49 protein-coding genes (1 of these 49 running past the window's edge) are annotated in these 57671 nt (G+C 72.4%); 24 read left to right on the top strand and 25 right to left on the bottom strand.

Annotated features, from left to right (window positions below):
- The 3 genes in view from accD to EBO15_RS17160 are tightly spaced (at most 5 nt apart) and all read left to right on the top strand, a layout consistent with a single transcriptional unit that may run on beyond the window.
- Positions 1 to 168 carry the 3' end of an acetyl-CoA carboxylase, carboxyltransferase subunit beta gene (accD, locus tag EBO15_RS17170; RefSeq protein WP_122195400.1) on the top strand. 1665 nt of this gene lie to the left of the window's left edge, so the window shows 168 of its 1833 coding nt (coding positions 1666–1833); its start codon lies off the left edge, out of view; it ends in the stop codon at positions 166 to 168.
- On the top strand, positions 149 to 610 hold the full coding sequence (locus EBO15_RS17165) for an acetyl-CoA carboxylase biotin carboxyl carrier protein (protein ID WP_122195399.1): 462 nt from the start codon (positions 149 to 151) through the stop codon (positions 608 to 610). The genes accD and EBO15_RS17165 overlap by 20 nt, the downstream gene beginning before the upstream one ends.
- A 5-nt stretch (positions 611 to 615) precedes the next feature.
- Entirely contained in the window at positions 616 to 1971 is a 1356-nt protein-coding gene (locus EBO15_RS17160; RefSeq protein WP_122195398.1) for an acetyl-CoA carboxylase biotin carboxylase subunit, read from the top strand.
- Between the two features lie 139 nt (positions 1972 to 2110).
- On the opposite strand, the gene EBO15_RS17155 is transcribed toward EBO15_RS17160, so the two are convergent.
- Genes EBO15_RS17155 through EBO15_RS17145 form a run of 3 tightly spaced genes read right to left on the bottom strand, consistent with a single transcriptional unit; the run spans position 2111 to position 5408 of the window.
- Positions 2111 to 3142, bottom strand: coding sequence for a methyltransferase (locus EBO15_RS17155; RefSeq protein ID WP_122195397.1), 1032 nt, complete (start codon positions 3140 to 3142; stop codon positions 2111 to 2113).
- A 13-nt stretch (positions 3143 to 3155) separates the two neighbouring features.
- Complete coding sequence (locus tag EBO15_RS17150) at positions 3156 to 4364, bottom strand: acyl-CoA dehydrogenase family protein (RefSeq protein ID WP_122195396.1); 1209 nt, start codon at positions 4362 to 4364, stop codon at positions 3156 to 3158.
- A 12-nt stretch (positions 4365 to 4376) separates the two neighbouring features.
- The gene (locus EBO15_RS17145; RefSeq protein ID WP_122195433.1) at positions 4377 to 5408 is read right to left on the bottom strand and encodes a methyltransferase; all 1032 of its coding nucleotides are present in this window, start codon (positions 5406 to 5408) and stop codon (positions 4377 to 4379) included.
- 140 nt (positions 5409 to 5548) lie between these two features.
- Here EBO15_RS17145 and EBO15_RS17140 point away from each other — a divergent pair, with 140 nt between their 5' ends.
- The 3 genes from EBO15_RS17140 to rfbB all read left to right on the top strand — a co-directional run bounded on the left by EBO15_RS17140 (position 5549) and on the right by rfbB (position 9342).
- Positions 5549 to 7174: an FAD-dependent monooxygenase gene (locus tag EBO15_RS17140; RefSeq protein ID WP_122195395.1), complete on the top strand. Its 1626-nt coding sequence runs from the start codon at positions 5549 to 5551 to the stop codon at positions 7172 to 7174.
- Positions 7161 to 8255, top strand: coding sequence for a glucose-1-phosphate thymidylyltransferase (locus EBO15_RS17135; protein WP_325051913.1), 1095 nt, complete (start codon positions 7161 to 7163; stop codon positions 8253 to 8255). Before EBO15_RS17140 ends, EBO15_RS17135 begins: the two co-directional genes overlap by 14 nt.
- Before the next feature lie 85 nt (positions 8256 to 8340).
- Positions 8341 to 9342, top strand: coding sequence for a dTDP-glucose 4,6-dehydratase (rfbB, locus tag EBO15_RS17130; RefSeq protein ID WP_122195393.1), 1002 nt, complete (start codon positions 8341 to 8343; stop codon positions 9340 to 9342).
- Between the two features lie 23 nt (positions 9343 to 9365).
- Here rfbB and EBO15_RS17125 read toward each other — a convergent pair whose 3' ends face one another.
- The gene (locus EBO15_RS17125) at positions 9366 to 10571 is read right to left on the bottom strand and encodes an FAD-dependent monooxygenase (protein ID WP_122195392.1); all 1206 of its coding nucleotides are present in this window, start codon (positions 10569 to 10571) and stop codon (positions 9366 to 9368) included.
- A gap of 132 nt (positions 10572 to 10703) precedes the next feature.
- On the bottom strand, positions 10704 to 11315 hold the full coding sequence (locus EBO15_RS17120) for a LuxR C-terminal-related transcriptional regulator (protein WP_267898413.1): 612 nt from the start codon (positions 11313 to 11315) through the stop codon (positions 10704 to 10706).
- A 930-nt stretch (positions 11316 to 12245) separates the two neighbouring features.
- Here EBO15_RS17120 and EBO15_RS17115 point away from each other — a divergent pair.
- From EBO15_RS17115 to EBO15_RS17090, 6 genes are all read left to right on the top strand, one after another.
- On the top strand, positions 12246 to 13040 hold the full coding sequence (locus EBO15_RS17115; RefSeq protein ID WP_122195390.1) for an AfsR/SARP family transcriptional regulator: 795 nt from the start codon (positions 12246 to 12248) through the stop codon (positions 13038 to 13040).
- The gene (locus EBO15_RS17110; protein ID WP_199744600.1) at positions 13037 to 14404 is read left to right on the top strand and encodes an NAD(P)/FAD-dependent oxidoreductase; all 1368 of its coding nucleotides are present in this window, start codon (positions 13037 to 13039) and stop codon (positions 14402 to 14404) included. The genes EBO15_RS17115 and EBO15_RS17110 overlap by 4 nt, the downstream gene beginning before the upstream one ends.
- A gap of 15 nt (positions 14405 to 14419) precedes the next feature.
- Positions 14420 to 14677, top strand: a complete 258-nt coding sequence (locus EBO15_RS17105) for an acyl carrier protein (RefSeq protein WP_122195389.1) — start codon at positions 14420 to 14422, stop codon at positions 14675 to 14677.
- A 316-nt stretch (positions 14678 to 14993) separates the two neighbouring features.
- Positions 14994 to 16877 (top strand): KedN5 family methylcobalamin-dependent radical SAM C-methyltransferase, encoded by a 1884-nt coding sequence (locus tag EBO15_RS17100; RefSeq protein WP_122195388.1) that lies wholly within the window; start codon positions 14994 to 14996, stop codon positions 16875 to 16877.
- A gap of 83 nt (positions 16878 to 16960) precedes the next feature.
- Entirely contained in the window at positions 16961 to 17734 is a 774-nt protein-coding gene (locus EBO15_RS17095; protein WP_122195387.1) for a class I SAM-dependent methyltransferase, read from the top strand.
- Positions 17735 to 17750: 16 nt separating this feature from the next.
- On the top strand, positions 17751 to 18371 hold the full coding sequence (locus EBO15_RS17090; RefSeq protein ID WP_122195386.1) for a dTDP-4-dehydrorhamnose 3,5-epimerase family protein: 621 nt from the start codon (positions 17751 to 17753) through the stop codon (positions 18369 to 18371).
- 32 nt (positions 18372 to 18403) lie between these two features.
- On the opposite strand, the gene EBO15_RS17085 is transcribed toward EBO15_RS17090, so the two are convergent.
- Complete coding sequence (locus EBO15_RS17085; protein ID WP_122195385.1) at positions 18404 to 19393, bottom strand: aldo/keto reductase; 990 nt, start codon at positions 19391 to 19393, stop codon at positions 18404 to 18406.
- Positions 19394 to 19713: 320 nt separating this feature from the next.
- Complete coding sequence (locus EBO15_RS17080) at positions 19714 to 20322, bottom strand: TetR/AcrR family transcriptional regulator (RefSeq protein ID WP_122195384.1); 609 nt, start codon at positions 20320 to 20322, stop codon at positions 19714 to 19716.
- A gap of 128 nt (positions 20323 to 20450) precedes the next feature.
- Here EBO15_RS17080 and EBO15_RS17075 point away from each other — a divergent pair, with 128 nt between their 5' ends.
- From EBO15_RS17075 to EBO15_RS17060, 4 genes are read left to right on the top strand one after another with little or no spacing between them, the layout of a single operon-like run.
- Positions 20451 to 22190 carry an acyclic terpene utilization AtuA family protein gene (locus tag EBO15_RS17075; RefSeq protein ID WP_122195383.1) on the top strand — a complete coding sequence of 580 codons (1740 nt, stop codon included), beginning with the start codon at positions 20451 to 20453 and terminating at the stop codon, positions 22188 to 22190.
- A 56-nt stretch (positions 22191 to 22246) separates the two neighbouring features.
- Positions 22247 to 23782, top strand: a complete 1536-nt coding sequence (locus tag EBO15_RS17070; protein ID WP_122195431.1) for an acyl-CoA carboxylase subunit beta — start codon at positions 22247 to 22249, stop codon at positions 23780 to 23782.
- A gap of 2 nt (positions 23783 to 23784) precedes the next feature.
- The gene (locus tag EBO15_RS17065; protein ID WP_122195382.1) at positions 23785 to 25752 is read left to right on the top strand and encodes an acetyl/propionyl/methylcrotonyl-CoA carboxylase subunit alpha; all 1968 of its coding nucleotides are present in this window, start codon (positions 23785 to 23787) and stop codon (positions 25750 to 25752) included.
- A complete protein-coding gene (locus EBO15_RS17060) occupies positions 25749 to 26903 on the top strand; it encodes an acyl-CoA dehydrogenase family protein (RefSeq protein ID WP_122195381.1) in 1155 nt (384 codons plus the stop codon). Before EBO15_RS17065 ends, EBO15_RS17060 begins: the two co-directional genes overlap by 4 nt.
- Positions 26904 to 26908: 5 nt before the next feature.
- On the opposite strand, the gene EBO15_RS17055 is transcribed toward EBO15_RS17060, so the two are convergent.
- The 6 genes from EBO15_RS17055 to EBO15_RS17030 all read right to left on the bottom strand — a co-directional run bounded on the left by EBO15_RS17055 (position 26909) and on the right by EBO15_RS17030 (position 34832).
- Positions 26909 to 28927, bottom strand: coding sequence for a sensor histidine kinase (locus EBO15_RS17055; RefSeq protein WP_147481527.1), 2019 nt, complete (start codon positions 28925 to 28927; stop codon positions 26909 to 26911).
- 53 nt (positions 28928 to 28980) lie between these two features.
- A complete protein-coding gene (locus EBO15_RS17050) occupies positions 28981 to 29520 on the bottom strand; it encodes an AAA family ATPase (protein ID WP_233616253.1) in 540 nt (179 codons plus the stop codon).
- An 80-nt stretch (positions 29521 to 29600) separates the two neighbouring features.
- Positions 29601 to 30662 carry an enolase C-terminal domain-like protein gene (locus EBO15_RS17045; RefSeq protein ID WP_122195378.1) on the bottom strand — a complete coding sequence of 354 codons (1062 nt, stop codon included), beginning with the start codon at positions 30660 to 30662 and terminating at the stop codon, positions 29601 to 29603.
- A gap of 65 nt (positions 30663 to 30727) precedes the next feature.
- A complete protein-coding gene (locus EBO15_RS17040; protein WP_199744598.1) occupies positions 30728 to 31249 on the bottom strand; it encodes a hypothetical protein in 522 nt (173 codons plus the stop codon).
- Between the two features lie 20 nt (positions 31250 to 31269).
- Positions 31270 to 32910: an LCP family protein gene (locus EBO15_RS17035; protein ID WP_122195377.1), complete on the bottom strand. Its 1641-nt coding sequence runs from the start codon at positions 32908 to 32910 to the stop codon at positions 31270 to 31272.
- 485 nt (positions 32911 to 33395) lie between these two features.
- A complete protein-coding gene (locus tag EBO15_RS17030) occupies positions 33396 to 34832 on the bottom strand; it encodes a GuaB1 family IMP dehydrogenase-related protein (RefSeq protein WP_122195376.1) in 1437 nt (478 codons plus the stop codon).
- Positions 34833 to 35472: 640 nt separating this feature from the next.
- Here EBO15_RS17030 and EBO15_RS17025 point away from each other — a divergent pair.
- Positions 35473 to 36393: an Lrp/AsnC family transcriptional regulator gene (locus EBO15_RS17025; protein ID WP_122195375.1), complete on the top strand. Its 921-nt coding sequence runs from the start codon at positions 35473 to 35475 to the stop codon at positions 36391 to 36393.
- Between the two features lie 210 nt (positions 36394 to 36603).
- On the opposite strand, the gene EBO15_RS17020 is transcribed toward EBO15_RS17025, so the two are convergent.
- The 6 genes from EBO15_RS17020 to EBO15_RS16995 all read right to left on the bottom strand — a co-directional run bounded on the left by EBO15_RS17020 (position 36604) and on the right by EBO15_RS16995 (position 42884).
- Complete coding sequence (locus EBO15_RS17020) at positions 36604 to 38208, bottom strand: Na+/H+ antiporter (protein WP_122195374.1); 1605 nt, start codon at positions 38206 to 38208, stop codon at positions 36604 to 36606.
- Between the two features lie 51 nt (positions 38209 to 38259).
- The gene (locus EBO15_RS17015) at positions 38260 to 39138 is read right to left on the bottom strand and encodes a LysR family transcriptional regulator (RefSeq protein WP_122195373.1); all 879 of its coding nucleotides are present in this window, start codon (positions 39136 to 39138) and stop codon (positions 38260 to 38262) included.
- Between the two features lie 105 nt (positions 39139 to 39243).
- Positions 39244 to 40821 carry an MFS transporter gene (locus EBO15_RS17010; protein ID WP_122195372.1) on the bottom strand — a complete coding sequence of 526 codons (1578 nt, stop codon included), beginning with the start codon at positions 40819 to 40821 and terminating at the stop codon, positions 39244 to 39246.
- Positions 40821 to 41084 (bottom strand): ubiquitin carboxyl-terminal hydrolase 14, encoded by a 264-nt coding sequence (locus tag EBO15_RS17005; RefSeq protein ID WP_122195371.1) that lies wholly within the window; start codon positions 41082 to 41084, stop codon positions 40821 to 40823. Before EBO15_RS17005 ends, EBO15_RS17010 begins: the two co-directional genes overlap by 1 nt.
- 87 nt (positions 41085 to 41171) lie before the next feature.
- On the bottom strand, positions 41172 to 42239 hold the full coding sequence (locus EBO15_RS17000) for a GDP-mannose 4,6-dehydratase (protein WP_456047874.1): 1068 nt from the start codon (positions 42237 to 42239) through the stop codon (positions 41172 to 41174).
- A gap of 78 nt (positions 42240 to 42317) precedes the next feature.
- Positions 42318 to 42884, bottom strand: coding sequence for a CGNR zinc finger domain-containing protein (locus EBO15_RS16995; RefSeq protein ID WP_122195429.1), 567 nt, complete (start codon positions 42882 to 42884; stop codon positions 42318 to 42320).
- 220 nt (positions 42885 to 43104) lie between these two features.
- Between EBO15_RS16995 and EBO15_RS16990 the strand changes: the two genes are divergently transcribed.
- Positions 43105 to 44715 (top strand): Na+/H+ antiporter, encoded by a 1611-nt coding sequence (locus EBO15_RS16990; protein WP_122195370.1) that lies wholly within the window; start codon positions 43105 to 43107, stop codon positions 44713 to 44715.
- A 58-nt stretch (positions 44716 to 44773) separates the two neighbouring features.
- On the opposite strand, the gene EBO15_RS16985 is transcribed toward EBO15_RS16990, so the two are convergent.
- Positions 44774 to 45346, bottom strand: a complete 573-nt coding sequence (locus tag EBO15_RS16985) for a hypothetical protein (protein ID WP_122195428.1) — start codon at positions 45344 to 45346, stop codon at positions 44774 to 44776.
- Positions 45347 to 45573: 227 nt separating this feature from the next.
- Positions 45574 to 46908, bottom strand: a complete 1335-nt coding sequence (locus tag EBO15_RS16980) for a pyridoxal phosphate-dependent aminotransferase (protein ID WP_122195369.1) — start codon at positions 46906 to 46908, stop codon at positions 45574 to 45576.
- A gap of 170 nt (positions 46909 to 47078) precedes the next feature.
- Here EBO15_RS16980 and EBO15_RS16975 point away from each other — a divergent pair, with 170 nt between their 5' ends.
- Entirely contained in the window at positions 47079 to 48005 is a 927-nt protein-coding gene (locus EBO15_RS16975) for a LysR family transcriptional regulator (protein WP_122195368.1), read from the top strand.
- Here the strand turns inward: EBO15_RS16975 and EBO15_RS16970 are convergent.
- Positions 48002 to 48472, bottom strand: a complete 471-nt coding sequence (locus tag EBO15_RS16970; RefSeq protein ID WP_122195367.1) for an SCP2 sterol-binding domain-containing protein — start codon at positions 48470 to 48472, stop codon at positions 48002 to 48004. The genes EBO15_RS16975 and EBO15_RS16970 overlap by 4 nt on opposite strands.
- A 214-nt stretch (positions 48473 to 48686) precedes the next feature.
- On the opposite strand from EBO15_RS16970, the gene EBO15_RS16965 reads away from it, so the two are divergent.
- From EBO15_RS16965 to EBO15_RS16950, 4 genes are all read left to right on the top strand, one after another.
- Positions 48687 to 49472 (top strand): VC0807 family protein, encoded by a 786-nt coding sequence (locus EBO15_RS16965; RefSeq protein ID WP_122195366.1) that lies wholly within the window; start codon positions 48687 to 48689, stop codon positions 49470 to 49472.
- 169 nt (positions 49473 to 49641) lie between these two features.
- The gene (locus EBO15_RS16960; RefSeq protein ID WP_122195365.1) at positions 49642 to 50826 is read left to right on the top strand and encodes a L,D-transpeptidase; all 1185 of its coding nucleotides are present in this window, start codon (positions 49642 to 49644) and stop codon (positions 50824 to 50826) included.
- A 187-nt stretch (positions 50827 to 51013) separates the two neighbouring features.
- Positions 51014 to 52246, top strand: coding sequence for a L,D-transpeptidase (locus tag EBO15_RS16955; protein WP_233616252.1), 1233 nt, complete (start codon positions 51014 to 51016; stop codon positions 52244 to 52246).
- Between the two features lie 210 nt (positions 52247 to 52456).
- Positions 52457 to 53692 carry a glycosyltransferase family 4 protein gene (locus tag EBO15_RS16950; RefSeq protein WP_233616251.1) on the top strand — a complete coding sequence of 412 codons (1236 nt, stop codon included), beginning with the start codon at positions 52457 to 52459 and terminating at the stop codon, positions 53690 to 53692.
- Between the two features lie 30 nt (positions 53693 to 53722).
- Here EBO15_RS16950 and EBO15_RS16945 read toward each other — a convergent pair whose 3' ends face one another.
- Genes EBO15_RS16945 through EBO15_RS16935 form a run of 3 tightly spaced genes read right to left on the bottom strand, consistent with a single transcriptional unit; the run spans position 53723 to position 56912 of the window.
- Entirely contained in the window at positions 53723 to 54928 is a 1206-nt protein-coding gene (locus tag EBO15_RS16945; protein WP_122195363.1) for an alpha/beta hydrolase, read from the bottom strand.
- A 26-nt stretch (positions 54929 to 54954) separates the two neighbouring features.
- Positions 54955 to 56133 carry a YncE family protein gene (locus EBO15_RS16940; RefSeq protein ID WP_122195362.1) on the bottom strand — a complete coding sequence of 393 codons (1179 nt, stop codon included), beginning with the start codon at positions 56131 to 56133 and terminating at the stop codon, positions 54955 to 54957.
- On the bottom strand, positions 56130 to 56912 hold the full coding sequence (locus EBO15_RS16935) for a polysaccharide deacetylase family protein (RefSeq protein ID WP_122195361.1): 783 nt from the start codon (positions 56910 to 56912) through the stop codon (positions 56130 to 56132). The genes EBO15_RS16940 and EBO15_RS16935 overlap by 4 nt, the downstream gene beginning before the upstream one ends.
- Before the next feature lie 186 nt (positions 56913 to 57098).
- Between EBO15_RS16935 and EBO15_RS16930 the strand changes: the two genes are divergently transcribed.
- Positions 57099 to 57524, top strand: coding sequence for a hypothetical protein (locus EBO15_RS16930; protein WP_122195360.1), 426 nt, complete (start codon positions 57099 to 57101; stop codon positions 57522 to 57524).
- The last annotated feature ends 147 nt before the right edge of the window (positions 57525 to 57671 follow it).

Below are 57671 nucleotides of genomic sequence, written 5' to 3'. Positions count from 1 at the left end.
GTCCAGGCGGCGCTGCGCGAACTGATCGACCTCGGCGGGGAACGGATCGTGGAACGGCGATGGCGGCGCCTTCGCTCACACCAGGCCCGCCCCCGCGACGAGCACCGGGCCCGGTCCGACGGCGACGGCGACGGCGACGGAGGCGACGATGACGAACGAATCGGCTGAGCGGCGCCCGCTGGAGGAGGTGTGCCGCGGCGTGACCGACCTGATCGCCGCGGCCGGCGGCTCGTTGCGCCGGATCGCCTTCCGGTCCGGGGACGCCGAGGTGGAGATGGAGTGGGCCGCTCCCGAGGACGGCCTGGCCGGGACGGCGCCGTCCGCGCCGAGGGGTCCCGCGCCCGCCCCGGGCACCGAGGGTCTCGTCTACGTCAGGGCGGGGATGGTCGGCACGTTCTACGTCGCGCCCGAGCCGGGCGGCACCCCGTTCGTGTCCGAGGGCGACCTCGTCCGGCCGGGGCAGCAGGTCGCGATCCTCGAGGTGATGAAGCTGCTCGCGCCCGTCGAGGCGGACCGTCCGGGCCGCGTGGTGGAGTTCCTGGTGAAGGACGGCGAGTCCGTGGAGTACGGCACGCCGCTGATCGCGCTCGACCCCGGTTCGGACGGCTGACCGCCGTGTTCGACAAGATCCTTGTCGCCAACCGGGGCGAGATCGCCCTGCGGGTCGTCCGCACCTGCCGTGAGCTCGGCATCAGGACCGTCGTCGTCCACTCCTCCGACGACCGGGAGTCCGCCGCGGTCACGGCCGCCGACGAGGCGATCCACATCGGACCGGCGGCGGCCCGCCGGAGCTACCTCAACATGGCGGCCGTCCTCGAGGCGGGCGTGCGGGCCGGGGCGGACGCCGTCCATCCCGGCTACGGGTTCCTGTCCGAGGATCCCGATTTCGCGGAGGCGGCCGAAGAGGCCGGGATGACCTTCATCGGCCCGCCGCCCGGTGTTCTGGAGCGGCTCGGCCGCAAGTCCGAGGCCCGGTCCCTCATGGCGGACGCCGGCCTCCCCGTCCTTCCCGGCGGCATCGGCTCCCAGGACACGCTGGAGGCGGCGCGCCGGGCTGCGGCCGACGCGGGCTTCCCGCTGATCGTGAAGGCGGTCGCCGGCGGAGGCGGGCGCGGGACCCGGGTGGTCCACCACCCCGGCGACCTCGCCGCCGCCTACGCGGCCACCCGCCGGGACGCCCGCGCCCTCTTCGGCGACGACCGCGTCTACGTGGAGCGTTACGTCACCGGAGCCAGGCACGTCGAGGTCCAGGTGCTCTGCGACCGGTATCGGAACGCGCTGCACCTGGGCGAACGGGACTGCAGCGTCCAGCGCCGGAACCAGAAGCTGATCGAGGAGACCCCCGCGCCCCGGCTGCCCGGCGAGCTGCTCGACGCGATGCGCGGGTCGGCGGTGCGCGGCGCGCTGGCCGCGGACTACGTGGGGGCGGGCACGTTCGAGTTCCTGGTCGACCGGCACGGCGAGTTCCACTTCATGGAGGTCAACAGCAGGCTTCAGGTGGAGCATCCGGTCACCGAGATGGCCACCGGGCTCGACCTCGTCCGGGAGCAGATCAGGATCGCCGCGGGGGAGCCGCTCGGCCTGCGGCAGCAGGACGTCCGGCCGCGTGGCGTCGCGATCGAGTGCCGGATCAACGCCGAGGACCCCGAGCGCGACTTCGCACCCTCGCCGGGGCTGCTCACCGAGTTCCGGCCGCCCGGCGGGCCGTTCGTCCGCGTGGACACCCACGCCACCGCCGGGATGGGGATCTCGCCCGCGTACGACTCGCTGGTCGCGAAGGTGATCGTCTGGGCTCCGGACCGGTCCGGAGCCATCGCCCGGATGCGCCGGGCCCTGGCGGAGCTGCGCGTCGGCGGCCCCTCGATCCGGACGACGTCGGACTTCCTGGTCCGGGTCCTGGAGCATCCGTCCTTCGTCGCGGCGGAGCACGACACCTCGATCGTCGCCGAGATGCGGCGCGCGGGGTCGTAGCGCCGCCGAGCCCCGCTTCCGGACGGCCGGGAAGACGGCCGACCGCCAACCGCCTTGACTCGGCCCCGGCCGGACAAGGGCAGGGCATGCCGCCCGGTGCCGCGACGGCGCCGGACGGCATGCCCCGGGGGCCCTCGGCCTACCGCACGACCCCTTCGACGAGGTGCATCACGGGACTCGCCGGGAACGTCCGGCGCAGCTCCAGGCCCGCGCGTTCGAAGACGTCGCGGAACTCGTCCGTGGTCCGCTCCTTGCCGCCCTGGCTGACCAGCATCAGCAGGTCGATCACGCCGGCGATCCGGGGCGTCGTGGTCGCGTCGAGGAGCTGGTCGATGACGATCACGCGGGCCCCCGGGGCGGCGTTCCGGGCGATGTTCCGCAGCACGCCCGCCGCCGTGTCGTCGTCCCACATGTGCAGGACGCCCTTGATCAGGTAGATGTCCGCCTTCACCGGGACGTCGGCATGGCAGTCGCCCGGAACGATCCGGCACCGGCCGGCCAGCGAGCCGCCGTCGCGCAGTTCGGGGTCCGCGTCGGCGAGGATGCGCGGCATCTCGAAGAGGACGCCCCGCAGCCCGTCGTGCCGTTCCAGCACGGCCCTGAGCAGCCTGCCCTTGCCGCCGCCGATGTCGGCGACCGTGGTCGCCGAGCCGATGTCCATGGTCCCCGCCAGGGCGTCCGCGGCGGCCTCGGTCGACTTCGCGGCGGCCGCGTCGAAGACGGCGCCGATCTCGGGCCGGTGCTCGGCGAGATAGGTGAACATGTCGGTCCCGAAGATCTCGGGAAAGACCGCCTCGCCGGTCCGGATCGAGTCGGTGAGCCTCGCCCAGATCCGCCAGGCGAAGTCGGCCCCGGCGAGCTCGACCCAGGGTTTGCGGCTGTTGGGCGCGTCGGCGCGCAGCGCCCGCGACAGCGGGGTGTGGCCGTACCGCCCGGCGGAGTCCTCCTGGAAGACTCCGTGCCCGGCGAGGGCGCGCATGAGCTGGCGGAGCGCACCGGGATGCGCGCCCACCGCCTCCGCGAGCGCGTCCACGTGAACGGGGCCGTCGCCGACCGCGTCGGCCACGCCGAGCGTGGCCGCGGCGGTGAGCGCGGCGCTCACCCCGAGGCTGTAGGCCAGCTCGTGGAGTTGGAGTACGGGATCGGGACCGGTCCGCGGAGCGCTGTCCATCTGGGAACCCTTCTCATGCCCGGTTGTCGTGGTCTCGCCTGTCGACCGGCTCGGCCCGCGCGGCGGCCCGCAGGACGTGCCCGGCGTACACGGCGGTGTTGGTGTCGAACTGGAGGGCGGCGTGAGCGGTCGCGGCGTGCACGTCCCGCCAGGCCCGTTCGACCGGGCCGCCCAGCATCTGGGCACGCGCCCCGCTCACGCGGTACAGGCGTTCGACGGCCTCGACCAGGTACTCGGCGACCACGGCGTAGTCCCGGTGGCTTCTCGCCACGTCGCCGGGCGTCACCTCGCGGCCGGAGTCGGCGATCCGGGCGATCCTGCCCATCAGCAGCTCCGCCGCGTCGACCGCGGTGGCCGAGCGGGCCAGGGCCGCCTGGACCGTGGCCTTGTCCCTGGCCTGGACGACCCGGCCCATGGACATCTCCGTCTTCCCCGCGACCCACTCCGTCCAGCGGTGCAGCGCGCCCCGGACCGCGCCCAGCGCGGGAGCGATCATGGTGAGGCCGTTGACCAGCCGGAACGGAACCCGCAGGAACGGCGGGTCCGGGTCCGGGGCGCCGGCCAGGACGTCCTGCTGGGCGAACGAGCGGTGCGCGGGCACCGCCACGCCGTCCAGCACGACCGTCTTGCTGCCGGTGCCGCGCATCCCGGTGGTGAACCAGGTGTCCCGCACCCCGCACTCGTCGCGGGGCACGGCGAAGAAGCGCAACCGCCGCTCGGTCGTGCCGGGCTCCCATCCGGACACCAGGACCCAGTCGGCATGGTCGACGCCGCTCACGAAGCCCCACTCGCCGCCGAGTTCCCAGCCGGGACCGCACCGGGTCACGGTGCCGCCGGGGACGACCCCGGCGGAGATCAGGACGTCGGGACCGTCCCCCCACAGATCCCGCCGTCCCTCGGGGGGAAGGAACGCGGCCATCCTGGGGTGCGAGGCGAACAGCGACGCGCACCAGCCCGCGGACGCGCAGCCTTCGGCGATCGTGGAGACCTGGTGGAGGAGGTCGGCGAAGCGGCCGTGCCCCCCGCCGAACCCGTCCGGCACGAAGAGGCGGGCGAGGCCCGCCTGGGTGATGGCTTGGACGACCGGTGCGCTGAGCCGCCGCTCGTCTTCGGCGGCGGAGGCGTGGGCGGCGGCCACCGAGCGCACCGCCTCGGCGGTCGTCACCTCGGACGCCGCCGCGTCGGTCTGGCGGGACGCCGCCGCGTCGATCTGGCCGGGCATCGCGGGGCCCGCTCAGGGACGCTCGGCGACGAACAGCCGGTGCATGGCCTTCTCGCCGGTGTAGGTCCGCGTTTCCTTGAACCCGGCGGCCGTCAGCATCCGCCGGTAGGTGGCGACCGAGTGGGTCTCGCCGTCGTGGGTCTGCACCAGCATGATGACCGAGAACATGAAGGGCAGCGGGTTGGTCTCGGGGGTGTCGCCCTCGTCGTAGGTGTGCCCGACGACCGCGATCAGGCCCCCGGGTTTCACCGCCGTCCCCACCCGGCGGAGCAGCGCGGTGGCCGTGTCCTCGGAGAAGTGGTGCAGCACGTTGGTGATCATGACGATGTCGTAGGGGCCGCCGAGCGGCACCTCGAACATGTCGCCGGCGATGTAGTGGGCGCGGTCCGCGAGCCCCTGCCGCTCGGCGTTGCGCCTGGTGATCTCCAGGACGTTCGGCCAGTCCAGGCACCAGACGTGCGCGCGCGGCTCACGCCGGGCGAGGGTGAATCCGTACGCCCCGTGGCTGGAGGCGACGTCGAGCACCTTCACCGACTCCCGGGTGGCGGCCCACGGCGCCAGCCGGTCGGCCATCAGCTCGGCGGCGCCGTTGTTGAACCACGAGGTGTGGTTGGCGAAGTCCTCCCAGTAGTCGAACTCCGGGGTGAGGGCGTGGGTGTCGGTGACGGTGCCGCCGTGCCGCACCGCGTCGACGAGCCGCTTCTGCGCGTCCCACTCCCAGTCGCTGGCCCCCAGCCGCACGGCGTGACCGAAGAACTGCGGACTGGTGCTGACCAGGAGCGTCTCTCCACCCGGCAGGAGGTGGTAGTCGTCCCCCTCGCGACGGAGCAGCCCGATCGCCGTCAGCGCGTCCAGGAGGATCCGCGTCGCCCTGGCGTCGGTCTTCAGCACCCGGGCGAGCGCGCCCGCGTCGGACGGCGCGGACGCCAGCTCGTCGAAGAGGCGCAGTTCGAGGGCGGTGCGCAGGAGGGCCGTCTTGACGTAGCCGCGGGCTATGTCGTGCAGTTGCGGAGTCGTGATCGTGGGGGAGTCACTCTCGATCATGGGCACCTTCCAGATTCGCGTCGGCGTCATCGTGACCACCGGGTTTCGAGAACGGCTCGAACCTCCGGCTCGACCGATCGTCCAATCCGGTCACCGACACTCGCCGCGGCGGATCAGCGCATCAGTGGAGGGGGAAGGCCATGGCGTACGACGTTCCGGTCGTGGTCGCGGGGGGAGGGCTCGTGGGCCTGTCCATCGCCCTGTTCCTGCGAAGACGGGGAATCGAGACGATGGTCGTGGAGCCGCACCTCGCGCCGTCGCCACTGCCCAAGGGCCGGGGACTGAACGTCCGGACGATGGAGCTCTACCGTGCGGCGGGGCTGGAACAGGCGCTCCGTGAGGCCCCGCCGTCCGTCCTGACCGGCCTTCCGGAGGTGATCCACGCCGAGACGCTGGCCGGCGCGGAGCGCTTCCGCGCCACCCGGCCCTCCGACGCCGTGTTCGGCGCGGCCAGCCCGACCACCCCGCTGACCATCGACCAGAACGTCGTCGAGCTCGTTCTCCGCGAGCACGCCGTCCGAGCGGGAGTGGACCTGCGGCTGGGAACCCGGCTGACCCGGTTCGCCCAGGACGCCTTCGCCGTGGGCGCCTACATCGGCGACGCGCCGCGCGCGCCGGTCCGGGCGCAGTACCTGGTGGCGGCCGACGGCCACAGGTCGCCCGTTCGCCGGCGACTGGGAGTGGGGGTCACCGGGCCCGGGGTCATGGCGCGGTACGTCAACATCCCGTTCCGGGCCGACCTCACCGGACCCCTGCGCGGACGGCGCCTGGCGCTGTGCTACCTCGACCGGCCCGCGGCCGGCACCATCCTGGCGAGACTCGCCGACCGGGACCAGTGGATCCTCATCGTGCCGCGCGACCTCGTCGAGGACGTCACCCCCGACCGCTATCCCGACCTGGTCCGGGCGGCCGTCGGGACGCCGGACGTGGAACCGCGGATCTCGCGGGAACTGCTCGACCCCGACGGCCGCCCGCCCGGCTGGGATCTGGCCGCGTGGGTGGCCGACCGCTACAAGGTCGGGCGGGTGCTGCTGGCCGGGGACGCCGCGCACGTGATGCCGCCCGCGGGCGGACTCGGCGGGAACGTCGGGATCCAGGACGCCTACGACCTCGCCTGGAAGCTCGCCGCGGTGATCCGCGGCCAGGCGGGGCCCGACCTGCTGGAGACCTATGAGCCCGAACGGCGTCCCGTCGCCGAACGGTCGTGCGGTTTCGCGGTCGACCTCCAGTCCTCACGGGGCGCGGGGGCGGCGGGTCCCGGGCGGCGGCCGGACCCGGTGGCGATGGTCCTGGGGCAGCGCTACCGGTCACCGGCGGTGACGGAGGGGCCGGCGGACGACGGGAGGCCCGAAGGACGTCCGGGCACCCGCGCCCCTCACGTTCCGCTGGTCCGCGCCGGCGGCCCGGTCTCCACGCTCGACCTCTACGGCGAGGACTTCGTTGTGGTCGCCGGGCCAAGGGGCGGGCCATGGGTGGAGGAGGCGCGGAGGATCGGCCTGCGGGTCCATCGCGTCGGCGACGACCTGGCCGACCCGGAAGGCGGGTGGGCGGCGGCGCACGGTGTCACCGACTCCGGGGCGGTGGCCGTCCGCCCGGACGGATACGTGTGCTGGCGCGCGGCGGCGGGCCCCCACGACCTGGCGGGCCCCCACGATCTGGCGGGCCCCCACGATCTGGCGGGCTCGCTCGCGCGGGCGCTGGCCGTCAGCTCGACGGACCCTCTAAGGGCCACTGCGAACCTGGGGGGCGTCGATGAGCCGACCTGATCATCTGTGGGGAACAATGAAAGCTCTGGTCCTGTCCGGAGGGACGGGCACGAGACTGCGCCCGTTCACCTATTCCATGGCCAAGCAACTGCTGCCGGTGGCGAACAAACCGGTCCTGCGGCACTGCCTCGAGGCCGTCCGCGGAGCGGGGATCACCGAGGTCGGCGTGGTCGTCGGCGACCACCACGACCAGATCAGGGACGCGTTCGGCGACGGCTCCGGCGACGGCGTCCGGATCACCTACATCGAACAGCCCTGGCCGGCGGGTCTCGCCCACGCGGTGCTGCTGGCCCGCGACTTCCTCGGCGACGACGACTTCATGATGTACCTCGGCGACAACATCGTCGCGGGCGGGCTGACCGCGGCCGCCTCCGACTTCGGCGCGCACCGGCCGGAGGTGAAACTGCTGGTGAGCAAGGTCGACGATCCCAGCCGGTACGGCATCGCCGAGTTCGACGCGTCCGGCCGGGTGTTCGGGCTCGCCGAGAAGCCCGCCGAGCCGCGCGGCGATTTCGCGATCATGGGGATCTACTTCTTCACCCCGGCCATCCACGAGGCCATCGCCCGGATCCGGCCCAGCGCCCGCGGCGAACTCGAGATCACCGACGCGATCGGCGAGGTCATGCTGGCCGGGGGAGTGGTCACGGCCGAGGAGCACACCGGGTACTGGCGGGACGCCGGCACGGTGGACGACCTGCTGGACTGCAACCGCTTCGTGCTCTCCGGCATGCGCGGCGAGACGCTCGGAGAGCGGGACCGCCACAGCGTGCTGCGCGGGGAGGTGCTCGTGGAGCCGGGAGCGAAGATCATCCGCTCGGAGGTGCACGGGCCCGCGATCGTCGGCGCGGACAGCGTCGTGGAGGACAGCCAGATCGGTCCCGGGACCGCCATCGGCCGGGGCTGCCTGCTGTCCGGGGTCCAGGTGGAGGGGTCGGTCCTTCTGGACGGCGCCGCCGTCCGTGGCGCGTGCGGAATCCGCGACTCGCTCATCGGCCGGCACGCGGAGGTGATCGGGGGCCGGGGACGGTCCGGTACCCGGCTGCGCATCGGCGACCACGCGTTCGTCGAACTGGCGGCCTGATGCCGGCCGGATCACCGACCCGGACCGCGCGGCCCGCCGCGCGCGCCGCTGCGCGCGGCGACGGCACACCACGAGGAAGGTCGGCATGAGGCTTCTCGTCACCGGCGGCGCGGGATTCATCGGGTCGTGCTACGTGCGCGGACTGCTGAGCGGCGAGTACGGCGACGTCGGCGATCCCCTGGTCACCGTCCTGGACAAGCTGACGTACGCGGGCAACCCCGACAACCTCCCCACCGGTGACGAGCGGCTGCGCTTCGTCAGGGGGGACGTGACCGACGAACGGCTGGTCCGGCGCCTGCTCGAAGGGCAGGACGCGGTCGTCCACCTCGCCGCCGAATCCCACGTCGACCGCTCGATCGCGGGCTCGGCGGAGTTCGTCCGGACCAACGTCCTCGGCACGCACACCCTGCTCGAGCAGTCGCTGCGCGCCGGGGTCGGCACCGTGGTCTGCGTGTCCACCGACGAGGTGTACGGCTCGATCCCCGAGGGCCGCTGGACCGAGGCGTCGCCGCCGCTGCCGAACTCGCCGTACGCCGCGTCCAAGGCCGGGGCGGACCTGATCGCGCGGTCCTACCACCGGACGCACGGCCTCGACGTGCGGATCACCCGCTGCTCCAACAACTACGGGCCCCGCCAGCACCCGGAGAAGCTCATCCCGCGGTTCGTCACCAACCTGCTGACCGGCCGGCCCGTCGGACTGTACGGCCAGGGCGGGAACGTCCGTGAATGGCTGCACGTGGCCGACCACTGCCGCGCCGTCCATCTGGTCCTGACCGGGGGCCGGCCCGGCGAGGTCTACAACATCGCCGGCGGGGTGGAGCTGACCAACCGGGAGGTCACCGAGCGGCTCCTCGGGCTGTGCGGCGCCGACTGGAGCGCGGTCGAGCTGGTCCAGGACCGCAAGGGACACGACCTCCGGTACGCGATGGACGACTCCAAGATCCGGCGGGAACTGGGGTACGCGCCGCGGGTCGGCTTCGACGCGGGCCTCGGCGAGGTGGTCGACTGGTACCGCGCCAACCCGCGGTGGTGGCGACGGGCCGCAGAAGACTCGGCGGCCTCGGAGGCCGCGGCGGCCGGGACATGACCGCCCGGCCGCCGGGACGCGGGTCAGCCGGGCACCTGGATCGTCCGGTCGCCGAACGCGATGGTGTCGAACACCCTGCGGTAGGCCGGTGTCCGTGAGACCAGCCCGGCGATCCTGGGACGGAGCGCGCCGCCGAGGCGACCGGTGGACAGCATCGCCTTGCTCTGCATGATCTGGATCCGGGTGATCCTGTTGATCGTGCGGCGCCGGTCCCGCACGTACGGTTCGAAGAAGCGCGCCGTGGCGTCCCGGCGCCGCAGCGAGTCCAGGAGGACCCCGTGCAGCGCGACGGCGTCCTGGATCGCCAGGTTGATGCCCTGGGCGCCGATCGGGCTGTGGGTGTGCGCGCTGTCGCCGATCAGCACCAGGCCGTCCCGGGCCCATTCGGCGGCGTCACCGGCGAACACGTCGAGCAGGGTGAGGTCCCTGGCGCTCGTGATCGAGGCCCGCACCAGATCGGCGTAGGGGGGCATCGCCCGGGCGATCCGTTCCCTCAGTTCCCCGACCCCGGCCTCGGCCAGCGCGCGGTACCGCCCGTGCGGCAGCGTCCAGCCCACCTGGAGGCTGTCCGGGTAGGACGGGTAGGTGATCACGGGGTTGCCGCCGGCCCGGAAGATCCGTACCTCGCGCGGCACCGGGCCGGACAGGGGAAGCCTGAACCACAGGACGTCCTGGTCGAAGACGTCCAGGCGGCCGGCCTCGATTCCGGCCAGCCGGCGGACCTTGGAGTAGCGGCCGTCGGCGCCGATCACACAGTGCGCGTGGACGGTCGGCGAACCGGCGGCCCGGTCGCCCTCGACCCCTTCGACCCGTCCGCCGGAGCCGAGCAGCCGCACGGCCCTGCACCCGCCGAGATGGACGAACTCCTCGAACTTGCCGCACTGTGCCAGCAGTTCCTCGAGGACGTGGCGCTGCGGGAGGCTGAGCAGCCGGCCGAAGGGCCCGGGCAGACCGCGGTAGTCGGCGTCGATCAGCGTCCGGCCGTGCTCGACCAGCTGGAAGCGGTCCATCGCGTAGCCGCCCGCGGCCAGCGCCGGGTCGAGCACCCCGAGGGCGTCGAGGAGCGCCTGTCCGCCGGGCTGCAGGATCTCGCCGCGGTAGTCGCGGTCCAGTGACCGGGACCGCTCGAGCACGACGACCCGGGCGCCCGAGCGGACCAGCAGCAGCGCCAGTGTGAGGCCCGCGGGGCCCCCGCCGACGATGCAGAAGTCGGTTGTCAAGTCCGCCACGGTCGCACGCTCCCTCTGGCCGGTTCGGCTGCAACAGACCGCATGGTGTCCGGCGTCCGTCGAGAAGCGTTCGAGTGGGTTCAGGGGGAGGCGAGGCCGTCCGGTGGGCCCGTCACCGGCGGCCCACGCGGCCTACAGAAGGTCGGCGGTGACGGCCCTGTTCACCGCGTCGATACGGGAGCTCGCGCCGAGCTTGATGAAGACGTTGCCGAGGTGGCGCTTGACGGTGCCCTCGGCGATGGCGAGCCGCTTGCTGATCTGGGAGTTGCTCAACCCCTCGGAGACCAGCATGAGAATGTCACGTTCCCTGCGGGAGATGTTCGCGGCCCCGGTCCGGTCGGCGCCCAGCGCGGCGTTGAACTTCTCGTAGGAGCTGATGAACACCATGCGCGGGGACCGCGCGCTCGCGACCCTGATCGCGTAGACCAGCTCCAGCCGCGACACGCTCTTGCTCAGGTAGCCGTGGATGCCCTGACCTATCAGGGTCCGGATCATCCAGGGGTCGTCGTGGAAGGTGAGGGCGAGGATGCGCGACTCGGGGGAGGCCGCCCTGATGCGCTGCAGGCCCTCGAGCAGCTCGCTCGGGGTGTCCGCGTCGAAGAGGACGATGGAGGGGTGCAGGTGGCTGGCGGCCCGTGCGGCGTCCTCGAGGTTGTCGCAGTCGGCGACGACGGACAGTTCGCGCTCATTGCCGAGCATTTCGCGAAGTGATTCCCGAAAGAGAGTCTGATGATCCAGCAGCATCACCTGGGCGGCCGGGGCGGGTTCCGGCACGGATACCCCCTTGGGATTATCTGCTCGGATGGACATGTCCGTGTCCGGCTTCATGCGGGCCACCTGTCTCGCGGATCCGACCCCGACCCCAAATAGACATATTCGCACCCCTAATTTGCAAGATCAAGTCGACGTATGGTCCGAATCCGGTCAAGTGGCCGACTTTCACCTGCTCAGTGGGTGTGGTACTTCTCGCCACAGGGTGTTCACCAACTTGTCATCTCTTGCCGATGATCGGGCACATAATCAAGATTTCAACTTGGTCGTGCGAGCCCGTCATGACGCCGAATCGCGCCGTGGCCTGCGCCGACGCCTAGATCATCATCTGTGAACGACAGTGCCGATAATCGTTCACATGGAAACATCATGTCGATGTGGTTTCGAAACGACCAGCCGCTGCGTATTCAACCGGATCGCATGAGTAGTGGCGGGAACCTGCAAGATCGGCGCGCTTGTCGGACGGCCGGCCCGCCGGCCGCGCGGGCACTTACCGTATGCGGCCGCATCTTCTGAGTTGTCCTCTGTCAATCGCGCGCTATCATCCCCTGGCCTCGAACCAGATCACATATTGGCACCCTGATTTCGCCTGTCAAGTCGATGTGCGGTTCGATCCCGGGTTAAGCCGCTGCCGTCCACGCGCTTCACGGCGGATGGGTGATGCCGTGCCCCTCAGGTCACACCGGTGGCGTTCCGTATCGCCGACCTGCCGGTCAGGGAGGGGGTGTACGACCGGGGGCACCGGGTCGTACGACCTGTTGTGGCGCATGTCAGACCCCGGGTGAGGGCCGGGGGCACGCGGTTCTGCCACCTTCGCGCCACCTTCGCCCCGTCTCTTGAGTCGCCTCGATGGCATCACTTATCGTGCATCGCGTGACTGACAACAGATAACGGGGAGGACGAATGCGATTCACGGTCCTCGGATTGTTCGAAATGGCGGAAGGCGAGACCGACTGGACGCCCAGTGCGCCGAAGGTGCGCCAGGTCCTCGCGGTTCTGGTACTGCGGGCCGGGCAGGTCGTGAGCATTGACACGCTCATCGAAGAATTGTGGTCCGACGATCCGCCGCGCAGCGCGACGACCACCACGCAAACGTATATTTACCAGCTGCGCCGGGTCTTCGGCCGGTTGCAGGAGCGCAGCGGACTGCCGGACCCGCTCATCACGCGTCCCCCCGGCTATGTGTTGGACATTCCGCCCTCGGAGGTCGACGCCACGCGCTTCAACAGCATGCTCGACACCGGCCGCGCACTCTTGGCGCACGACGCGAGAGAAGCGGCCCGCATACTGCGTGAAGCGCTTGCCCTCTGGCGCGGGCCGATGCTCGGGAACGTCAACTGCGGTCCGCTGCTCCGCGGCTACGCCGCGCATTTCGAAGAGCGATATGTCAGCGCGCTCGAACTCCGGATCGCCGCCGATATGAGGCTGGGCAGGCACCACGAGCTGATCGCCGAACTCAAATCACTGGTGACCAGGTACCCCTACAACGAGTGGCTGCACGGGCAGCTCATCATCGCCCTGACCCGGGTCGGCCGAAGGGCCGAGGCCCTGGAGGCCTATCAGGACGTCCGGCGTCTGCTGGACCGGGACCTCGGCCTCGAACCGAGCCCGGACCTCAAGCAGGTCCACGCGGGGTTGCTGCATGCGCGCAGCGAGCTCTCGATGGACCTCGAATCACCTCTTCGCGCAGCGATATGACCTGGAGGCAGGCCGTGCAACCGGACTTCGACGTAGCCGTCATCGGCGGCGGCCCCGCCGGCTCCACCGTCGCCTCCTACCTCGCGGGCGCGGGGCTGTCGGTGGCGGTGTTCGAGAGCGAGTCCTTCCCCCGGCCGCACGTCGGCGAGTCGCTGGTGCCCGCGACGACGCCCGTACTGGCGGAGATCGGGGCGCTCGACAAGATCGACGCCGCCGGGTTCCCGCGCAAGTACGGCGCGGCCTGGACCTCGGCGGAGTCCCGCGACATCCCCCACAACGGATTCACCGGCCTGAGCCATGACTTCCGGGCCGCCGAGGTCATGTTCGTCGAGCGGGACCAGCCGGAGGTGGACCGGGACTTCACCTACCACGTCGACCGGGGACGGTTCGACCAGATCCTGCTCGACCATGCCGAGAGCAGGGGAGCCAAGGTCTTCACCAGGACGAGGGTCCTGCGGGCCGACTTCGACGCGGACCCCGACCGCGTCGAGCTGACCTGCCGGACGGGAGACGAGACGTTCCACCACAGCGCGCGCATGGTCGTGGACGCGTCGGGCCGGCAGACCATGCTGGGCCGCCAGCTGCGGCTGAAGGTGCCCGACCCGGTCTTCGACCAGTACGCCGTGCACACCTGGTTCGAGGGACTGGACCGGACCGCCCTCGCCACCGCCTCCGGCAAGGCCGACTACATCTTCGTCCACTTCCTGCCGCTCAAGGACACCTGGGTCTGGCAGATCCCCATCACCGACACGATCACGAGCGTCGGGGTCGTGACGCAAAAGCACCGTTTCACCGAGGCCGCCACCGATCGCGAGCGGTTCTTCTGGGACTTCGTGGGCAGCCGGCCCGACCTGGAGAGCGGGCTCAGGCTGGCTCGGCGGGTCAGGCCCTTCAAGGCCGAGGGCGACTACAGCTACTCCATGACCGAGATGTGCGGCGACCGGTTCGTCATGATCGGGGACGCGGCCCGCTTCGTCGACCCGATCTTCTCCAGCGGGGTGAGCGTCGCCCTCAACAGCGCCCGGCTCGCCGCGAAGGACATCATCGAGGCGCATCGCGCCGGCGGTTTCACCAAGGACCGGTTCGCCGTGTACGAGGGAAAACTGCGCCGGGCGGTCCGCAACTGGTACGAGTTCATCTCGATCTACTACCGGCTGAACGTGCTCTTCACGGCCTTCGTCCAGGATCCTCGCTACCGCGTCGACGTCCTGAAGATGCTGCAGGGCGACTTCTACGACACCGACACCCCCGCCGCGCTCACCGCGATGCGCGAGATCGTCCTCGCGGTGGAACAAGATCCCGACCATCTCTGGCACCCGTACCTCGGCACCCTGCGGGCGCCGCTCGCGGTCGCCGACAGCTGAAGGAGCAGGTCGAACATGGAAACCTTCACCCTGGCCGGTCTGACGGCGAAGCTCCGCGAATGCGCGGGCGAGACGGAGACGGCCGACCTCGACGGTGACATCCACGACGTCCCGTTCAGTGCCCTCGGCTACGACTCGCTGGCCCTGCTCAACACGGTGGCGAGCATCGAGCGGGAACACGGGGTCGGCCTGGACGACGACGCCGTCGCCAAGGCGGAGACGCCCCGGCAGCTGCTCGACATGATCAACGCCCGCGCCGGCCTCAGGACCTGAATCCGGGCGGCCGCGGAGTGCGGCCGCCCGCGTGGCCGCGGCGACCGGCCCAGGAGAGGACGACCGCCGCGGCCTCCCTTCCGCCCTTCCGCCCGAGCCGCCGCCGGGCGGGATTCTCGTGTGGAACCCACTACCGCCATCGCTGATCAGGCCGTGATCGAAAACGCCCCTGATTTCTTGCCCCCATCGCTTGGATGCCGCATGCTGCAAGCGTTCGGAAGTCATTTTCCACCGACTTTCTAACTATTCTTGAGCGGGCGGCAGGAGTATCTGACGACGAACACTGTTGAGCTCGACGGGTGTGAAGGGTGGTCGGATGCTGACTATCGCGCTTGTCCAACAAGGGGCTTGGGACATTCCGCTCGACTCGATGCCCCTCGCGTCGGGCTACCTGAAGGCGACGCTGGACGCCGACCAGGACATCGCGGCCGAGATCGACGTGCGGATCTGCAATTTCCGTGGTGGAACAGGGCTCACCAACATGGCCCGGGATCTGTTCTCGGAAGCCGTTCCCGACATCATCGGCTTCTCGGTCCTCGGATGGAACTACCGCAGTTTCGCCTGCCTGGCGGAGACCTTCAAGCAACTCAACCCCGCCGGGCTGGTCGTCTTCGGCGGAAACCACGTGGCGCACCAGGCGGCCCGCGTCTTCCGGGAGCACCCGCAGGTCGACGTGGTCGTCAACGGCGAGGGCGAGCACACGATGCTCGACCTCGTCCGGTACCTCCTCACCGAGAACGGCGACTTCGACCCCCACGAGGTGGCCGGAATCTCCTACAAGCGCCCGGACGGCACGGAGCACACGACGGCCGCCCGGGAACGCATAGAGAATCTCGACATCATTCCGTCGCCGTTCCTCACCGGCACTCTGCCGATGCTGGACGCCGCAGGGAACTTCCGCTACGACGTGGCGTTGATGGAGACGAACCGCGGCTGCCCCTACAAATGCTCCTTCTGTTACTGGGGTGGTGCGGTCGGGCAGCGGATGCGCTCCTTCTCCCGGGAACGGCTGGCCGAGGAGCTCGATTTCTTCGCCTTCCACGAGTCGCCGACGATCGTCCTCTGCGACTCCAACTTCGGGCTGCTCGAGCAGGATGAGGAGTTCGTCGAGGACCTGATCGAGGTGCGCAACCGCAGAGGCTACCCGCGGGCGCTGGAGACCAGCTGGGCGAAGAACAAGTCCGCCCGCTTCATGCGCATCGTCTCCCGCCTGCGGGAGAACGGGTTCAAGAGCTCGTTCACGCTGGCGCTCCAGACACTGTCGGACGAGGCGCTCACCGACATGCAGCGCAAGAACATGAAGGTCAACAAGTGGGAGGGGCTGGTGGACTGGCTCAACGACGAAGGGCTGGACTGCTACGCCGAGCTGATCTGGGGAGCCCCGGGCGAGACCCCCGAATCGTTCCTCGACGGCTATGACCGCCTCGCCTCGCGGGTTCCGCGCATCGCCGTGTACCCGCTGCTGCTGCTGCCGAACACCAACTACGTCGAACGGCGCGACCTGCACGGTTTCGTCACCGTCCGCGGCCAGGACGACGACTTCGAGTACGTCCTGGCCAACCGCGGCGCGACCATCGCCGAGAACCTGGAGATGCAGCGGTTCATCTTCTGGGCGCGGATCTTCGGCGAGAACCAGTACCTCCGGCATCTCTGGAGGCCGGCCCGCGACCTGACCGGGCTGTCCCAGTCCGAGCTCGTGCAGAGCCTGATCACCGCGGCCGACCGGTCGGCCGACGCCGAGGTCGCCGAGTTCCGCGAGCTGGCGCCCGTCATCGCCGAATCGCCGGCGGTCATCGCGGGCCTGCGCCGGCTGTACGCGCAGCCGCGGCTGGAGCGATTCGTGGCGCACTGGTGGGAGGAGTCGGTGGTGCCGCGCTTCCCCGCCGCATGGCGGAGGTTCGCGCTGGACCTCTACGACTTCGAGCGGTGGTCGAGGCCGGTGTACGTGGAGCCCGCAGGCGGTCCTCCGCCGGGCTGGCGCGAGACGACGGTCGCCGACACCGCGGGCTACGCCAGCGACCCCGTCGAGTTCTCCTACGACGTCGCCGAGATCCTCGGCCAATGGGAGAAGGCGCAGCTGACCGCGCCCTCCACGGCCGCGACCACCTATGTCTTCGAAGCCCAGTCCGGGTTCTACGAGCACATGGACAACCACGAGACCGCCGCCCACTACATGGGCACACCGCGCCGTATCGCATGACGCGGGAACCCGGAGGCCGACGGAGGCCGACGGTGGCCGGCGGTGGCCGTGGCGCAGGCCCGAGCGATGAGGAGCAGAGCCAGATGAACGCCCCCCGGTACACCGACCCGCAGATCGTCCCGCACGAGTCGGCGGCGGAGCGTGAGTCGCGGGAGAGACTCGCCGAGCTGTTGGTGAAGACCCCGATCCCGCCCGAGTACCTGATCGACAACCTGCCCGTCTACCTGCGCCGCTGCCAGCTCGGCGACCTGCTGAGCATGGACGCCCTGTACCGGGAGGTGCGCGCGGTACCCGGTGTGATCATGGAGTTCGGGGTGCTGCACGGCCGCCACCTCGCGGCGCTCACCGCACTGCGCGGCCACTACGAGCCGCAGAACCCCCTCCGCCGGATCGTCGGCTTCGACACCTTCACCGGGTTCCCCGACGTGAGCCGCGTCGACGAGGTGAGCCCGAGCGCGGTCGTCGGCCGGTTCCGCACCGCCGACGACTACCCGGACCATCTGCGCGAGGTGCTCCGCGCGCACGAACTCGGGGAACCCCACGGTCACGTGCGGCGGAGCCTGGTGGTCCAGGGCGACGTCCGCGAGACGGTGCCCCGGTACCTGGAGGAGAATCCGGAGACCGTCATCGCGATGGCCTATTTCGACATGGACCTCTACGCGCCGACCCGTGACGTCCTCCAGATCATCCGCCCGTACCTGGCCCGGGGCGCCATCGTCGCCTTCGACGAACTCGCCCATCCCAAGTGGCCGGGGGAGACCGCGGCCGTCCGCGAGGTCCTCGACCTGGGGCGGACCACCCTGCACCAGATCCCCGGTCGCGAGCCGCCGGTCATCTATCTGCGCTGGGCCGACTGACCGAACGGAGCACAACGTGTTGATCTCGGAGATGACGATCCCCGGCGCGTACCGGATCCAGCCCGAACCCCGGGCCGACTCGCGGGGGCACTTCCTCGAGTCGGTGCGCGACAGCGTCCTGCTGGCCGCCACCGGCTGGGAACTGGTGATCCGGCAGGTCAACTTCTCGGTGTCGAGGCGGAACACCCTCCGCGGCGTCCACGGCACCCGGGTCCCGCCCGGCCAGGCGAAGTTCATCACCTGCGTGCGAGGGCTCGCGCTCGACATCGCCGTCGACATCCGCGTGGGCTCGCCGACGTTCGGCCAGTACGACGTGACCTACCAGAGCCCCGAGTCCGGCACGGCCGTCTACCTCCCCGACGGGATCGGCCACGCGTTCGTCGCCCTCACCGAGGGCACGTCCATGTGCTACCTGTGCTCCACCGAGTACGTGCCGGGCACCATGATCGAGATCGACGCGCTCGACCCGGACCTCGCGCTGCCGTGGGAGCTGACCGAGCCGCCGATCCGCTCGGCCAAGGACACCACGGCTCCCACGCTGGCCGAGGCGGCGGCGGCCGGGCTCCTGCCCACCTACGAGCAGTGCCCGCCGCGCCCGCTCCAGCCCCAGAGCTCGCGGGCCGCCGGGGAGTCGTAGCCGGTCGACGGCGCACGGGCCGGGCCGGCTCCTCAGATCCACGCGTCAGGGGCGGGCCCGCCGTGGCCGACGGGCGGGAACAGCTTGCCGAGCCGGGCCGACTGCGCGTCCGACAGCGGCGTCTCGAGCGCGCGCAGAGCGCCGTCGACGTGATCGGCCGTGCGCGGGCCGATGACCGCCGACGTCACCCCGGGCCGCGAGAGCACCCACGCCATCCCCACCTCCGCCGGCGGACGCTCGAACTCGGCGCACAGCCGCTCGTACTCCGCGACGGCGTCCCGGTGGGCCTCCAACGCGACCGCCGCGCGCCCCTGCCCGGACTTCACCGCGACGCCGTCCGCGTGCTTGCGCAGCACTCCGCTCAGCAGCCCCCCGTGCAGCGGCGCCCAGACCAGCACCCCGAGGCCGTAGGCCCTCGCGGCCGGGAGCACCTCCAGCTCGGGGTGGCGTGTCACGAGGTTGTACAGGCACTGCTCCGAGGCCAGCCCGACGAAGCCCCGGCGAACCGCGGTCTCCTGGGCGGCGGCGATGTCCCAGCCCGCTGCGTTCGACGAGCCGACGTAGCGCACCTTGCCCTGCCGCACCAGGATCTCCATGGCCTCCCAGACCTCGTCCCACGCGACGCCGCGGTCGACGTTGTGGGTCTGGTAGAGGTCGATCCACTCGGTCCCCAGCCTGCGCAGCGAGGCCTCGCAGGAGGCGATGATGTTCCTGATGGACAGGCCGCCGCCGTTCGGCGTCTCGCTCATCGGGTAGCCGACCTTGGTGGCCAGGACGACGTCGTCCCGCCGCGACGGGCGGCCGAGCCACCGGCCGATGACCTCCTCGGTCCATCCCTTGTGGACGCGCCAGCCGTACATGTTCGCGGTGTCGACGAAGTTGACGCCGCGCTCCAGCCCGTGGTCCAGAAGCCGGTGCGCGGCGGGCTCGTCCACGCGGCCGCCGAAGTTCACCGTGCCCAGGCACAGCCTGCTGACCACGAGGCCGGTGCGTCCCAGCCGCACGTACAGACGATCGTCCATGGTCGGTGCCGCCCCTCCTGGTCGCGCGACTCGCCGGAAGGCGAGCCCGTCGTCTCGGCGCCCGCGGGTCGACACGGGCGGAACGCCGACATACTCCGCAGAATGAGCCGAGGATCGCTCGAGCCGGAAGGCCCAAGCCGGTGGGCGGGTGCTGACTCGACCACGGTCGGGACGACGAGAGCGGCGCCTACCCGCACAGCGATGAGCAGCTCCGCGCATGGCTCGCGGAGCTGAGGAATCGCCGGACGACCTGACCCGGCCGGGCCGTCATCGCGTGAGCGGTGCGCGGGACATGCCCTGGGCGGACGGCGGCGTCGGGGTCATCGGCCGAGGGCGGTGTCGAGGGTCGCGGCCCACTGGTGGAGCAGGCGGGTGCGGCGGGACGAGTCGTCGGTGAGCAGGTCGGCGAGGCCGAGGCCGCGGACGAGGTCGAGGGTGGCCTGCACGGTCTCCCGGACGCCGGGCGTCGACTCGTCCGCGCCGAGGGCGTCGACGGTCAGCCGGTGCGCCTCGCGGCCGAAGCGGGCCTCCAGCGGGACGACCTGGGCGCGCAGCTGCTCGTCCGAACTCGCGGCGACCCACAGTTGCAGGGCGGCCTTGAACAGCGGGCTGGAGTACATCTCGCCGAGGAGGGTGACCACCTCCAGGGTGTCGGGGCGGCGGCCGGCGAGCTCGTCGAGGCGGGCGCGCATCCGGTGCAGGCGGACCTCGGTGCCGTACTCGACGGCGGCGGTGACCAGCTCCTCCCGGGTGCGGAAGTGGTGCTGGGCCGCGCCGCGCGACACCCCGGCGCGTTCGGCGACGACGGTCACGGTCGTCCCGGCCCAGCCGACCGAGGCCAGGCAGTCGACGGCGGCCTCCAGCAGCCGTCGCCGGGTGGCGCGGCTGCGGTCCTGCCGGGGTTCGCGGGGGACGGCCTGGGCGGTCATGGTCTCCTTCGGGTCCGGCGGGCGTCGGCGCGTGCCGTGGTGGAACCGTATCCGCACCACGCGAGCCCGGCACGAAAAACAATCATGCGCGATTGATTTTATCGTGCCGGGCTGGCAGGGTGCGGGACATGAGTCGACCGCTGCGCGTCGGGAACGCCTCGGGCTTCTACGGCGACCGGTTCAGCGCCGTCCGGGAGATGCTGGAGGACGGTCCGCTGGACGTGCTCACCGGGGACTACCTCGCCGAGCTGACCATGCTGATCCTCGGCCGTTCGAAGCTGAAGGATCCGGGCGGCGGGTACGCCGGGACGTTCCTGCGGCAGATGGAGGACGCGCTCGGGCTCGCGGTCGAGCGCGGCGTGAAGATCGTGACGAACGCGGGCGGGCTGAACCCGCGCGGGCTGGCCGAGAGGCTCGGTGAGCTGGCCGGGCGGCTCGGGCTGGACGTGAAGGTCGGCCACGTCCACGGGGACGATCTGCTTCCGCGCGCGCAGGAGCTCGGCCTGCGGGACGAGCGGTACGGGCAGCCCCTGACGGCCAACGCCTATCTGGGCGCGTGGGGGATCGCGGAGTGCCTGAAGGCGGGCGCGGACGTCGTGGTGACCGGGCGGGTCACGGACGCCTCGCTCGTGGTCGGGCCGTCCGCGGCGCACTTCGGGTGGGCGCGCGACGACTGGGACGCGCTCGCGGGCGCGACGGCGGCCGGGCATGTCCTGGAGTGCGGGACGCAGGCCACGGGCGGGAACTTCGCCTTCTTCCAGGAAATCTACAAAAAGGCCGGTGCCGGTGGGGTGCGTCCGGCGGGGTTCCCGCTGGCCGAGATCCACGCCGACGGGTCGAGCGTCATCACCAAGCACGACGGGACGGGCGGGGCCGTGACGGTCGAGACCGTCACGGCGCAGCTGCTGTACGAGATCGGCGCGCCCGCCTACGCGGGGCCCGACGTGATCACGCACTTCGACACCGTCGAGCTCGCCGAGGACGGACCCGACCGCGTCCGGATCAGTGGGGTGCGGGGCTCGCCGCCGCCCGCGACCACGAAGGTGTGCCTCAACCACCTGGGCGGGCACCGCAACGAGATGACGTTCGTCCTGACCGGCCTGGACATCGAGGCCAAGGCCGCCCTCGTGCGCGCGCAGATGGACGCGGCGATGGGCGAGGACCGGCCGGGGCGCGTCGAGTGGACGACGATCGGCGCGGCCAAGCCCGACCCGCAGACCCAGGGGGAGGCGACGGCGCTGCTCCGGTGCGCCGTCCTGGACGCGGATCCGGAGAAGGTCGGGCGGGCCTTCAGCAACGCGGCCGTCGAGCTGGCCCTGGCCGGGTACCCCGGGTTCACGATGACGTCTCCGCCGGGGAAGGGGAGCCCGTTCGGGGTGTACCGTCCGGCCTTCGTGGCGAACGAGCAGGTCGAGCACCTGGCCGTGCGTCCGGACGGCACCGAGATCGTGATTCCGGCGCCGGCGCGGGATGAGGGAACGGGGCCCCTGCATTCCCCGCCCTCCGCCGTCCAGGCGCCCCTTGCGCAGGTGGAGGACGGCAAGAGGGTGCCGCTCGGGGACGTGGCCGGGGCGCGCAGCGGTGACAAGGGCGGGGACGCCAACATCGGTGTCTGGGCCCGTACGGACGCGCAGTTCGCCTGGCTCCGCGGATACCTCACCGAAGCGCGCCTGCGCGAGCTGCTGCCCGAGACCGAGAAGCATCGCGTCGTCCGCTATGAGCTGCCGAACCTGCGGGCGGTGAACTTCGTGATCGAAGGGCTGCTCCAGGACGGCGTGTCCGCCTCGACCCGGTTCGACCCGCAGGGCAAGGCCCTCGGGGAGTGGCTGCGGTCCCGTTCCGTCATCGTTCCGGAGGTCGTCCTTTGACCCTCAGAAGCACGCTGGACACCGCCGGCCCCGAGTACCGGGAGCGCAGGGCGGCGATGCTCGGCAAGCTGGCCGAGCTGGACGCCGAGCATGCCAAGGCATTGGCGGGCGGCGGCGACAAGTACGTGCAGCGGCACCGCAAGCGCGGGAAGCTGCTCGCGCGGGAGCGGATCGAGTTGCTCCTCGACCCCGACTCGCCGTTCCTGGAGCTGAGTCCGCTCGCCGCGTGGGGGAGTGACTTCCCGGTCGGCGCGTCCGTGGTGACGGGCATCGGCGTCGTGGAGGGTGTCGAGTGCCTGATCGTGGCGAACGATCCGACGGTGCGCGGCGGGTCCAGTAATCCGTGGACGGTGAAGAAGAGCTTCCGGGCGTCGGACATCGCGCTGGAGAACCGGCTGCCGGTGATCAACCTGGTCGAGTCCGGGGGTGCGGACCTTCCGACGCAGAAGGAGATCTTCATTCCGGGTGGGCGGATGTTCCGTGACCTGACCCGGTTGTCGGCCGCGGGGATCCCGACGATCGCGCTGGTGTTCGGGAACTCCACGGCGGGCGGTGCGTACATCCCGGGCATGTGCGACTACACGGTCATGGTCAAGGAGCGCGCGAAGGTGTTCCTCGGCGGGCCGCCGCTGGTGAAGATGGCGACCGGTGAGGAGTCCGACGACGAGTCGCTCGGCGGTGCGGAGATGCACGCGCGGACGTCCGGTCTGGCCGACTACATGGCCGTGGACGAGCATGACGCGCTGCGCCTGGGGCGGCGGATCGTGAAGCGGCTCAACCATCGCAAGCTCGGTCCGGCGCCGTCCGCCCCGGTGCGGGAGCCGTTGTACGACGCGGAGGAGCTCGCGGGGATCGTCCCGGAGGATCTGAAGGTTCCCTTCGATCCGCGTGAGGTGATCGCGCGGATCGTGGACGGCTCGGAGTTCGACGAGTTCAAGCCCCTGTACGGGACGAGCCTGGTCACCGGGTGGGCGACGCTGCACGGGTATCCGATCGGGATCCTCGCGAACGCGCAGGGCGTGTTGTTCGGCGCGGAGGCGCAGAAGGCGGCGCAGTTCATCCAGCTGGCGAACCAGGCGGACACGCCGCTGTTGTTCCTGCACAACACGACCGGCTACATGGTCGGCGCGGAGTACGAGCAGGCGGGGATCATCAAGCACGGCGCGTTGATGATCAACGCGGTGGCGAACTCGAAGGTGCCGCATCTGACGGTCGTGATGGGCGCGTCGTACGGGGCCGGGAACTACGGCATGTGCGGGCGGGCGTACGACCCGCGGTTCCTGTTCACCTGGCCGAGCGCGAAGTCGGCGGTGATGGGGCCGCAGCAGCTCGCGGGGGTCCTGTCGATCGTCGCGCGGGCCGCCGCCGAGGCGCGCGGTCAGGTCTACGACGAGGCGGGGGACCGGGCGATGCGGGAGCTGGTCGAGGCGCAGATCGAGGCCGAGTCGCTGCCGTTCTTTCTGTCGGGGCGGTTGTACGACGACGGGGTCATCGACCCGCGTGACACCCGCACCGTCCTCGGCCTGTGCCTGTCGGTGGTCCACAACGCCCCCGTGCGCGGCGCGGACGGCTACGGCGTCTTCCGGATGTGATGATGATCGAGAAACTGCTGGTCGCCAATCGCGGCGAGATCGCCCGCCGTGTCTTCCGCACCTGTCGTGACCTGGGTGTCGCGACGGTGGCGGTGTTCTCCGACGCCGATTCCGGTGCTCCGCACGTCCGGGAGGCCGATGTGGCCGTCCGGCTGCCGGGGGACGCGCCGTCCGGTACCTATCTGCGCGCTGAGAGGATCATCGAGGCGGCGCAGGCGGCGGGCGCGGACGCCGTCCATCCGGGTTACGGGTTCCTGTCGGAGAACGCGGACTTCGCGCGGGCCGTCCTGGAGGCGGGGCTGACGTGGGTCGGGCCGCCGCCGGCCGCGGTGGCGGCGATGGGGTTGAAGATCGAGGCGAAGCGGCTGATGGCGGCGGCGGGGGTTCCGGTGCTGCCGGAGCTGGATCCCGCCGCGGTGACGGCGGGGGACCTGCCGATCCTGGTGAAGGCGTCGGCGGGCGGCGGCGGTCGCGGGATGCGGGTCGTCCGGGATCTGGCCGAGCTGGACGAGCAGGTCGCGGCGGCCGGGCGTGAGGCGGCGTCGGCGTTCGGTGATCCGGCGGTGTTCTGTGAGCCGCTGCTGGAGCGGGCGCGGCATATCGAGGTGCAGATCCTCGCGGACGCGCACGGGACGGTGTGGGCGCTGGGGGAGCGGGAGTGCTCGATCCAGCGCCGGCATCAGAAGATCGTCGAGGAGGCGCCGTCGCCGGTGGTGTCGGCCGCGTTGCGCGCCGAGTTGTGCGCGGCGGCGGTGAACGCGGCGAAGGCGATCGAGTACGCGGGGGCGGGCACGGTCGAGTTCATGCTCGCGCCGGACGGCCGGTTCTTCTTCCTTGAGGTCAACACGCGGTTGCAGGTCGAGCATCCGGTGACCGAGTGCGTGTACGGGCTGGATCTGGTCCGGTTGCAGTTGGAGGTCGCCGAGGGGGCGCGGCTGCCGGAGGGGCCGCCGGTGCCGCGCGGGCATGCGATCGAGGTCCGGCTGTATGCGGAGGATCCGGCGTTGGACTGGCGTCCGGCGAGCGGTGTCCTGCATTCCTTCGAGGTCCCTGATGTGGACGCGTGGTTCGCCGTCCCTGCGGGCGGCGGGTTGCGGCTGGACGCCGGGTATGAGTCGGGTGGCGAGGTCGGCGTCCACTATGACCCGATGCTCGCGAAGTTGATCGCGTACGCGCCGACCCGTGCGGCGGCCGCGCGCAGGCTTCGCGGGGCGCTGTCGGCGGCGCGCCTGCACGGGGTGACGACGAACCGGGACCTGCTGGTCCGGGTGCTCGGTGAGAAGGCGTTCCTCGCCGGGGACACCCACACCGGCTACCTGGAGGAGGTCGGCCTGGCGGCGCTCGCCGAGCCGCTCGCGGACGAGCGTGCCGTGCGGTTGTCCGCGTTGGCGGCCGCGCTCGCCGACGCCGCCGCGAACCGTGCGGGTGCCCGGGTCCTGGGCGGGCTGCCGTCGGGGTGGCGGAACGTCCCGTCGCAGCCGCAGCGCAAGGTGTTCGACGGCGGGATCGAGGTCGAGTACCGGCTCACGCGCGACGGCCTGCTCTTCGAGGACGGCCTGGTCGGGGACGGTGTGGCCCTGGTGGAGCAGGTGCCCGGGCGGGTCGTCCTGGACGTCGGGGGCGTCCGGCACGCGTTCGCCGTCCACGTGGCGGGCGGGCGGGTGTTCGTGGACTCCGCGCTCGGCCCGGTCGCGCTGACCCCCGAGCCGCGCTTCGCCGACCCGAGTGCCCTGGTCGCGCCCGGTTCGCTGCTGGCGCCCATGCCCGGCACGGTCGTCCGCGTGGAGGTCGGGGAGGGCGCGGACGTCGCGGACGGGCAGACGCTGCTCATTCTCGAGGCGATGAAGATGGAGCACCGCATCGCCGCGCCCGCCGCCGGGACCGTGACCGCTCTCAACGTGACGCGAGGACAGCAGGTCGAGGCCGGATCGGTCCTCGCCGTGATCTCTGAAGGGACCCCCCACCAGTGAGCTTCATCGAGTCGGAGGAGCGGCGCGCGCTGCGCGCGGCGGTCGCCGAGCTGGGCGCGAAGTACGGTCCGGACTACTACGTCCGCAAGGCCAAGGCGGGTGAGAAGACCGACGAGTTGTGGGCCGAGGCCGGGCGGCTGGGCTACCTCGGTGTGAACGTGCCGGAGGAGTACGGCGGCGGGGGCGGCGGCATCGGCGACCTGGCGGCCGTGTGCGAGGAGCTCTCCGCGGCCGGGTGTCCGCTGCTGCTCATGGTGGTGTCCCCGGCGATCTGCGCCACGATCATCGCCCGGTCCGGCACCGAGGGGCAGAAGAAGCACTGGCTTCCGCGGTTCGCCGACGGTTCGGTGAAGATGGCGTTCGCGATCACCGAGCCGGACGCCGGGTCGAACTCGCACCGGATCACGACCACGGCGCGCCGTGACGGCGACGGCTGGGTCCTGTCGGGGCAGAAGACGTTCATCTCGGGTGTGGACGAGGCCGACGCCGTCCTGTTCGTCAGCCGTACCGAGGACCAGAAGGGCAACCTGCGGCCGTCGCTGTTCATCGTCCCGACCGACGTGCCCGGTTTCACCTTCACCCCGATCGAGATGGAGATCATCTCGCCGGAGAAGCAGTTCATCTGCCACCTGGACGACGTCCGGCTGCCCTACGAGGCGCTCGTCGGCGACGAGGACGGCGGGCTGCTCCAGTTGTTCGCCGGGCTGAACCCCGAGCGGATCATGGCGTCCGCGATGGGCGCGGGCATCGGCCGGCTCGCCCTCGGGAAGGCCGTGACGTACGCCAGGGAACGGCAGGTGTTCAAGACGCCGATCGGCGCGCACCAGGGTCTCGCGCACCCGCTCGCGCAGGCGAAGGTCGAGTTGGAGCTCGCCCGGCTCATGGCGCAGAAGGCCGCCTGGCTGTACGACGAGGGTGACGACATGGGCGCGGGCGAAGCCGCGAACATGGCCAAGTACGCCACCGCCGAGGCCGCCGTCCACTGTGTGGACACGGCCATCCAGACGCACGGCGGCAACGGCCTCACCTCCGAGTACGGCGTCGGGATGCTCGCCGGGGTCGTCCGGCTGATGCGCATCGCCCCGGTCAGCCGCGAGATGATCCTCAACTTCGTCGCGCAGCACTCCCTGGGCCTGCCCAAGTCGTACTGACCGGGTTATCCGGCCACGGACTCGGCGGCGGAGGTGCCCGGTCCGGGGCCCGGGCGGAGGGCGTCCAGCAGCGCGCGCATGTCGTTGAGAGCGGCGCGCGCGTGTTCGGCGACCTCGACGAGCGCGGCGGACCGGTCGGCGCGCGGGTCGGCGAGCGCGTCCTCGGCCACCCGGACGAACCGGGCGGTCCGGTCCAGGACGGTGCCGCGGAGCCCCTGGGTGACGCGGTGCCGTTCGGCCGTGACGGCGACGCCCGCGCGGGCGGCCATGGTCTCCAGTGCCGCGTTCTCCCAGCGGTGCCCGCGCGTCACGACCGCTTTGCCGACGATCCAGGCGGGCAGGAAGAACGCCAGCCCGAGGAGGTAGCCGGTGATGAGGCCGGCCGGCAGCGCCGGGGTCCCCTTGAGGCGCGCGGCGCCGGCCCCGATCGTCGCGGCCCAGGCGAGCGCCGCGACGAACGGCGCGGGCCAGGTCGGGACGCCGCGCCGCGCGTAGGCGGCGACCGCGTACACGGCGCCGATCAGGGTCGTTCCGCCGACGATGAGCAGGCCCGTCATGGCGGCCCGGGTCGTCCCGGCGGTGCAGGACCAGAGGACGTCGAATCCGGTCGTCCAGGCGAGGACGGCGTAGGGCGTGTAGCGCCGCCACCACAGCGGCACGGCCCGCAGCAGGAACGCGACCAGCAGCAGCGCGCCGGACCAGAATCCCCAGCCGGGCAGTACGGGCTCGGGTGGGACGAACGCGATCAGTGCGGGCAGCAGCACCGACTGGGCGACCAGGATGCCGTCGACGACGTCGGGCCAGCCGTGGCGGCGGCCGTCCGGGGCGCCCGTGGGCAGGACGGCCCGGACGCGCCAGCCGCCGTCGTCGGCCGGGCCGGCCTCGAGTGTGCCGCCGAGCGTCGTGGCGCGGGACCGCATTCCGGCGATGCCGCGGCCCGTCCCGAGCTGCGGCACGTATCCCTCGACCTGCGGGACGCCGTTGTGGACCTCGACCTCCACCCCGCCCGCCACGTACCGGACGGTGACGTCCACGGCCGCGCCCGAGGCGTACCGCATGGCGTTGGTCAGTGACTCTTGGACGACCCGGTAGGCCGCCGTGACCACCGGCGGCGGCAGCCGGCGTGCCCGGCCCTCGACGTCCAGGGTGACGGGCGTCCCGAGGCGCCGGATCCCTTCGCACAGGGGCGGGAGCAGCGCGGGCAGGCCCTCGCCCGTCCGCTCGTCGGGTTCGACCTCGTCCACCAGGCGGACCAGGGCCGCCAGGACGTCGCGTCCGGTGTCGGCGGCGGTCTCCAGTGCCCGGACGGCCAGCGCCGGGTCGGGGATGGACGCGACCGCTCCGCTGTGCACGATCACCGCGCTGAGGTGGTGGCCCGCCACGTCGTGCAGGTCGCGGGCCAGGCGTTCGCGTTCGGCGGCCGCCGCGGCGTGGTGTTCGTGCTCGGCCGCCTCGAGCTGTTCGGCGAGCTCGGCGCGCCGGGCCCGGCGCTGCCGTCGCAGCTGCCCGAGCGCGGTGAGGGCCAGGAGCAGCAGGGCGTCGACCGAGACGTCGAGCGTCCAGTCGCCGACGCCGTCGGCCCGCAGCGCGGTCGCCGTCTCGTGGACGACGAACGCGGCGGCGCATCCGGCGATGGCGCGCCACCGCCCGCTGTGCGCGGCGAGGGAGAACACCGCCACCCACAGGGCGAGGTCGGTGGCGGGCACCTCCTGGGCGTGGATCAGGAGCAGGCCGGCGTTGCCGCCGAGGACGACCGTCATGATCACGGCCATCGGCCGGACGCGCCGGAACACCAGGACGCCGTCCAGGACCAGGACCAGGACGACCAGGGCGATCCATCCGCCCCGGTCGCGGGGCACCAGGAAGGTGTCCGACAGCGACATGAGCGCGGCGAGGCCGAGCTGGGGCGGGACGAGGAGCAGCGGCACCCCGAAGTCGGCGAGGCGCGGCCACCCCCGTGCGCCGCTCCCCGCCTCCCCGCCCGGCGTTCCCCCGCCTGGTGTGATATTCCCCCGAATCGTCACGGATCGACCCTAGCGTTCGCCGCCGGGAGCTTGGACCGCCGGAACGGTTCCGGTCAGGTGATACTCGCGATCTGATCGGCCAGGGAGGTGGCCGCGCCCAGCCGGTTGTCGATCTCCTCGTGCGGCACCGGCGGCGGTTCCTCCGGGAGCATCCGCGTGGCGAACGCGTCGAACGCGGCCAGTTTCCCGGCGTCCCGTTCCAGTCCGCGCGCCTCCAGGCGGTGGCGCAAAGTCGCCGGATCCGACCTGATCCACACCAGCCGGACGGGCGGCCCGCCCAGCTCGCCCACCCACTGCGCCCACCGTTCCGGCGAGCGGATCTGGCCGGTGAACGGGCCGCTGAGCAGGACCGGGCAGCCGTGCGAGCGGATCTCCCGCGCCGTCGCCGTCAGGCCCTGGTACTCGTGCGCCTTCACGTGCTCGTCGTACCAGGGGCCCTCGCGCTCACCCGGATCGCGGCCCGCGACGTCCAGCGTGGCGGCGACGAACGGGCCGTAGAGCGTGTCCTTGTCCAGCAGGGCCGGGACGGGACGCAGCCGGGCGAGCAGCAGGTCCGCGACCGTGCTCTTGCCCCCGCCGGGCGGCCCCGCCACCACCCACACCGTCGCCGGACCGCCCGCACCATCCGGAGAGCCCGGACCGCCCGGACCGCCCGGAGAGTCCGGGGCGCCGGTCATGCCGGGAGGCGGAGGTGCTCGCGGGCCAGCCGGACGATCGCGTCCTCGTCGATCACGTGGCCCAGGCCCGGCTGGGTGAGCGGCACCCCGACCACCCCGCCGGACGACCGGACCGGCGGCGTCACGAACACCGGGCCGCCCGCCGGATCGGTCACCTCGCTCGGCAGCGTCACGCCCGGCAGGGACGCCAGCGCCACCGCGGCGGCCTGCCCGATCCCGAACGCGCCCGCCCCCGTGCACCACACGTCCCAGCCCGCCGCGTACGCGTGGTCGTGCGCCGCGCGCGCCGCCGTCAGCCCGCCGAACCGGCCGATCCGCAGGTTCAGGGCCCGGCCCGCGCCGAGCTCGATCGCGGCGGCCAGGGTGTCCAGATCGCCGATCTCCGGCGCGACCGCCGCCTCCACCCGGCCCTGGAGCCGGGCGTGCGCGGGCAGGTCGTCCACCGGGAACGGCCGCTCGACCGCCGTCACGTCGTAGCCGTCGAGGGCGGCGAGCGCGTCCAGGTGCTCGGGCGCCTCGGTGTAGCCGTGCCGTCCGTCCGCGACCAGCGCCAGCGCCGGGTACGCGGCCCGGACCTCCCGGATCGGCTCCACGTCCCAGCCCGGCCGGATCTCCACCGTCACCCGCGTGTGGCCCGCGCCGATCGCCCGGTTCACCCGCGACACCACCGTGTCCAGCACCGGCTCGGGTGAGATCCGCGCCGCGGTCACGATCGAGGTGCGGGTGCCGCCGAGCGCGTGGGAGAGGGGTTCGCCCCGGCCCCGGCACCACAGGTCCCAGCAGGCGGTGTCCACGGCGGCCGCGGCGCCGCTGGTGCCGAGCTCGGCGACCGCCGAGACGTCCTCCGGGCGCTCCCACGGCAGCCCGATCAGCCCCGGCGCCATCCGCTCGGCGATGTCCGCCCACGCCGGGCCCGCGCCCGCCGTCTCCTCGGGCACCGCGACCTCGCCCCAGCCCACCGTGCCGTCCGCGCCGGTCAGCCGGACGAGGATGCTCTCCGGCCGCCGGGCCCGCGGCATCGCGACCCGGAAGGTCTCACAGCCCTCGATCTGCGGCACCCGCACCCGTCCTCACGCTCGTCGAACCGTCCCCACCATGATCCACCCTGCCGGGGGCGCGGCGGTCACCGGCCGCCCGGCGGCCACCGGAACACCGCACGCAGCACCCACCGGAACACCGCACGCGGCGCCTTCCGGAACACCGGACGCAGCGCCTTCCGGAACACCGGACGTGGTGGACGCCGCACGTACCCGCCGTCCGCGAGCCCCGCCAGCCGCTCGAACGGGTTGTAGCTCGCCGGATCCCCGCACAGGACGAGCGAGACGCCCGCGCACGCCAGGTACGGCGCCAGCATCAGCGGGCCCAGGCACCAGGCGTACTGCGTCGCGTGCCGCGCCTCGTGCGCCAGCAGCGCGGGGTCGCCGGTCAGTTCCGTCACGTCCTCGCGGGTCATGATCACGTTGCCCATCGTGAACGCGGCCGCCACCGGCAGCGGCAGCCGGTACCCGCCCGCCAGCAGCAGCCCCTCCGGGCCCCGCGCCGGTGTCGCGCGGGGCCGGGTGCCGACCCGGGCCAGGAGCAGCCCGAGCGGCGTCGACAGGTTCACGCCGTTCACGACCCGCCGGAGGCGGTGCACCGCCCTCACACCCGCAGTGTTCCCCAGGATCAGGACGGGCAGAGCGAGTCGAGCGAGATCGGTTTGGTCTTGTCCTGGCCGGAGGCGCCCGAACCGGTCGCGCCGGGCGAGGCGTCCCCGGACGGCGAGTCCGAAGGCGTCCCGGAAGGGGAACCGGACCGGGACCCGGAGGGCGACCCCGACGGCCCGCCGGACGACGGCGTCCCCGACGGGGCCGCGGCCCCGGACGGCGAGGCCGAACCCGACGGCGAGGGGGACCCCGAGGCGGTGGGGGACGGCGACGGGCTCATCGCCTTGGCCGCCAGGCGCCGGATCAGCGCGAAGTCCGGGTTCCCGGTGTAGATCAGCGGCGGGACGAACGCCAGCGTGCTGATCTGCGCGCCGTCCTTGACCTTCTCCGAGAGCTTCACCAGCGACGGCAGCAGCTCCTGCGGGATGTCGGTGGAGATCGCCCGCTTGGTCGCCGCCGCGAGCTTGTCGAACCGGGTCAGGACGGTCGTGGGGTCGGCCTGCCGGGCGATCGACCGCAGCAGGCACTTCTGCCGGCCCATGCGGGCGTAGTCGTCGCTGTCGTTGCGGGAGCGCCCGTACCAGAGGGCCTCCTTGCCGTGCAGGGTGCGCTCGCCGGGCTGGAGCACCCCGCCGTCCCGGCCGTAGGGGATCGGCTCGGTGATCTTGACCTTGACGCCGCCCATCGCGTCCACGATGTCGGCGAAGCCGAACATGTCGACCATGATGTAGTAGTCGATGTGCTGGCGGAGGATGCCCTCGATGGTCTGCTTCAGCAGCGTCGGGCCGCGGTGGTTCTTGGCCACCCCCGGCACCATGTCCGGGTGGTCCTCGGCGTACTGGAAGACCTCGTTGAGCAGGCCGGGGGTCAGCGGGCCGTCCCCGGTGAAGCCGTCGGGGAAGCGGTCGCGGGCCGGGCCGGGCGGCATCTGGAAGTGCTCCAGGTTCCGCGGGACGCCCAGCAGGACGGTCTCGCCCGTGCGGGTGTCGACGCTCGCGACCGTCATCGAGTCGGTGCGGGTGCCCTCGCGGTCGTAGGCCGAGTCGCTGCCGAGCAGGAGCACGTTCACCCGGGACTGCCCGTTCCAGGGGTCCTTGGTGTCGATCTGCTTGGTGCCGTTGGTGCCGCCCTCGTGGAAGATGCTGGTGAGGGTGGTGCGCGCGACGTAGGTGGTGCGCGCGGCCCAGGAGACCGGGACGGCCACGCCGAGGCACAGCGCCGCGACGACGAGCCCGCCGACCGCCTGCATCGGGATCGACTGCCCGCTCGGACGGGTGATCTGGTACGAGCGGATGATCACGCACAGCCAGGCCAGGCCGACCAGGACCATGCCGCCCGCGGCGGCCTGGAGCAGGTCCGGCCGGACGGCCAGGTGCAGCAGGTCCGGCCGGTAGATCAGGTACCAGGCGGTGAGCGCGGCCAGCAGGGCCACGAACACCACGACCAGCGCGGTGCCGAGCTTGCGGCGTCCCGTGCAGAGGTGCGCCACGCCCCAGACCAGGGTCGAGGCCAGGGTGAGCCCCAGTGCGCGGGGGAGTCCGCCTTCGGAGCCGGAACGTTCCGCCGCCTCGCCGGACGCCGGTTCGGACGCCGACCCGGCCTCCGGTTCCGCGCCCGGCTCCGTGGTCCGGCGGCGCCGCCGCGCCGGTCGACTCGTCATGGACGCTCCACTTCCCTACGCGCTCTCAATTCAGGCACCGAACTACATTCAGGACGCGCAAAACCGGGCAGAGGTTGCGGGAGTAGTCGTCCGAATACGAGCAGTACTTCGTTACGTGCAACTCTTGCCTACAATAGGCACTTTGCGCCCGCCACGCGTGGCCGACCACGAGGTCGTGCCCGAATTTTGATCATGTGCCTGCCTGTGCCTGCCCTCCGGAGACCGGAGATCTCCGTCCCCGATGGGAAAGGTTGCAGCTCAGCCCGCACGGCCCGGCGCATCGGCCCCGGCGTGTCGTGTCATCCCGGCCTCCCCGCGCCGCCGGTGAGCACTTTGGCGGAGCCCGCCGCGAAGGACCCGTGAACACCTGCGCCCGCGGACGTCGAAGCCGTCCGCGCGCCGAAGGCCACCGAACGCGAACCGCCGGGCTTCCGGGCACCGGTGAAGGCGCCCGGAAGCCCGGCGGAACCGATCCGTCAGGCGGATTACCAGGACGTGGCCAGAGGCATGCCCTCGGCATACCCCGAGGACGACTGGACGCCCACGACCGCGTTCTCGTGGAACTCCTCCAGCGTCCGCGCGCCCGCGTAGGTGCAGGAGCTGCGCAGGCCCGCGACGATCGAGTCGACCAGGTCCTCCACGCCGGGACGCTGCGGGTCCAGGAACATGCGGGAGGTGGAGATGCCCTCCTCGAACAGCGCCTTGCGGGCCCGGTCGAACGCCGAGTCCTCGGCGGTGCGCAGCCGGACGGCCCGCGCCGAGGCCATGCCGAAGCTCTCCTTGTACAGGCGCCCGTCGGCGGCCCGCTGGAGGTCGCCGGGGGACTCGTAGGTCCCGGCGAACCAGGAGCCGACCATCACGTTGGACGCGCCGGCGGCGAGCGCCAGGGCCACGTCGCGCGGGTGCCGGACGCCGCCGTCCGCCCAGACGTGGCGGCCCAGGCGGCGCGCCTCGGCCGCGCACTCCAGGACGGCGGAGAACTGCGGGCGGCCCACGCCGGTCATCATCCGGGTCGTGCACATCGCGCCCGGGCCGACGCCGACCTTGACGATGTCGGCGCCCGCCTCGATCAGGTCGCGGGTGCCGTCGGCGGTGACGACGTTCCCGGCCGCGACCGGGACGTGCGGGTCGAGGCCGCGCACCGCCTTCAGCGCGGCGATCATCTTCTCCTGGTGGCCGTGGGCGGTGTCCACGACGAGCAGGTCGGCGCCGGCCTCCAGCAGCGCCTTGGCCTTGCCCGCGACGTCGCCGTTCACGCCGACGGCCGCGGCGACCCGCAGCCGCCCGGACGCGTCGACGGCCGGGTCGTAGAGGGTGGCGCGCAGCGCGCCGGTGCGGGTCAGCACGCCGACCAGGCGGCCGTCGCCGTCCACCACCGGGGCGAGCCGGTGGCCGCGGGCGTGCAGCCGCTCGAACGCCTCGCGCGGGTCGATGCCCGCCGGGAGCGTCACCAGGTCGCGGGACATGATGTCGCGCAGGTTGGCGAACCGGTCGACGCCCTGGCAGTCGGCCTCGGTGACCACGCCGACCGGACGGCCGTCCTCGACCACGACCACGGCGCCGTGCGACCGCTTGGGCAGCAGCGCGAGGGCCTCCCCGGCCGTGTCGGCGGGGGACAGCGTGATCGGGGTGTCCACGACCAGGTCGCGGCCCTTGACCCAGGAGATCACCTCGGCCACCACGTCTCCCGGGATGTCCTGCGGGATGACCGCGATGCCGCCCCGGCGGGCGATCGTCTCGGCCATCCGGCGGCCCGACACCGCGGTCATGTTCGCCACGACGAGCGGGACGGTCGTCCCGCTGCCGTCGACGGCCGACAGGTCGACCTCGAGACGGGACCCGACCGACGAGCGGCGCGGGACCATGAAGACGTCGTTGTAGGTGAGATCGTGAGCGGGTCGCTCACCGTTCAGCAGGCGCACGGCTCTTCTACACACCAATCGTGGTTCCGGGTGGCTGGGCCACCGTACATTGTGCGGCATACCCGGTCATGCCCGAACCAAGCTCGCAGACCGGACGACGGCGTCTCGGACGGTGACGAAACCCTGGCCGGAAGGTGATCATCCGGCGGGGCCGCAGGCCGCCCCCGCATCCGGCCCGACCAGCGCCTACGCACCCTTTCCACGACCCTTACGCGTCTTTGCTCTCCGTGAAGTCACCTCTTGACGTTCATGCGCACTCGATGCACTTTTCTTACATAGCCTCGCGTGGACGGCCGGTCCCCGCAGGAGGCGTCGCAGCGGAAGGCCGGGAGTGGCGCATGTCGGTGACGCTCGTGGCCCCGGACCGGCCTGCCCGCCGCTGGGACGGGAGTGACGATCGCCACGCCCGCGCGGGACCCGCCCCCGGGCCGCCGCGCGCGGCCGGCCGGGTCGCGTTGTGTTGCCGCGCGCCCGTGCCCCGCCCCGTATTCGTCGCCGTCCGGGCCGTACGCCGACGCTTCGACGGCCGCCGGGACCGACGAACACGAGCAAGATCAATATTTGACGGCGGACCGCCGTGAAATGGAATGATCTTGCAGTTCCGACAAAAAGTTTCATCACATCGCGAAGGAGGACAGCCGTGCTGGATGCGGTCGACACCGTGCTCGTCCGCGAGCTCCAGCGGGATGGCAGAGCGACCTTCCAGGCGCTCGCCGACCGGGTGGGGCTTTCCCGCACGGCCGTGCGGGCACGGGTGCAGAGCCTGCTCGAGACCGGAGTGGTCCGGGTCGTGGGCATCGTGCACTCGGCCGTGGTCGGGGCGGAGGCGGTCGGCCATGTGTCGATCACGGTGTCGGGTCCGGCGCGCGAGGTGGCCCGTGCGGTCGCCGAGCGTCCGGCGGTGGGGTTCACCGCCCTGACGGCCGGGCCGCACGACCTGGTCGCCCAGGTCCGCACCCGGGACGACGCGGCGCTCGCCGCCGAGGTGGACCACATCCGCTCGGTGCCCGGAGTGGAGGCGACCGAGGTTTTCCGCACGGTCGCCACCGTCCGGGACGCCCACGCCGTGGTCCGGACCCTGGACCGGATCACCCTGGACGACATCGACTGGCGGCTGCTGCAGGAACTGCAGCGTGACGGCCGGGCGCCCTACACCCGGCTCGCCGACATCATCGGACTCTCGCAGGCGGCCACCCGCGCCCGCGTCGTCCGGCTGATGCGGTCCGGCGTCATCCAGGTCACCGGCCTCGCCGACCCGCTCGCGCTCGGCGCCGCCGAGCTGGGCGGATTCGGGCTGGCCGTGACCGGGTCACTGCGCCGGGTCGCGGAGGCGGTCGCCGGGCTGGAGGGCGTGCGGTACCTCGCCACCGGGTTCGGACGTTACGACATCGTCGGCCAGGCCGAGGCGTCGTCACGGGCCGAGCTGGTCGAGGTCCTGGACGCGATCCGGGCCATCCCGGGCGCGACGGTCCGGGAGTCCTGGCACCACCTCGACGTGGTCAAGGAGTCCTATGCCGTCGAACTGCCGGACAAACCCCCGAACGGCGCCGGCCCAGCCTGAGCCGTTCGGATCCCCCGTCCCGTCCCGCACGCCGTGAGGGACACACCGTTCCGTCCCGGACGTCATGTCCGGGACGGCTCGTCCACCCCCTCGACCCCGCCGGCCCCCGCAAGAGCCCGACCCCCGCAAGAGCCGAACCCCCGAAGAGCCTTGACCTCCCAAGGGCCCTGCCCCGCAATGGCCCTGCCCCGCAAGAGCCGCAGGCGCGCGTCAGTCGCGCTGGAGGGACGCCTCCTCCAGGTCCAGCTCGTGCAGGATGCGGGCCAGCACCGCGTCGTCCAGCCGCCGCTCGTTGCGCATCTGGATGAACGTGGACCGCTCGGCGGCCAGCATCTCGCGCCTCAGCCGCCGGTAGGTCACGCTGGGCACCTCGGCGCCCTCCGGGCCCGTCCCGCCGCCGAGCCGCTCCCAGGCGCGCAGCTGCCGGTGCTCGGCCATGTGCCGCAGCCGCTCCACCACGTCCTCGTCCAGGTCCTCGGACGCGGCCAGCTCGTCCAGGCGGCTGATCGCCGCCGACGCCGCCGCGTGCTGCGCCCCGGCCTCGGCCACGGTGTCGCTGTAGGTCTCGCGCTCGCCGCCGCCGACGCCGAGCACCCGGATCAGCAGCGGGAAGGTGAGCCCCTGCACCAGCAGCGTCGCCAGGACGGTCGTGAACGTCAGGAACAGCACCAGGTCGCGGTCCGGGAAGGGATCGCCGGACGTGGTCGTGAACGGGATCGCGAACGCCGCCGCGAGCGAGACCACGCCGCGCATCCCGGCCCAGCCGACCACCACGTGCCCCCGCCAGGACGGATCGTGCCCGTCGGCGGTCCGCCGGATGATCCCGAGCCTCAGCGGCAGGTACGACACCACGAACACCCACACGAACCGCGCGACGACCGTCGCGGCGAACGTCACCACCGCCCACCACGCCAGGTTCCCCCAGGACCGGTTCGACACGGCGTCCAGGACGGGCGGCAGCTGGAGCCCGATGAGCAGGAACACCACCGACTCCAGCAGGAACACCACGATCTTCCAGAACGAGTGCCCGATGAGCCGGGTGATCGCGGGGGACTCGGTGAACCGGTGGCCCAGGTACAGGCCGCTGACCACGACCGCGATCACGCCGGAGGCGTGCACGGCCTCGGCCGACAGGTACGCCGCGTACGGCGCGAGGACGGCGACGGCGTTCTCCACCAGCGGGTCGTTCAGCCGGGTCCGCAGCCAGTGCAGCGGCGGGCCGAGGACCAGGCCGATGAGCGTGCCCGCGATGGCTGCGTAGGCGAACCGTCCCGCGCCGTCCAGCCAGGTGAAGCCCGCTCCGGTGGCGGCGGCGACCGCGACGCGGAACGCGGTCAGCGCGGTCGCGTCGTTGAACAGGCTCTCGCCGACCAGGATCGTCACGGTGTTGCGCGGCAGGCCGAGCCGCTGCGCGACGCTCACCGCGGCGACGGCGTCCGGCGGCGCGACGATCGCGCCGAGCACCAGCGCGACCGGCAGCGGCAGCCCCGGCACCGCCAGGTGGACGGCCCAGCCGACGGCCAGGGTCGTGAACAGCACCAGCCCGACCGACAGGAACGCGATCGGGCGCAGGTTGGCGCGCAGGTCGACCATGCTGCTCTGCCAGGCCGCCGAGAACAGCAGCGGCGGCAGGAACACGTACAGCACGAAGTCGGGATTGAGCTGGAAGTCTGGTACGCCCGGCAAATAGGAGAAGATCAGGCCGGCGATGACCAGGGCGAGGGGGGCGGCGATCCGGCTTCGGCGCGCCAGCGCGGCCACGGCGAGGGCGACCACCGGCACAGCCAGCAGCCACAGGGCGTGCTTCGTCTCCACGTCCCGATCATGGCATGTCTCCCGGACCGCCCGATCCTTCGGCCGGGCAGGTCAGGGGTGGTGGACGCTGCGCGGACCCTCCTTGGCGAACGCCAGGAAGTCCCGCGCGGCCGGGGGCAGCTGCCGGTGCGCGTGGACGATCCCGACCAGCCGGGTCAGCGGCGGCATGAACGAGCGCACCGTGAGCCCGTCGGTGTCGTCCAGCTGGTTGCGGTACCAGAGCAGCGAGCCCATGCCCGCGCGGACGCAGCCGAGCCACGTGCCGCGCTCCTCCGACTCCACCGCGGCGACCGGGGACGCGCCGACCCGTTCGAGCATCATGTCGATCTCGGCGCGCGGCGCGGTGCCGCGCCCGGGAAGGATCAGCCGCATCCCGTTCAGCGCGGAGGTCGGGACGGGCTCGCGCAGCTTCAGGCCCGGCGGCGACACCAGCACGACCTCCCGCTGGTCCAGCGGGTGGGCGACCAGGTCGCCCGGGACGGGCAGGTCGGTCAGCGCCAGGTCGGCGCGGCCCTGCCGGAGCGCCGCCGCCGCGTGCCCCGCGCCCGGGCAGCGCACCACCCGGACCCGGACGGCGGGCTGGTCGCGGGCGAACCGGGGGATGAGCCGCCCGGTCAGCTCGGGTTCCAGGGACAGCGTGGTGGCGATCCGCAGGTCCGCGCCGCGGCCGCCGGTGCCGCCCGCCGACAGGCCCTCGATCGCCTCGACCGCCGACAGCGCGACCCGCGCGTGCCGGACCACCTGCTCGCCGTCCGCCGTCAGGACGACGCCGCGTCCGGACCGGGCGAACAGCTCCACGCCGAGCTCGCGCTCCAGCTCCCGGACGGCCCGGGACAGCGCGGGCTGGGCCACGTAGAGCGCCTGGGCCGCCGACGTCATGGTGCCGTGGTCGGCGGTCGCCACGACATAGCGCAGCTGCCGCAGATTCATGCCCTGACCGTATGACAACGAACTGATCCGGTCCTGGACATAGCCGGAATCGGCCCGAGATTCGCGCCGCCGCCACCGACGGTGACGACATCACGGACGAATCGGTCAGGCGCCTCCGGTGTCCGCCGGACCGGCCGGGCCGCCGCCCGCACCGGCGGGCCCGGGCTCGGCCGCGGCCCCCGCCGGAACCGCGGACCGCTCCGGCTCGAGCGGCGGCGCGCCGACCGCGCAATGCGTCCGGCACTCCGGTTCCCGCCCTTCCGGCGTGGTCTTCAGGGTGTCGTCCCGGACGGTGAACAGGGTCAGCACCGCCCCGGCGAGCAGCATGCCGGAGCAGATGAGCATCGCCTCCCGGAACCCCGAGGCGAACTTGGCCGGGTTCTGGTACGCCTCGCCGGTCAGGCCGACCAGCGGCGGGATCGCCGCGACCGCCAGCAGCCCCGCCGCGCGCGCCACCGCGTTGTTCACGCCGCTGGCGATCCCCGCGTGCCGGACGTTCGCGCTCGCCAGCACCGTCGCGGTGAGCGGCGCGACCATCGCCGACAGGCCCAGCCCGAACACCACCACGCCGGGCAGCACGTCCCGCCAGTAGGACGCGTGCTCCCCGACCCGCGAGACCAGCGCCATCCCGGCCGCGGCGAGCACCAGCCCGACCGTCATCGGCCGCCGGGGCCCGATCTTCTGCGCGAGCGCGCCCGCGCGCGCCGACAGCAGCAGCATCAGCACCGTCACCGGCAGCAGCGCCGTGCCCGCCGCGATCGGCGAGAACCCGGAGACGACCTGCAGGTTCAGCACGAACAGGAAGAACATCACGCCCATCCCGCCGTACACGACGAAGGTGACGGCGTTGACGGCGGAGAACTCCCGGTTGGCGAACATCGCCAGCGGCAGCATCGGCTGCGGCCGCCCCCCGCCGCCGTTCCCGCGTCCGCGCCGCCGCTCCACGACCACGAAGGCGACCGCGGAGCCGATCCCGACCAGTCCGGCGGCCACGACCCCGGCGCCCGCGCCGTTCGGGGCCTCGGTGAGGGCGTAGGTCGTCCCGGCCAGGGTCAGCGCCGCCAGGGCCGCGCCCGCGATGTCGAACCGCCCGGTCGCCTCGGGGTCGCGGGTCTCCGGGACGTGCCGTAGCGCCACCAGCACCACGATCAGCGCGAGCGGCGCGTTCAGCAGGAACACCCAGCGCCAGCCCGCGGCCTCCACCAGCCAGCCGCCCGCGAACGGGCCGACGGCGCCCGCCACCCCCGACAGCCCGGACCAGGCCCCGACCGCGCGCGGCCGGTCCTCCTCGACGAACGACGCCTGGATGATCGCCAGCGAGCCGGGCGTCAGCAGCGCCCCGCCGACGCCCTGCAGCGCCCGCGCGGCGATCAGCGTCTGGACGTCCGGGGCGGCGCCGCACAGCACCGACGCCGTCGCGAACCAGATCACGCCGATCACGAACACCCGGCGGCGGCCGAACCGGTCGCCGAGCGACCCGCCGAGCAGGATCAGCCCGGCGAGGGTGAGCGTGTAGGCGTTGACCGTCCACTGCAGGTCGGCCATCGAGGCCGACAGGTCCTTCGCCAGCCGGGGCAGTGCCACGTTGACGACGGTGGCGTCCAGGGACGCCACGCCGGACCCGAGCACGGTCGCGAGCAGGATCCAGCGGCCCTGCCCCTGCGACAGCCGGACCTCGGCCATCAGACGATCTGCTCGTCCACGAAGCACCAGCGCCAGTCCTCGCCCGGCTCGAACGACCGGATCACCGGGTGCTTGTCCTCGGCGGCGTGGGCGCTCGCGTGGCGCCGGGGTGAGGAGTCGCAGCAGCCCACATGGCCGCAGTCCAGGCACATCCGCAGGTGGACCCACTGCGTGCCGTCCCGCAGGCACTCCTCGCACCCCTGGGGTGTGCGGGGGGCCGGCTCGGGCGTGGGCAACTGGGCCACGTGCTCACAAACGCTCATGGTCCGATCGTCGCATGCCGCCCGTCCGGCGGTCACCCCGGAGGTGATCTCCGGGGCGCCGGGGCGCGGAAGCGCCCTACGGCCGGGTCACCAGTGGTCGGGGCTGAACGGCTCGTCCTCGGGACGGGCCGACCCCGACAGCAGCCGCAGGTCCGACTCGACCATCATGGTGACCAGCCGCTCGAAGGTCACCTCCGGCTCCCAGCCGAGCTGCGCGCGCGCCTTCTTCGGGTCGGCGCACAGCAGGTCCACCTCGGCCGGACGGGTGTACCGGTCGTCCAGGACGACGTGGTCCTCCCAGTTCAGCCCGGCGGTGCGGAACGCGAACTCGACCAGGTCGCGCACCGACTGCGTCTTGCCGGTGCCGATCACGTAGTCCTCGGGCGTCCCCTGCGTCAGCATCAGCCGCATCGCCCGCGCGTAGTCGCCCGCGAAGCCCCAGTCGCGGCGCGCCTCCAGGTTGCCCAGGCGCAGCTCGGACGCCAGGCCCAGCTTGATCCGGGCCGCGCCGAGCGTCACCTTGCGGGTGACGAACTCCGCGCCCCGGCGCGGCGACTCGTGGTTGAACAGGATGCCGCTGACCGCGAACATCCCGTACGACTCGCGGTAGTTCTGGGTGATGTAGTGCCCGTAGGTCTTCGCGACGCCGTACGGGCTGCGCGGGTGGAACGGGGTCCGCTCGTTCTGCGGCGTCTCCCGGACCATCCCGAACATCTCGGACGAGGACGCCTGGTAGAAGCGGATCTGCTCGTCCCGGGACGGCGTGCGCGAGCCGCCGATCCCCGAGACCACCCGGATCGCCTCCAGGACGCGCAGCACGCCCATGCCGGTGACCTCGGCGGTCAGCTCCGCCTGCTGCCAGGACATCGGGACGTAGGAGATCGCGCCGAGGTTGTACACCTCGTCGGGCTGCACCCGCTCCACGGCGGAGATCAGGCTGCCCTGGTCGAGCAGGTCGCCGGTGGTGATCCGGACGTCCCCGACGTGCTTGCGCAGCCGTGCCACGTGCGGGTTGGCCTGCCCGCGCACCAGCCCCCAGACCTCGTAGCCCTCGGCGAGCAGGTGCTCGGCGAGGTACGAGCCGTCCTGCCCGGTGATGCCGGTGATCAGTGCGCGCCTGGACAGGGTTCCTCCATGGCTTTCTGGTTCGTTCACGGGGCCCATCTGGCGGCCTGGGCCGGGAGATGAACGAGATTCTGGTTCACGAGGTTAGCGACCCCGCGGGGTGTTCGCCTAGGCGGGGGCCTGGGCGTCCCGCCTGCGGGCCCGGTAGGCCGCCACGTGCATGCGGTTGCCGCAGGTGCGGCTGTCGCAGTAGCGGCGGCAGCGGTTGCGGGACAGGTCCACCAGGACGCGGCCGCAGTCGGGCGCCTCGCAGGTCCGCAGCCGGTCCAGCTCCCCGGCGGCGATCACGAAGGCCAGCGCCATGCCGCAGTCGGCGGCCAGGTGCTCGCCGAGCGGCGCGCCCGGCGCGAAGAAGTGCACGTGCCAGGAGTAGCCGTCGTGGTCGGTCAGGTGCGGGGTGGTGCGGACGCCGCCGACGACCTCGTTCACCAGCGCCACGGCGGACGGCGGGTCGTCCGCGGAGAGGAACACCGCGTGGAAGCGGTCCCGCAGGGCGCGCACGAACTCCAGGTCCCGCTCGGTGAGGCCGGTCACGTCGCTGGTCCGATTCCGCTCGAGCAGCGCGCGCAGCGCGGCGAGGTCGGGCAGGCCCTCCTCGCCGGCGGCCGCGGGCGCGGTGTTGACCAGGTCGACCACGGTCGTCAGAGCGTGCTCGGTGTCATGGGCGAAGATCACGGTCACTCCAGTCTCGGAGACCGAGGGGCGGGTCCGTCGCGTCGCCACGGCAGGCGCGGACCGGGCCGTGGGGTGCGCGACGCGGTCTCACACCCTAGTCGGCCTGGACGGCGATCCGCCCCATCCCGGTCATCCCGCTGTTACGACCTGTCCTTTTCCTCGTCATCGGTCCCGTCCGCATGACGGATAGTCCGCCGGTCGAACGGGGAACGATCATCTCGTGGGGGAGGACCGCCTGTTCGTCGTGCTGCTGGTCGTGGCCGTCGTGGTGCTGCTGGCGCGCGCGCTGGCCCACCGGATCGGGGTGCCGGACGCGATCCTGCTGGTGGTGCTCGGGATCGCCGCCGGGTTCATGCCCGGACTGCCGTCCGTCGCGGTCTCGCCGCACGTGGTGCTGCTCGGCTTCCTGCCGCCGCTGGTGTACCACGCGGCGTTCTTCTCCGCGCCCCGCGAGACCCGCGCCAACGCCTTCCCGATCTTCACCCTCGCCGTCGGGCTGACCCTGGTCACCACGGTCGCGGTCGCCTGGACCGTGTACGGGCTGCTGCCCGGCACCGGCTGGGCCGCCGCGGTCGCGCTCGGCGCGGCCGTCGCGCCCACCGACGCGGTCGCCGCGACCTCGGTGATGCAGCGGGTCGGCGCCCCGGCCCGGCTGGTGACGATCCTGGAGGGCGAGAGCCTGATCAACGACGGGGTCGCGCTGACCGTGTTCGGGCTCGCCGTGGAGGCCGTCAGCGCGCCGTTCACGGTCGAGCACGGCCTGGTCCGGCTCGTCCAGGTGGTGCTGGGCGGCATCGGCTACGGCCTGCTCGTCGGGCTCGTCGTGCGCCGGGTGCGGCGCTGGATCTCCGACCCCAGCAGCCAGATCATCGTGTCGCTCACCACTCCCTACCTGGCGTTCATCCCGGCGGAGAGCCTCGGCGCGTCCGGGGTGCTGGCCGCCGTCGCCGCCGGGTTCTACCTCGGCACCCGCGGCGAGGGCCTGCTGCAGCCCGCGTCCCGCCTGCTGGGCTCGATGTTCTGGCGGATCGTGACGTTCCTGCTGGAGTCGGCGCTGTTCGTCCTGCTCGGCCTGGAGATCCGCGAGCTGCTGCACCAGCCCGGGGGACGGTCCTGGTGGGAGGTGCTGTGGATCGGGCTGGCCGTGTCGGCGGTCGTGATCGGCGTCCGGGTGGTGTGGGAGCTCGGCAACGGGCCACTGGCCGACCTGCTGCCCGGCGGGCGGCTCAGCCAGGAGGGCCTGGGCTGGCGGGAGCGCCTGGTCATCGGGTTCTCCGGGATGCGCGGCGCGATCTCCCTCGCGCTCGCGCTGTCGCTGCCCGCCTCCGTCGGCTCCGACCGTGAGCTGCACGTGCTGCTGACCGCGCTGGTGGTCCTCGTCACCCTGGTCGGGCAGGCGCCGCTGCTGCCGGTGCTGCTGCGCCGGTTCGGGCTGGTGGAGACCGACCGGCGTCGCCGCGAGTCGATGATCGCCCGGAAGGCCGCCGCGAACGCCGCGCTCGCCCGGCTGGACGAGATGGCCGAGGCCGAGGACGTGGACGAGAAGACCGCCGACGCGTTCCGGCAGATGCTCGAACTGCGCCTGGAACGCGTCGAGTACTTCCTCGAGGAGATGGAGGACGAGTCCGGCGAGGGCGAGAGCGAGGAGGACCGCGAGGACCGGGGGGAGCCGCCCGGCAGCATGCGGGTGCGGGCCGAGCTGGTCCGGGCGCAGCGCGCCAAGCTGGACGCGCTCTACCGCAAGGGGAAGATCGGGGCCGGGACGGTGCGTCAGGTCGGGAACGAACTCGACTTCGCCGAGCCGATCTCCCTGCGCCGTCCCACCAGCTAGCGGGCCGCGGCGAGGGGCCCGCCGTCGCGGCGGGCCGGATCAGCGCGGGTGGTTCCGGTCAGCGCGCGTAGTTGGGGTCGGCGATGACCGGGTAGGTGGCGCCCTCGTGCTGCACCCGCATCGCGATGGCCTGGCCGTCCAGGACGTAGTCGGCCTTGATCTGGCGGAACATCGAGTCGCCCGCCCACGGGTTGTAGAAGCGGCCCACCGTGGCGCCGTAGCGCAGGTGCACCACGTCGTAGCCGCCGGACGGCATCGCCTCGAGGGTCAGGCCGTCGGCCAGCGAGATCGGGAACCGGAACTCCATCGGCGCGTTCGGGCCGTGGATGACGGTCAGCAGCCGGACGCCGTGCGCGGTGGTCTGCGCGACGAGGTCGGTGTCGACGTCCACGCCGACGAAGACCCGCAGCGTCGGCCGCAGCACCTGCGGGACGGTGTCGGCGGCCGTGAGGTCGACGCCGATGTGGATGCGCTGGCCGTCCTTGGTGGGAACCCACACGCCGTCCCGCGCGCGCTGCCCCCAGGCGACGTCGGGGTTGTCCACCTCTTGCGGCTCGCTCTTGCCCCGGGCGACGAGCACTCGGGACGCGGCGTTCATCGCGGCCGCCGCGCCGTCCCGTGCATGCCTCATGGCGTGCCCCGCCTCCATTGATCACATCCATGACATCGCAGTGGTTCTGGTCTCTACCCCGGGCAATCGCGGCACGACCGTGTTTGGAACCGCACTTGGGTGATTGTCGGCGATTGCCCCACGCGACGACGCAGATTACACCACCGGAAACCGGCCCATCCCGTGATGGCGGCGGGATGGGCCGGCGGCCCCCGATGGAGGGCGGTCCGGATCTGGTCAGTAACCTGTCAGCACACTTCGGAGAGCGGTTCGAGGGCGTCGCGGGTCAGATCGGAGAGCACCTCCGACAGGCGGTCGAGCGCCGCCGCGATCCACGGCAGGGACGCCGGGTCGCGCGACTCCAGGGCGGCGAGCCGCTGCTCGTCGTCCGCGCCGTAGAGCAGGCTCGGCGCGACGCGCATCCGCAGCGCCTCCGGGGCGTCGCCGAACGCCGATCCGGGCAGGACGCCGACGCCGTAGCGCTCCAGCAGCAGGCCGGTCAGCTCGGCCCCGGTGGTCACGCCGTGGTCGGCGCGGAGCCGGTCGCCGAGCGGCGCGAGGTCCGGGTAGAGGTAGAAGCCGCCGCGCGGCCTCGGGACCTTCGCCCCGGCGGCGGTGAACCGGTCGGCGACGGCGCGCACGACCGACGCGTGCAGGCGGCGGCTCAGGTCGATCCGCTCGACCAGCTCCGGCGGCTCGCCGAACGCGAAGGCGGCGGCGTGCTGGACGGGCGCGGGCGCGCTCGACCAGATCTCGCTGGCGATGCCGGTGAGGGAGTCGCGCAGCCTCGCGCCGAACGGGCCCTCGGGAAGCCGGACGACGCCGAGGCGCCAGCCGCCCGCGGCGAGGTTCTTGCTCAGCGCGGTCGACACGACCGTCCGCTCCGGCGCCCACAGGGCCGGGCTCGGCACGGTCTGCGCCGGGTCGTGCAGCAGGTCGCGGTAGATCTCGTCCGAGATGATCACCAGGTCGTTGTCGCGGGCGACCTCGCACAGCTTCTGGATCGTTCCAGTGGAGGCGAGGGTGCCCGTCGGGTTGTCCGGGAGCGTCACCACGACCGCGTGCAGCGGCCGTCCGGCGGCGCGGGCCCGGACGCAGGCGTCGGCGAGCAGCGCCGGGCTCGGCACCCCGCCCTCACCGGGCGGTGTGGCGATCATGACGGCCTCGTGGTCCAGCAGGGCCGCCTGCGCCGCGTAGGAGACCCAGCTCGGCGCGGGCACCGCGACGGCGCCGCCCAGGGCGAGCAGCAGCGCGAACAGCAGCGGCTTGCTGCCCGGGCCGGCGACGATCCGGTCCGGGGTGGTGGGCAGGCCGCGTCGCGTCCAGTAGCCCGCGACGGCCTCGCGCAGTTCGTCGGACCCGGCGACCGGGCCGTATGCGCCGCGGTCGGCGGCCTCGGACAGGGACGTGATCAACGCGGGGTGGATCGGGATGCCGGCCTCGCCGAAGCCCAGCGGCAGGACGGGCAGCCCGGCACGGGCGCGACGGGCCAGGGCCTCGTTGACGGCGAGCGTGGCGGACAGTGCGACGGGTCGCGGCGTGGTCGAAACCGGCCGGAGAGCGGACGGACTGAGGGCAGGCATCAAGGTCTCCTGAACGGAGTCAAAAGGGGTCGTGGGAATCGGCTGAGGAGAGGTCGCGCTCGGTGAGCACTTGACTCTCTTGAGTGACCCGGCCGGGACATCTTCCATGTTGGTCGCCCGAGAGCATCATGACAAGCTCCTCTCAACGATGCTCACCGTAAGATGTCCTTATGCTTGAGGTGCGCCGACTGAAACTGCTCTCCGAGTTCGCCCGCCGCGGCAGCATCGCCGCGACCGCGGAGGCCCTGGGGTACACGGCCTCCGCGGTCTCCCAGCAGCTGTCCACCCTGGAGCGCGAGGCGGGCGTCCCGCTGCTCGACCGCACCGCGCGCAGCGCCGAGCTGACCGACGCCGGACGCCGCCTCGCCGCCCGCGCCGAGGAGATCCTCGGGCTCGTCGAGGTCGCCGAGGCCGAGCTGTCCGCGCAGGCCGAGGCGCCCATGGGCCGGATCGCGGTGACCGCGTTCCCCACCGCCGCCGTGGCGTTCGCCCCGGCCCTCGCCCATGGCCTCGCCGACTACCCGGGCCTGACCTTCGTGCTACGGCAGACCCGCCTGGGCAACGGCCTCGCGCAGGTGCGCGGCGGCGAGGTCGACATCGCCCTCGTCGACGACTGGACCGGATCCCTGCCCGAGCAGGCCCCGGCGTCCCTGGAGGTGTTCCGGCTGCGCCGCGACCCGCTGGTGCTGGTCGTCCCGGCCGACCATCCGCTGTCCGACCCCGAGCGGCCCGTGGACCTGCGCGCCCTGCGCGACGAGCCGTGGATGGCGGCCCCGCCCGGCGAGCCGTCCCGGCAGGCCGTGGACCGCCTGCTGGACGAGGTCGGCGGCACCGGGCCCGTCCCGTGGGAGTTCGAGGGCCTGCACACGATCCTCAGCCTGGTGGCGCGCGGCCTGGGGATCACCGCCGTCCCGGCCCTCGCCCTGGCCGCCGGGGACCGGGGCGTCGCCGTCCGCCGGATCCCCGACTGCACGCTGGCCCGCGAGGTCTACGCCGTCACGCGCGCCGCGAGCGTCCGCCGTCCCGCCGTCGCGGTGACCCTCCGGACGCTCTACTCCGCCGCCCGCCAGGCCGGGCCCACCCTCCCCGACGCCTAGCTGTAATCGAACCAGCCCTGCATCTTCGCGCCGAACATCATGTCGCCGGAGACCTTGATCTTGCCGGTCATCACGCCGGTGACGCCGTTCAGCTCACCGGCGCAGAGCCGCAGCAGGCTCTGGAGCGACATGGAGAGCGTGACCGTGGCCTTCCCCGGGGCCCCGCGCCCGCCGGTCGCGCGCCCGTCCGCGATCTCCAGCCGGTAGGCGCGCGGGCCGTCGGGCGTGGTGACGTTCCACTGGACGGTCCCGGTCCCGCCGCCCGCCTTCCCCGGGACGAACCGGGTGCCCATCAGGCCGAAGATCCGGTCGAGCACGTCGTCCACGCCCGCGGCCTGGACGAACTCGGCGATCACCGCGTCGTTCACGCCGTCGGCGTGCAGCAGCTCCCGCAGCTCGGCCGGGGTGCTCACCGCCTCCAGCAGCTGCCTGAAGTCGCCGGCTTCCGACGGGATCCGCTCGCCCATCACGCCTCCTCGATGAGACCTGCCCGGTGGGACCTGCTCCCCGCACTGTTAACGAAGCTTCCAATACGGTCAAGGGAAACGGCCGGATCCGTCGTATCGGCCGGCTCGAGCCGGCCGACCACCTGTCGCGGTGCGGAACGTCACGTACCGTGGAGCGGGTCCTCGGATGCGGCCGGGGCCCCTGAGGCAGGGCATGCGGGGAGCGTGAGGCTCGATGCACCAGAACCAGGCAGAAGGGGGCGCCGGCCCGGACACGGCCGGGGAACCCCCGCCCGCCACGGCCCGGCCCGATCACGCCCGGCCCGATCACGCCGGGGGAGCCCCGTCCGGCGCCGTACCGGCCGCCCCGGGGCACGGGCGGAACGCGGGCGGGCACGGCTTCGAGCTGCCCCGCCTGGCGGAACTCCTGCGGCACGCCGCGCCGCGGTTCGTGGAGGGCGTGATCGCGCCCGTGGCGGTGTTCTACGCGGCGTTCGCGCTGTTCGGGTTGAACGGCGGCCTCGTCGCGGCGGTGGCCTGGGTGTACGGCGGGATCGCCTGGCGGTGCGCCCGGGGGCACGGGCTGACCGGGATGCTGGTGCTGGCCGCCCTCGGCGTGACGGTGCGGGCCGGGCTGGCGGCCGCGACGCACAGCGCGCTGGTGTACTTCCTCCAGCCGACGCTCGGGACGCTCCTGGTCAGCCTCTCCTTCCTCGCGTCGGTGCCGCTGCGCCGCCCGCTGGCGCAGAAGCTCGCCACCGACATGGTCCCGATGCCCGAGCCGTTCCTGCGGCACGTCCGGGTGCGGCGGTTCTTCTCGCGGGTCTCACTGCTGTGGGCGTCGGTGTTCCTGGCGAACGCGGCGATCAGCCTGTGGATGCTGCTCCACCAGTCGATCACGGTGTTCCTGTGGGTGCGGACGTCCCTGGTCGCGGCGATCGGCGCCGTCGCGGTCGTCGTCTCGGTCTGGGGCTTCCGGCGCTGCGCAGGACGCGTCGCCGCCGAGCCCGCACCCGCCTGAACGAGCCTGGCCGGGCCGGAACGGGCCTGATCGAGCTGATCGAGCCCGGTCCGAGGCGAACGTCACGGTCCCGCCCGCCTGGGACGGCCTGCGAACCCGTTCGGGCCATGTCCTGATCTCCGCTAGATTTTCCTTCTGTACGCCATTTGGGGGATCTGGGGGGATTTGCATGGCGAAGGGGCGTTTCAATGCTGCCGTGGGCGCGGGGGTCGGGGCGGTGCTCGTCCTGGCGTCGGCGTGCGGGGGCGGCAGCGAGGGGACGGCGAAGGGGCGGCTCGCCGCCGAGTCGTCCAGCCCCGTGACCATCACCCCCGGGGACGGCGCGACCGCCGTGAAGCCCGACGGGACCGTCGAGGTCAAGGCCTCCTCCGGGACGCTGACGGGCGTCACCCTCCAGGGCGGCGGCGCGACCGTCGCCGGTGAGCTGGCGGCCGACCGCAAGAGCTGGCGGTCGTCCCGGACGCTGGTCCCCGGTACCGACTACACCGTCACCGCGCAGGGCGAGCGGAGCGGCAAGCCGATCGCCGTCACCAGCCGCTTCAGCACCCTGAAGCCGAGCAAGACGCTCCGGGTCGTCGACATCACGCCCAACCGGACGGGGGAGAAGGTCGGCGTCGGCATGCCGGTCTTCGTCCGCTTCAACCGCGCCGTCGCCGGCCAGGAGGCCAAGGCCGCCGTCGAGCGCGCGCTGACGGTCACCCCGGAGAAGCCCGTCGAGGGCGCCTGGCGCTGGATCGGGGACGACCAGGTCGTCTACCGCACCAAGACCTACTGGGCGCCGCACCAGAAGGTGCGCGTCGACGCCAGGCTCGCCGGGGTCGGCCTCGGCAACGGCGTCTACGGCGCCAAGGACTCCGCCGCCACCATGGAGATCGGCGCGGAGCGGATCACCAAGGGCAGCATCGCCAGGCACGAGATGACCGTGTACCAGGACGGGAAGAAGATCCGCCACATCCCGTTCAGCGCGGGTAACGGGTCGACCCGCGAGTACACCACCACCAGCGGCGTCCACCTGCTGATGGGGAGCGAGGGGCACGTGACGATGGTGTCCCCGGGCCGCAAGCCCGGCGACCCGGGTTACTACAAGACCGAGGTCGACTGGGCCGTCCGGTTCTCCAACAGCGGCGAGTACACCCACTCCGCGCCGTGGAACGTCGGCATCCAGGGCTCGGCCAACACCAGCCACGGCTGCCTGAACCTCAGCCCGGCCAACGCCCGCTGGTACCACGAGACCGCGCAGCGCGGCGACGTGCTCGACCTGACCGGCAGCACCCGCCAGGTCGAGTGGGACAACGGCTGGGGCTTCTGGCAGCTGTCCTTCGCCAAGTGGAAGGCGGGCAGCGCGCTCTCCTGAGCCCGCCCGTCTCCGAACCCGTCCGAGCCCGCCTCGGCCGCCTGATTCGCGAAGCGCCCCCGGTCACAGGCCTGGGGCGCTTCGCAACGCTTTGATCTCGGACTGCTGGAATGCCCCGATCAGACCCCAAACAGGCGACAATTGTCGCTAATGTCTCGGCCACACGGCGGGGTCTCGGGAGGTTGACGTGGGGCGGACGCTCACCGCGGGGGTGCGGACGGGCGCGGGGCTGACCGCGATGGCGCTGGCGCTGACGGCGTGCGGCGGCGGCGAGAAGCACGAGGGCGCGAACGTCGACGGCAAGGCCGAGGCCGGGTCGCCGCAGCTGACGATCACTCCGGGCAACGGCGAGGGCCGCGCGGCCCCGGACGTCGGCGTCACGGTGAAGGTCGCGGGCGGCACCCTGGACCAGGTCGTCGTCACGCGCAAGGGCAAGCCCGTCGAGGGCGAGATGTCGGCGGACAAGACGACCTGGCAGTCCCGGACGCTGCGTCCCGGGTCCCAGTACCAGGTCCAGGCGTCCGCGCGGAGCCCCAAGGGCAAGACGGCGTCGGCCAGCAGCGCGTTCGGCACGGTCAAGGCCGGGAACGAGCTGGCGATCACCGACGTCACCCCGAGCTCGGGCAAGGTCGGCATCGGCATGCCGATCATGGTGACGTTCAACCGGGACGTGGGCGACCGCAAGGCCGTCGAGAAGGCCCTCCAGGTGCGGTCGGAGAAGCCGTCCGTCGGCGCCTGGAAGTGGACCGACGACCAGCACGTCATCTTCCGCACCAAGAACGGCACGTACTGGCAGCCCAACCAGAAGGTCACCTTCACCGCCAAGCTGTCCGGCGTGAAGTCCGGCAAGCGCACCTACGGCGTCTCCGACGTCGGCCACACGTTCAAGATCGGTGACGCGCACATGGTCACCGTGAACACCAAGACGCACCGGCTCGTGGTGAAGAAGAACGGCGTCAAGGTCAACGGCTGGGGCATCTCCGCCGGCCGAGGCGGGCGGATCCGCAACGGGGTGGACGTCTACCAGACCACCAGCGGCGTCCACCTGACCATGGGCAAGGAGAACCCGGCGATCATGACGTCCGAGTGGATGGGCGTGAAGCCGGAGGACAAGGCCAACGGCGGCTACAAGGACATCATCCCCTTCGCCGTCCGCATCTCCGACAGCGGCGAGTACATCCACTCGATGGCCGCCACCACCTGGGCGCAGGGCCGCGAGAACGTCAGCCACGGCTGCGTGAACTCCCCGCCGGGCAAGGCCGAGTGGTACTTCAGCTTCTCCTACCTCGGCGACCCGGTCGTCATCACCGGCACCGACCGCGACCTGCCCTGGAACAACGGCTGGGGCTACTACCAGATGCCGTGGGTCAAGTGGCTGCGCGGCAGCGCCCTCGGCCAGGAGATCAACACCGCCGGCTGAGTGGGAGAACGGCCGCCTCCGCGGGTATGAGCCGCCTGTATCGGGGAAATCCCTTCGGATCCACCGTCCGGTCGAGCAGGATGGGCCCCGGAGTACCGAGTTTGCCCTGAACTGGGGGTTCGGATGGTGGCTGGTCAGGTTGCGGAGGCACCCGCCGGGGGCGGGGCCGCGCGGCGCCGCAGGAGCTGGAAGGTCCGCCTGAAACGGTTGGTGCGCGCCGCGCACCCGTTCGTCCGGAGGATGGCCTTCGTCCTGCTCCGGCTGCTCGCGCGCGGACGGCCCGGGCCCGCCCACGGCGAGCGTCCCGTCGTCCGGGTCCTGCTCCAGCACGCCTACGGCACGGGCGGGACGATCCGCACCGTCCTGACCATGTGCGGGCACCTCGCCCAGGACCACGACGTCGAGATCGTCAGCGTCCTGCGCACCCGGGACGAACCGTTCTTCCAGATCCCGGACGGCGTCCGCGTCACCTTCGCCGACGACCGCCGCCCACCGCCGCACGGCCCCGCCCCCGGACGCGTCCAGCGCCTGCTGCGCCGCCTGCCGAGCATCCTGACCCCGCTCGAGGAGGCCACGTTCCGGCAGGTCAGCCTCTGGACGGACCTGCGGCTCGTCGGAACGATCCTCGGGCGTCCCGCCGACGTGCTCGTCGGCACCCGCCCGTCGCTGGTCATGCTCCTGGCCGAGCTGGCCCCCAAGGGCGTGGTCACGATCGGGCAGGACCACCGCCACCTGCCCGGATACCGGCCCGCGCTGCGCGCGGAGATGCGCCGCCGGTACGGGCGGCTGACCGTCCTCGCCACGCTCACCGAGACCTCCCGGGCCGGGTTCGCCGACGCCCTGGCGGGCAGGCCCGTGCGGATCGTCGTGATCCCGAACGCCCTGCCCGAGCTGACCGGCGGGCCGTCCCCGCGGGAGGCGCGCGTCGTGCTGGCCGCCGGGCGGTTCGTCCGTGCCAAGGGCTTCGACATGCTCATCGAGGCGTACCTGCCGCTCGTGGAGAAGTATCCCGACTGGCGGCTGCACATCCACGGCAGCGGCGTCCGCGAGGACCGCCTGCGCAAGCAGATCGCCGAGCTCGGCGTCGGCGACAGGATCCTGCTCAAACCGCGCACCGAGATCGGGCGGGCCCTGGAGGGCGCCTCGGTGTACGCGCTGTCGTCCCGGTACGAGGGCCTGCCGATGGTGCTGCTGGAGGCGATGAGCAAGGGCCTGGCCGTCGTGTCGTTCGACTGCCCGACCGGCCCCGCCGAGCTGATCCGGGACGGGGAGAACGGCCTGCTCGTCCCGCCCCGCGACCTTCCCGCCCTCACCGCGGCCCTCGACCGCGTCATGTCCGACCGCGACCTGCGCGACCGCCTCGGCGACGCGGCCCCCGCCGCCACCGAGCCCTACCACCTGGACCGCATCGGCCCCCTCTGGACCAAGCTCCTCAAGGAGCTCTGAGACCCCGCGGGACCCCCGGGGAACCGCGGGTCAGCGGCCCGGGAGGCGGCGCGGGTGGCGGGACGCCGGGGACGCGCCGGGAAGGTGTCCGCCCTCGGCCCGCGGCTGGCGGGTCGGGGAGGGGGCGGGCCCGGTGCCCGCCCCGCCCGTGAGGTGCTGGGTCATCCACTGGAACATCGGGCGCAGCGCGTTGCGCCACGTCCGGAAGTCGTGGCCGCTGCCCTTCAGCACGGTCAGCGGCGCGACCTGCCGGTGGGCGCGCAGCAGGGAGGCGAACCCGCGGGCCGCGGAGGTGTCGGCCGCCGCCTGCGACCCCGAGGCCAGCCAGAACAGCGGCAGATGGGCGTTGCCCGCCATGCGCTGCAGGACCTGCATCGGGGTGTTCTGGTCGCGGTCGCGCTGGTCGCCGGCGAACGGGTCGCGCCGCCCGGACGGCGTCCGGTTCGTCGACAGCGGCTGGAAGTAGCCGCTCAGCACCGCCGCGACGCCGTAGGTGCGGGTGTGCCGGAGGGCCAGGTTCGCCGCGCAGTAGCCGCCCTCGGAGTAGCCCGCCAGGCCCCAGCCGTCGCCCGGCGGGCGGACCCGCAGCGTCGCGGCCACGTAGTCGGGGACGTCGCGGGTGAGGAACGTCTCGTCGCGCGGGCCGTCCTTGGCGTCCAGGCACTGCCCGGACAGCCGCCGCCCGCCGCTGATGTCCGGCATGACCAGCACGGCCGGGTCGGCCAGGTGCTGCCGGACGGACTGCGCGAGCGTCTGCGGCGCCGGGATGTGCCGGGTCCAGTCGGTCGGGGTGCCGGGGGAGCCGTGCAGCAGCTCCACGGCCGGGAACTTGTAGGAGCCGTAGGCCGGGTCGAAGTACTGCGGCGGCAGGTAGACCAGCACCTGCCGGACGAGGCCGGTCGTCCGCCCGGTCATCCGGACGTTCACCAGCCGCCCGCCCGCCACGCTCTGCCCGTGCGCGTTGGGGAACCCGGCGCTGAACGCCTTGATCTCGGGGACGCCCCGCCCGTCGCCGCTGGAGTCGTCGGCCATGTCGCGGTAGATGTCCGTCCAGCCCTGGTAGTAGCCGTAGTAGCGGTTGACCGCGGCGATCCCGAACATCGCGGCGGTGAGGAAGGCGCAGAACGCCGCGACCATACGCAGCGCGAGGTGCCCGGCCCGGTACTGCCACCATGTGGCTGCGACGAACCCCAGCAACAACAGCAGGAACACCAGTACGTTCTGCGGCCCGATCATGCCGATTCCCCGATCCCCGTCTTCGACTAGCGCAGTACCCCCGTGTGCCCCAGGGAGTAACGGCCCGGCTGAGGATAGACGCACAAACCGTGCGGACCCTCACCGACCCTGATCTTTCGGACAAGCCTTCCGTCGACGGTCGAGATCGCGTAGACCACTCCGTCGTACCGTCCCGACAGCCAGAGCACCCTTCCGTCCGCCGAAACGCCGCCCATGTCGGGGGAGCCTCCACCGGGCAGCCGCCAGGTGCGCGCGACCCGGCCCGTGACGAACGACACCAGAGAGATCGTCCCCTCCCCTCGGTTCGACACGTACAGGATCCGCGAGTCCCGGCTGACGTAGAGGCCGTGCGCGCCCTTACCCGTCGGGATGAACCCGGTCTTCCGGAAAGTGCGCGCATCGACCGTCCAGACACCGTTCGACGCCATGTCCGCTATATAGAACGTACGACCGTCCGGTGACAGTTTCACGTCCTGCGGCATCGCATGACGGGAGAGATCGATCGACCCCGCCAGCCGCCGCCCGGCGGTGTCGATCTTCACGACCTCCCCGGAGAACTCGCACGCGACGAGGAAGAAGTCGCCCGCCGCCGAGAAGTCGGCGTGGTTGGGCCCCCGGCAGGGCACGTCCACCGAGCTCACGGGCCTCATCGTGTGCGCGTCCCGGAAGTCGACGCGCTCGTGCCGCTCGGCCATGACGATCGCGTACCGGCCGTCCGGGGTGAAGTAGAGGTTGTACGGATCGTCCACGGAGACCGGTTTCCCGTGCTTCCCGGTGCGCGGGTCGATCGGGACGAGGTCGTTGGAGTCGTTGTCGTTGACCCAGAGCGTCCTCAGGTCCCAGGACGGTACGACGTGCTGCGGCAGGCGCCCGACCTTGAACCGGCCGACCCGCTTGAAGGTCCTCTGGTCCAGGACGATCACGTCGTCGCTCTTGCTGTCGGGGACGTACACGCGCGCGGGCATGTCCTTCACGACGGGACTGAGCATGCCGGGCCGGTCGTGCGCGTACACGTCGGTCCCGGCCTCGCCGGGAGCCGGCGACCTCGGTGCCGGCGGAAGCGCCATCGGCGGCGCCGCGACACCCCGTCCGGCCCGCGCCCTGGGCTGATCACCCGAGCACCCCGCGAGCGCGGCCAGAACTAACGCCGCGACCGAGACCCGGATCACCGGGGACGCCCCCGCCGCGCGAAGCACCCGGCTCATGAAGCCAGGAGGGTCGAGACGGTGACGGGTCTCAGGCCCCGGCGTCTCAGGCCGTCCAGGATGGCGGGCATCGCCCGGACCGTCCCGGCGTGGCCGAGGTGCATGCTCACGATCGAGCCGTTGCGGACCTTCCCGAGGACGGTTCCGGCCACGGCGTCCGCGCCGGGGTCGGTGCTGTCGAGCGAGTCCAGGTCATAGGAGAGGCACGAGTGGTAGCCGGCGCGCGCGGCCTGCGCGCGGACCATGCCCGACGCGTGCCGCGCCTGGGACGGCCGGAACCAGCGTCCCGGCGATCCGGTGAGCCTGCGCAGCCGGTCCGCGCATCCGGAGATCTCGGCGTAGGCGCGCTCGGGGCTCATCGCGGTGATGTCGCCGTGGCTGAGGGTGTGGTTGCCGAGCTCGTGCCCGCCCGCGAGGATCGCGCGGGCCATCTCGGGCCGCTGGTCCAGCCACGTCCCGACCGCGAGGACCGTGACCGTCGCGCCGCCGCCGGCGAACGCCGCGAGCAGACGGCGGGTGAGGGCGGGATCGCCCGCGCCGTGGAAGGTCAGCGCCACCTGCGGGACGCGCCGGGGCCCGTGGGTCACCTCTCCGGCGAGATGCACCGTGCCCGTCGGCGGCGGCGTCGGCGTGGCGTCCGGTGACCCCGTGGCGGTCGATCCTTCGGCGGTGGACGGACGGGCGGCGTCCGGCCGGTGTCCGCGCGCGCACGCGGTGGTGAAACCCGTGGCCAGCGCCCCGGCGGCCACGCTCAGGATGCTCCGTCGTTCCAGCGTCACGACCGCCAGCGTAAGGGCCGATACATCAGCGCTCGGTTAATATCCGATTTCGGTGCGTGTCCGAGTCGCCTTTCGACGCCGCTCACCATGCTTAACCCCTCACTAACCCGCGCCCTGCTCTACTGCGGACCCTGCGTGCGCTCGACTGATCGCGATCCCGGGGGAATCGGGAGGCAGGGGAACCTCATGCGCAAGTCAGGAATCGTCATCGGAGCGGTGGCCACGGCGCTGCTCCTCACCGGCTGCGGGGGCGGCGGGAAGAAGGCGGACGCGAACGCGTCGCCCAGCGATCCGCCCTCGACCACCGCCGCGCCCGCCACGCCGGCCGGCGGCACGGAGCCGACCGGGGCGCCGACCGGCGGCCCGGCCACCAAGCCGGGCGGGAAGACACCGGACGGCCCGATGGTCGGCCCCGGAAGCAAGTGCGGCGCGGTCAGCGTGAAGGCGGGCCGCATCAGCTGCGGCCACGCGCTGAAGGTGTTCAACCTCTACGCGCAGAAGAAGACGGCCACGGGCACGGCGGCGTTCAGCGGCTGGACCTGCCGTCACACCGCGGCCCCGAAGGGCACGTCCTGCACGCGGAGCGGCGTCACCCTGCATTCGGCGGAGTGATCCGGGTCCGTCCCGGACGGGAGCGGCGCGACCTGCCGGGGTCGCGCCGCTCCTTCGTTCCCACTGTCAGGCGATCTCGGGCGGGAGGGGCGGGCCGACGGCCGCGGCGTCCACGACGTCGCGGAGCAGGCCGCGCCGCCGGTGGGC

The organism is Actinomadura harenae, assembly GCF_003696215.1.
GTDB classification, from domain to species: domain Bacteria; phylum Actinomycetota; class Actinomycetes; order Streptosporangiales; family Streptosporangiaceae; genus Spirillospora; species Spirillospora harenae.
Note: the sequence above shows the minus strand (reverse complement) of the source record. Positions and strands in the feature narration are given on the sequence as shown.

Bases quoted from the DNA above. Each gene is read 5' to 3' on its own strand.
- EBO15_RS17165 (WP_122195399.1), top strand. From the start codon at position 149: ATGACGAACGAATCGGCTGAGCGGCGCCCGCTGGAGGAGGTGTGCCGC.
- EBO15_RS17155 (WP_122195397.1), bottom strand. From the start codon at position 3,142: ATGGACAGCGCTCCGCGGACCGGTCCCGATCCCGTACTCCAACTCCAC.
- EBO15_RS17150 (WP_122195396.1), bottom strand. From the start codon at position 4,364: ATGCCCGGCCAGATCGACGCGGCGGCGTCCCGCCAGACCGACGCGGCG.
- EBO15_RS17145 (WP_122195433.1), bottom strand. From the start codon at position 5,408: ATGATCGAGAGTGACTCCCCCACGATCACGACTCCGCAACTGCACGAC.
- EBO15_RS17140 (WP_122195395.1), top strand. From the start codon at position 5,549: ATGGCGTACGACGTTCCGGTCGTGGTCGCGGGGGGAGGGCTCGTGGGC.
- EBO15_RS17135 (WP_325051913.1), top strand. From the start codon at position 7,161: ATGAGCCGACCTGATCATCTGTGGGGAACAATGAAAGCTCTGGTCCTG.
- rfbB (WP_122195393.1), top strand. From the start codon at position 8,341: ATGAGGCTTCTCGTCACCGGCGGCGCGGGATTCATCGGGTCGTGCTAC.
- EBO15_RS17120 (WP_267898413.1), bottom strand. From the start codon at position 11,315: ATGCTGCTGGATCATCAGACTCTCTTTCGGGAATCACTTCGCGAAATG.
- EBO15_RS17115 (WP_122195390.1), top strand. From the start codon at position 12,246: ATGCGATTCACGGTCCTCGGATTGTTCGAAATGGCGGAAGGCGAGACC.
- EBO15_RS17110 (WP_199744600.1), top strand. From the start codon at position 13,037: ATGACCTGGAGGCAGGCCGTGCAACCGGACTTCGACGTAGCCGTCATC.
- EBO15_RS17105 (WP_122195389.1), top strand. From the start codon at position 14,420: ATGGAAACCTTCACCCTGGCCGGTCTGACGGCGAAGCTCCGCGAATGC.
- EBO15_RS17100 (WP_122195388.1), top strand. From the start codon at position 14,994: ATGCTGACTATCGCGCTTGTCCAACAAGGGGCTTGGGACATTCCGCTC.
- EBO15_RS17095 (WP_122195387.1), top strand. From the start codon at position 16,961: ATGAACGCCCCCCGGTACACCGACCCGCAGATCGTCCCGCACGAGTCG.
- EBO15_RS17085 (WP_122195385.1), bottom strand. From the start codon at position 19,393: ATGGACGATCGTCTGTACGTGCGGCTGGGACGCACCGGCCTCGTGGTC.
- EBO15_RS17080 (WP_122195384.1), bottom strand. From the start codon at position 20,322: ATGACCGCCCAGGCCGTCCCCCGCGAACCCCGGCAGGACCGCAGCCGC.
- EBO15_RS17075 (WP_122195383.1), top strand. From the start codon at position 20,451: ATGAGTCGACCGCTGCGCGTCGGGAACGCCTCGGGCTTCTACGGCGAC.
- EBO15_RS17070 (WP_122195431.1), top strand. From the start codon at position 22,247: ATGCTCGGCAAGCTGGCCGAGCTGGACGCCGAGCATGCCAAGGCATTG.
- EBO15_RS17065 (WP_122195382.1), top strand. From the start codon at position 23,785: ATGATCGAGAAACTGCTGGTCGCCAATCGCGGCGAGATCGCCCGCCGT.
- EBO15_RS17035 (WP_122195377.1), bottom strand. From the start codon at position 32,910: ATGACGAGTCGACCGGCGCGGCGGCGCCGCCGGACCACGGAGCCGGGC.
- EBO15_RS17015 (WP_122195373.1), bottom strand. From the start codon at position 39,138: ATGAATCTGCGGCAGCTGCGCTATGTCGTGGCGACCGCCGACCACGGC.
- EBO15_RS17010 (WP_122195372.1), bottom strand. From the start codon at position 40,821: ATGGCCGAGGTCCGGCTGTCGCAGGGGCAGGGCCGCTGGATCCTGCTC.
- EBO15_RS17005 (WP_122195371.1), bottom strand. From the start codon at position 41,084: ATGAGCGTTTGTGAGCACGTGGCCCAGTTGCCCACGCCCGAGCCGGCC.
- EBO15_RS16985 (WP_122195428.1), bottom strand. From the start codon at position 45,346: ATGAGGCATGCACGGGACGGCGCGGCGGCCGCGATGAACGCCGCGTCC.
- EBO15_RS16980 (WP_122195369.1), bottom strand. From the start codon at position 46,908: ATGCCTGCCCTCAGTCCGTCCGCTCTCCGGCCGGTTTCGACCACGCCG.
- EBO15_RS16975 (WP_122195368.1), top strand. From the start codon at position 47,079: ATGCTTGAGGTGCGCCGACTGAAACTGCTCTCCGAGTTCGCCCGCCGC.
- EBO15_RS16970 (WP_122195367.1), bottom strand. From the start codon at position 48,472: ATGGGCGAGCGGATCCCGTCGGAAGCCGGCGACTTCAGGCAGCTGCTG.
- EBO15_RS16965 (WP_122195366.1), top strand. From the start codon at position 48,687: ATGCACCAGAACCAGGCAGAAGGGGGCGCCGGCCCGGACACGGCCGGG.
- EBO15_RS16960 (WP_122195365.1), top strand. From the start codon at position 49,642: ATGGCGAAGGGGCGTTTCAATGCTGCCGTGGGCGCGGGGGTCGGGGCG.
- EBO15_RS16945 (WP_122195363.1), bottom strand. From the start codon at position 54,928: ATGATCGGGCCGCAGAACGTACTGGTGTTCCTGCTGTTGTTGCTGGGG.
- EBO15_RS16940 (WP_122195362.1), bottom strand. From the start codon at position 56,133: ATGAGCCGGGTGCTTCGCGCGGCGGGGGCGTCCCCGGTGATCCGGGTC.
- EBO15_RS16930 (WP_122195360.1), top strand. From the start codon at position 57,099: ATGCGCAAGTCAGGAATCGTCATCGGAGCGGTGGCCACGGCGCTGCTC.